The sequence below is a fragment of the Clostridium luticellarii genome, from assembly GCF_002995845.1.
GTDB classification, from domain to species: domain Bacteria; phylum Bacillota; class Clostridia; order Clostridiales; family Clostridiaceae; genus Clostridium_B; species Clostridium_B luticellarii.
Window position 1 is genome coordinate 115344 of the sequence record NZ_PVXP01000001.1, and the last position, 51866, is coordinate 167209.

Genomic DNA, 51866 nt, shown 5'->3' on the forward strand with positions numbered 1-51866 from the left:
TAGATTTGCATCCCACTATTACATCCGCATTTATTCCATGCTCATGCAGCCACTTTACCTGTGGATACACTGGTGCAGTTCCCACTCCACCTGCTACAAATATCATATTCTTCTTTTTAAGTTCTTCAATGTCTTTATTTACAAAATCAGAATGCTGACCTAGCGGCCCGACAAAATCCTCAAAATACTCGCCCACTTCATACCCGGCCATTCTTTTAGTTGAGCCTCCAATGGTCTGAAATACTATCGTAACTGTACCTTTTTCTGAATCATAATCACAAACAGTTAAAGGTATTCTCTCGCCTTTTTCATCTATTTTCACTATAACAAACTGTCCCGGTAAACAGGCTTTTGCAACTCTTGGTGCTTCTATATCCATTAAAAATATACTGGGTGCCAGCTCTTTTTTCTCTACTATTTTATACATATTTAACCCCTTTCCTGTTTATATCTTACCTATAATAATCCTTTATAATTATATCATATAACATGAAAAAAGACCATCAAATCATAGATTTGACAGCCTTTTCTAAAACTTTCAAAAGCAATCATCCTGCCTGCAGGTTATTTGCTGTAGTCATAAAATCCTTTTCCCGTCTTTCTTCCAAGCCATCCAGCTCTTACATATTTTCTAAGTAATGGATGAGCCCTATACTTGGAATCTCCTGTCTCTTTATAAAGTACTTCCATTACAGCAAGACATATATCCAACCCTATAAGATCCCCTAATTCCAGAGGTCCCATAGGATGATTTGCCCCTAGTTTCATAGCCTTGTCTATATCCTTTGCCGAAGCTATTCCTTCAGCTAATATACCCACACCCTCATTTATCATAGGTACCAGTATTCTATTTACAATAAAACCTGGAGCTTCAGATACTTCTACCGGATCCTTTCCTATGCTTATGGAAACTTCCTTGACTTTATCAAAAGTCTCCTGTGATGTAGCCATCCCCTTCGTTATTTCGATAAGTTTCATAACAGGTGCCGGATTAAAAAAATGCATGCCTATAACTTTATCAGGTCTATTTGTAGCAGATGCTATTTCAGTTATGGATAATGAAGAAGTATTGGAAGATAAAATAGTATCCGGTGTACATATTTTATCCAGTTCAGCAAAAATCTGTTTCTTTATTTCCATATTTTCAACTGCCGCTTCTACTACTAGATCGCAATCAGCTGCCAATTTAAGGTCAACTGTTCCTTTAATTCTAGCGAGTATACTATCAGCATCTGCTTCCGTAATTTTACCCCTTGCTATTCTCTTCTGGAATCCCTTTTTTATTCCTGAAATTCCCCTCTCTACAAACTCATCCTTTATATCTCTTATTATAACCTCCACGCCTTTTGACGCAAAAGCCTGAGCTATTCCTGAGCCCATTGTTCCCGCACCAAGAACACATACCTTTTTCACGTATAATCCCTCCCCTAAAATTAATATAATTTATACTATCTTTATAACAAAACTCCTATTTTATAGCTTTAATCTGGGCTACCATTTCAGGTACAATTTTCTTATAATCTCCAACCAAGCCAAGATCTGCTACATTCATTATTGGAGCACTGTCATCTTTATTTATGGCTACAATAAAATCACTGTCCTGCATTCCTGCCAGATGCTGTATAGCTCCAGATATACCACAAGCTATATACAATTTAGGTCTTACAGTTTTACCTGTCTGTCCTACTTGATATGCTTTGTCTATCCATCCACTGTCGACAGTGGCACGGGAGCCTGCTATAGTTCCACCTAAAAGATCCGCCAGTTCTTTTAGAACTTTAAATCCTTCTTCACTTCCCAGTCCTCTTCCTCCAGATACTATGACATCTGCTTCCCCTATATCCATTACATTTTTCGCAATCTTTATTACTTCATCTACTTTTAATCTGACATCAGAAGCTTTTAAATCTGCCTTAAATTTATCTATATTGACAGCTCTACTTTGGTCTTTTTCAAGCTTCTCAAAAACTCCTGGCCTTACAGTGGACATTTGGGGTCTGTTATTTGCACATTCTATAGTTGCCATGAGGTTACCGCCAAATGCAGGTCTTGTCATGAGCAAATTTTTCGACTCTGCATCAACATCAAGTCCTGTACAATCAGCTGTAAGCCCTGTTCTAAGCCTAGCTGCTACCCTTGGTCCTAAATCTCTTCCTATAAATGTTGCACCTATGAGAAATACTTCCGGTTTTTTCTCATTTATCAAATCATAAATAACTTTAGCATAGGCATCCGTAGTATAGTGTTTCAAAAGTGGACTGTCTGCATACAACACTTTATCAGCACCATAAGCAATTAATTCCTTAGCTGCATCATCTATTTCACTGCCAAGTAACACAGCTGTCAGTTCAACTCCTAGCTTACCTGCCAGCTCTCTGCCTTTCCCAAGTAATTCCAGGGCAACTTTTTGCAGTTTTCCGTCCCTTTGTTCTGCAAATACCCATATACCTTTATAATCTGCTATGTTCATCATAAATCCCCCCTAATTAAATTAAGTGTTTTTCCTTTAATTTTGAAAGTGCATACGTTACAGCTTCCTTATATGGCTTATTGATTATTTCCCCTTGTCCTTTTGCTTCCTTGGTAGCCGATCTTTTAACTCTTGTTGGAGATCCTGAAAGTCCAAGGAGGGATTTATCTACCTCTATATCATCTGCATGCCATACTTCCACATCTTCATTAAATATTTTAAATATGTTTCTCATATGCATATACCTAGGCTCGTTCAACTCTTTTATAGCTGTAAGAAGAACTGGAGTCTTAACTGTTACCGTCTCATAGCCATCTTCCCAAGCTTTTCTTATTTTTAGACTGTTACCTTCTACATCAACCTTTTCCACATAAGTTACTTGAGGTATTTGAAGAAATTCAGCTATTTCAGGTCCAACTTGAGCTGTATCTCCATCTATAGCCTGTCTTCCAGCAAAAATAATATCATAATCCAATTTCTTAAGTGCACCTGACAATGCATAAGCAGTAGCGCAAGTATCTGCACCTGCAAAAGCTCTATCAGATATGAGTATGGCTCTGTCGGCACCCATTGCCAATGCTTCTCTAAGTGCTTTTTCAGCCTGGGGAGGTCCCATACTTATCACCGTTACTTTTCCGCCTTCCTTTTCTTTTATAACCAATGCCTCTTCAAGAGCATTTTTATCATCTGGATTTATTATTGATGGAACACCTTCTCTTATCAGCGTTCCAGTTTTAGGATCTATTTTAACTTCATTGGTATCTGGTACCTGTTTTAAACAAACAACTATATTCATTATAAGTGTCCCTCCTATTTAAATAAGTTTCCTGAAATAACCATTTTCTGGACTTCTGAAGTTCCTTCATATATTTCAGTTATCTTGGCATCTCTCATCATTCTCTCTACAGGATAGTCTTTAGTGTAGCCATATCCGCCAAACAGCTGAACTACTTTAGTTGTAACTTCCATAGCCACATTGGCTGCCATAAGTTTAGCCCTTGCAGCATCTACTGTATAAGGAACTCCTTTATCCTTATTAACAGCTGCCTTATACACCAAATATCTTGCTGCTTCTATCTTGGTATTCAAATCAGCTACAACCCAGCCTAAACCTTGAAACTTAAAAATTGGTCTTCCAAACTGTTTTCTCTCTTTCATATATTCAATAGCCTCATCCAAAGCACCTTCTGCAATGCCAAGAGCCTGAGCAGCTATACCAATTCTTCCTCCATCAAGAGTTTTCATTGCTATAGGGAAACCTTTCCCCTCTTTTCCTACTAGATTCTCTTTTGGAATTATACAGTCTTCAAACACCAATTCAGTTGTAGAAGAAGCTCTTATTCCCATCTTGTTTTCAGTTTTTCCTATGGAGAAACCCGGTGTTCCCTTTTCCAGTATAAATGCAGATATTCCTCTGGTGCCCTTGCTTCTGTCTGTCATGGCAAATACTATGAAAACATCTGCAACTCCTCCATTTGTAATGAATATTTTCTGTCCATTTAAGACATAATGGTCTCCTTCAAGAATAGCCTGGCTTTGCTGGCCTGAGGCATCAGTACCTGCATTAGGTTCTGTCAGACCGAAAGCCCCAAGTTTTTCTCCTTTTGCCAATGGAACCAGGTACTTTTGTTTTTGTTCTTCCGTACCAAACTGCTGAATCAGTGAAGCGCAAAGTGAAGTATGTCCCGATAGTATAACACCAGTAGTGGCACAAGCTTTGGAAACCTCTTCAACAGCTATTATGTAGGAGAGTGTATCACCGCCTGCTCCGCCATACTCCACCGGGAAGGGAATCCCCAGCATGCCGTATTTAGCCATTTTATCCACTGTCTCTTGAGGAAATCTTTCGGTTTCGTCTATTTCAGCGGCTATTGGTTTAACTTCATTTTCGGTAAATTCATCTACCATCTGTTTTACAAATTCTTGTTCCCTTGTTAATGTAAAATCCATTTACTTTACCCCCTAATATAGTTTTCATACTATAAAATATAGCTTCTAGTAATTTATTTATTCTTGAAACACTTTTCTCTCTTTTCTACAAAAGCCGTCATTCCTTCTTTTTGATCTTCTGTAGAAAAGCATTCAGCAAAAGCCTCCCATTCATAAGCTATAGCCGTATCTATATCACATTGGATGCCCCTATTTATGGCAGCCTTACTCATTCTAACCGCTATAGGTGCGTTAGCAGCTATGGTATTTGCCAAATTTTCTGCCTCTTCCAATAACTTTTCAGGCTCAAATACACTATTTACCAAGCCTATTCTCAAAGCCTCATCAGCTTTTATTATCTTTGCAGTATATATAAGTTCTTTTGCCATACCTAGTCCGACTGTTCGTGCAAGTCTTTGAGTTCCTCCAAAACCCGGTGTGATTCCCAATCCTACTTCTGGTTGTCCAAACTTAGCTTTTGACGAAGCTATTCTTATATCACAAGCTAAGGACAATTCACAGCCTCCTCCTAATGCAAAACCGTTTACCGCTGCTATAACAGGTTTTTCCAAGTTTTCTAGTTTTCTAAAAACTCTATTACCAAGTCTACTAAATTTTCTTCCTTCTACAGAATTAAAATCCTTCATCTGAGTTATGTCAGCTCCAGCTACAAAAGATTTCCCTGCTCCTGTAATTATCACAGCCAGCACATTATCATCTGCAGCAATCTTATCTACAGCACTATCTATTTCCGCTACTGTTTCCGAATTCAATGCATTGAGTGCCTTAGGTCTGTTTATTGTAAGCAGTGCCAGTTTCCCCTTTTTTTCAAGAATAATGTTCTTATATTCCATATTAACCCTCCCCAAAGTTTTATGTTATCTTGAAATTGTAACAGCCTATTGTTAATAATATAACAAATATGCATAACAATAGCCTAAGTAAATTTATTACTTTAGTATTATTATATACTCCAAAATTTGATATTTCAATATAAAATATAAATTCAAACTATTTTATTTTAATTATCCATAATTTAAAATTCAGCTTTTATATTTTAAAATGATTTTTTATCTCATACCGCCACTTTATTATAAAGTTCAAAATATAAAAAACAAATATCAATCAATGATGATTTTCGGTAACAACCGAAAATCTACCAAAGTTGAACTCTGATATTTGAACTTTAACATTCAAATATACACCTATGCGCAAACTCCATCTGAGTTAAGAATCACTTGATTCTATATCATTCAAAAGACAGCTCAATGTGAGAAGGCTGTCACTCAAATGAACATCTTCCACTTTGACATCTTCAGGTACTATCAAATCTACAGGCGCAAAATTCCAGATACCTCTCACTCCATTTTCTACCAGAATATTGCAGACCTTTTGCGCATTGTTGCTGGGCACACATATTATCCCTATATCTACGGCATTTTCTTTTAAGTAATCCGCCAAGTAATCTATATCATTTATTTCAATATCCCTAATTCTAATGCCTATAAGCTTGGGATTTATATCAAATATAGCTTTCATCCCAAAACCCAATTTATCAAACCTAGTGTAATTAGCTATTGCCTGACCTATATTACCTGCTCCTATTAAAACTGTCCTGTATAATTTTGTAAGTCCGAGTATATTGCATATCTGGCTGTACAATTCACTCACATTATAACCATAACCCTGCTGCCCGAAATCTCCAAAACAATTTAAATCCTGTCTTATCTGTGAAGCTGTAAAACCTATTTTTTCACTTAATTCCTTCGAAGATATTCTGTCTACATCATTTTTCATTAAATCACTTAAATATCTATGATATTTTGGCAGTCTTTTTATAACAGCCATCGATATATTTTTTTTCTTATCCATAAAGCACCTCATATATATAAAATTTAATGTGTTAAATACTATTGTAATTATATTTAGATGTCTATAATAATTTATTGACTCTATCAATTATAGTATTATTTAATTATACCATAGTCAATAGTTTCTTTACCCATTATTTTTTTTAACTGTACCATTAAATTATTTTCACCTAAAAATATAATTTCAATCTTCACCTCAGTAAAATTAGGGGTACAAAAAAGTCACCATACATAGTAAAATGTTAATGACTAAGGAAGGTGTATTATACTTATGATAGTTTTAAGCTGCAAAAATATCCATAAAAGTTACGGAATAAAAGTTATACTTGAAAATATAACCTTTAACATAAATGAAGGAGACAAAGTAGGATTAATAGGCCCAAATGGAGCCGGGAAGTCTACACTGTTTAATATTCTGACAAATAAATTGAATTATGACAGCGGAGATTTATATATAAATAAGTCCAAAACCATGGGTTATTTAACCCAGCATCTGTCTCTTGATTCTTCAAACACAATATCTGATGAAATGTACACTGTATTTGGAGAACTTATGAATTTAGAAAAAAGATTGAATAAACTAGAGATCTTAATGAATGAGCCCTATGATTCTCATAATGAGGATTACCACAACAAATTAATAGATGATTACACAACTCTCTCGGAAATTTACTCGAATAAAGGCGGATACACTTACAAGGCAGAAATAAATAAGACTTTAAAAGGGCTGGGTTTCTCTGAAGATGAGTACGCTAAACCCATAAATGTATTAAGTGGAGGCAAAAAAACACGGGTGGCCCTCTGTAAATTGCTTTTGACAAATCCCGATATACTTCTATTAGATGAGCCCACTAACCATTTGGATTTAAATGCCATAGAATGGCTTGAAGATTATCTAAAAAGCTATAAGGGAACTGTTATACTGATATCCCATGACAGATATTTTCTGGATGCTGTAACCGCCTCGACTATCGAGCTCATAAACGGTCATATAAATTATTATAATGGCAATTATACCAAATATCTGGAACTCAAAAAAAAGAACTACGAAATTCAACTTAAGGCATATAATATACAACAGACAGAGATAAAAAGACAAGAACAAATCATTGAAAAATACAGATCCTTCAACAGGGAAAAAAGTATAAAAGCTGCTGAAAGCAGAGAAAAGAGATTAAACAAAATAGAAAGGATAGCTCCTCCTGACAAAAATAAAGAAATTAAAAATGTAATATTCAAATCTCAGATAAATAGTGGAAATGATGTACTTCAAGTTAAAAAACTGTGCAAAAGTTTCAACAATAATTTGTTATTTCAAAATTTGAGTTTCGAGATGAAAAGGGGAGAGAAAACAGCAATCATCGGTGAAAACGGCTGTGGTAAAACCACTCTTTTTAAAATAATCATGGGAAAATTAAAAGAAGATGACGGCATCTGTATATTAGGTAAAAATGTACAAATAGGCTATTATGATCAGGAACAATCTGACTTGAACTCTGAGAAAACAGTTCTAGATGAAGTATGGGACGATTTTCCCAGGCTAACAGCTACAGAGATAAGAAATGCCCTAGCCAGCTTTCTCTTTACAGGAGATGAAGTATTTAAAAAAATTGCATCTTTAAGCGGTGGTGAAAAATGCAGAATAAATTTACTAAAGCTTATATTGTCCAAATCCAATTTTTTGCTTTTAGATGAACCTACCAACCATTTGGATATAACTTCCCGAGAGGCGTTGGAGGAATCCCTGCTAAATTATGACGGTACTTTGCTCGTAATCTCCCATGACAGATATTTTTTAAACAAATCTATAAATAAAATATATGAACTAAATAGAACCGGAATGAAAGAATATCTCGGAAATTACTCCTATTATGTGGAAAAGAAGAACAATCCATTGAGATTTGAAACGCAAGAAAAAGATAAAGGAAAAACAAAAACTCAGATACAGCATGAAAAAAGGAAGAAAAAAAATATAAAAAAAGTGCAGCAGGAGAAAAAGGCAAGGATAGATCACATTGAAGAAGAAATATCAGATTTAGAGAATTCCTTATTAAAACTACAAAAAAAATTATGCTTGGAAGAAATCTATTCTGACCCTAAAAAAAGCAGTGAAATAAACAAAGAAGTCTTAGCTACACAAAATAAAATAGATGCCTTATATGATATGTGGGAAAAGATGATGTAAAAATGGCGTCTATAGATTTGCTCTATACAAGTCTATGGGCGCTTTTTTTACATTACATTTTGAGCAGTTCCTTCAGTTTTTTCACGTTATTTCGACTTATCGGTATTTCGGATTTTTCTTTGTCATCCATAACTAATTTATAAGTGCCATTAAACCAAGAATATAATTCCTTTATATTATCTATATTTACCAGAAAACTCCTGTGAGATCTGAAAAAATTCGTTCTTTTTTCTATCTGTCCCAAAGTATAGCCTACCAGATAACTGTCATCTTTAACCTTTACATACGTTTTCTCATCTTTTATGTAGCAGTAATAGATATCATCTACACTTACCAGTATTATTTTGCCCTGCCTTTCACAAGGTATCCTTTTAACCAGATTTTTTTCCTTATCCATTTTATCTATTAATTCATTTAAGATATCATTGGGTATTTTCTCATCTTCCGCATCTTTTATATGCTTTCTCTGTATAAGTCTGTCTATGGTAATGGCTATTCTATTTTCATCAAAAGGCTTGAGTACATAATCCAGCGCATTTAGTTCAAACGCTTTCACTGCATGCTCTTCATAAGCAGTTACAAATATTATATCAATGTCACCATAAAATTCTTTGATATTTTTAGCCACCTCTATACCATTTTCCACCGGCATATTTATATCTAAAAACACAGCATCAGGTTTTTTCGTCTTTATAATTTCCATACCACTTTTTCCGTCATATGCAATTCCCTCTACAGATATATCTTCATACTGCGATATTATATAACTCAACTCTTCTGCAGCAGGTATCTCATCTTCTACAATAACACATCTTAATTTATCCATTTATGGATGAAACCTCCCTCATTGATATGCGAAAACTGATTTTGGTGCCCTTATTCACAGATGTTTTTATATCCAATCCATAATCTTCTCCATATAGTAATTTCAATCTTTCATTTACATTCTTTAATCCTATACCCGGCCATTTGGTTAAAACTTCATTCAATCGCTTTTCATCCATGCCTACTCCTGTATCCGTCACCGAAAAATGCATTTCATCATCCTCAAAAAATGCCTTGAGATACACTTTTCCCCCCTCCGGTTTAGGCAATATACCATGCTTTATGGCATTTTCCACAATTGGCTGAAGCACAAATACAGGAACTTTTTTCTCCAGCATCTCATCAGGTATATCGATAATTAGATTCAGTCTGTCTCCAAATCTGGCTTTTTCAATAGAAAGATAAGATTGAACAAATTCTATCTCATCCTTTAAATAAACAAAATCTTCCTGCCTTTTTAAAGTCTGTCTAAAATAATTGGATAAATCCATAATAAGTTCTCTTGCCTTCAGTGGATTTGTTCTACAAAAAGAAGCTATGGTATTAAGTGCATTAAAGAAAAAATGAGGCTCTATCTGAGCCCTTAAAGCTCTAAATTCGGCTGTAGATGCCTCTTTGGCTAACTTATCCAATTTATACAGTTCTATCTGATTAGATAACAGATCACTTAAATCTTTTCCAAACTGTATAAAATAAAAATTGATATTTTTTTTCGATCTAACGCCTAATCCCAGCATTCCCTCAAAACCTGAATTGGGTATTCTAAAAGGAGCACATACAAAATACATTGGATTTATCCTATCTTTCAATTCAATAGTTCTATAATCAGCTGACTTATTATATACTATTATACTCTTTTTCAATTCATTTTCATCTATATCATCTCCAGAATAGGCCAAAAATCCATTCTTATCCCCTATAACTATACCATCTGCATTTGTCATCTCATATATTATTTCACAAACATTTTTAGCCGTATCCCCGTTAAATCCTTTTCTCATATAATTTGCAGTTTTTTTTGCAATATTAAGTGCCCTCTGGGCTTCAGTTGCTCCAATTCTATTGTATTCTTCTCTTGCACTTTTTATTATGTTTATAAAAATCACCGCTCCAAAAGAATTTATCAATATCATCGGTACCGATATAATTTGCACTAATTTAAGAGCCGAATTAAATGGTTTGGCAATTATCAAAATTATAATCATTTGACAGAATTCTGCAGCAACTGACCCAATAAATACCTTTTTTAGGTTAAAATTTTCATTTTTCGAGAATTTTTTTATAATTCCTCCAACCAATCCCTCGACTACAGTGGCAATTCCGCAGGAAAGTGCCGTAAATCCTCCGAGAAAATATCTGTGGGTGCCCGCTGCGGCTCCAACCAGAGCACCAAATACAGGTCCGCCTATATAGCCAGCCACTATAGCTGCTATAGGCCTCGTGTTGGCTATAGCATCATGTATACCGATATAACTGCTTCCCTGTTTGATACCACTTATAGTATAAGGTTCCACATTAACTCCGGTATAACTGCCTATAATACCCAAAACGCTAAAAAATACTATAAGTATGATTTTATCTACAAACCTCAGCTCATCCTTAATTAAATTTTTCAAAACATGGAGCTGATTGTATAAATATGCAGACAAGGCTATAAGGGCCATGCTTTCAACCAACTGTATGTATATCACAATAAACCACTTCCAAAAAATTATAATATTTAATTTTATTTTATCAAAAAACACATTCAATTACTACAAAATTTTAATTTCAAATAAATATTATTATAAAAAAATTATTTTTATATACTGTGTTATAAAAAAAACAATAAATTTCACAACTACTGTCACTTAGGACAATATTTTGACTTCTTATGGCATATTTATATCATTTCACAGCATTTAAATAGAAAATTTAATCGGTTCATATTATATTTATGTCTGTAAACATTTAATCATTAATTATTTTTTTGTCAAATTTTTAAAGGAGGTTTTTTTATGAATTCAATAGTACTTGTAATAATAGGTGCTCTTGTATTGGTTCTAGGTTACAGGTTCTACGGATCCTGGATTGCAGCAAAAGTTTTAGTATTAGATGAAACAAGAGAGGTCCCTGCCAAAAAATTTGAAGATGGACACGATTATCTCCCAACAAATAAATGGATTCTCCTAGGTCAGCATTTTGCAGCAATTGCAGGCGCAGGACCATTAATTGGTCCAGTTTTAGCTGCTCAATTCGGATATCTGCCAGGTACTCTCTGGATTTTAATAGGAGGCGTACTTGCCGGTGGAGTTCATGATATGGTAATTCTGTTTGCTTCAGTCAGACAAGATGGACAATCTATTGCCGAGATTGCCAGAGAAAATCTTGGTGAAAGAATGGGTTATATCACAGCAATTTCAGTAATATTCATACTGATAATAACTATGGCAGGCCTTGGTCTTCCAATAGTAAACTCCCTCACTAGCAGCCCTTGGGGAACCTTTACAGTAGGATTTACCATTCCGGTAGCAATTTTTGTAGGTATTTATCTTAAATTTATAAGACCCGGCAAAATAGGTGAAGGTACTGTAATCGGTATGCTGCTTATATTATTGGGAGTTATACTGGGTCCAACCATCCAGCACTCGTTTCTTGCCCCCTATTTAACTTTTAACGTAAAACAAATGTCACTGATACTCGCAATATATGGTTTTTGTGCAGCAGTTCTGCCTGTATGGCTTTTACTGCTTCCTAGAGGTTATCTAAGCACTTATATGAAAATTGGAGTTATCGCTGCACTTGTGGTTGGAATTGTATTGGTCAGACCAACACTGCAGATGCCAGCACTTACTCAATTTATTGGGGGCGGCGGACCTATTGTTCCAGGCAAGGTTTTCCCATTTGTATTCATAACCATAGCCTGTGGTGCACTTTCAGGTTTCCATTCGCTGATAAGTACAGGTACCACTCCTAAGCTTATTTCAAATGAAAAGGATATACTGCCTGTTGGGTACGGTTCCATGGTTATAGAATCATTTATAGCTTTAATCGCACTAATTGCAGCAACCTGTCTTCCAACTGCCGATTACTTTGCCATAAATTCGGCACCAGATGTATTTGCAAAACTGGGTATGATTCCAAAAGAACTGCCTATGCTCTCCAATCTGGTAGGTGAACAGCTGGCAGGGAGACCCGGCGGATCTGTGTCCCTGGCAGTGGGAATGTCCTATGTATTTTATAAAATACCTGGACTGAAAGGACTGATGTCCTACTGGTATCATTTCTGCATAATGTTTGAAGCGTTATTTATACTTACAACTATAGATTCAGGTACTAGAATAGGCCGATATCTGTTTCAAGATCTATTTGGAAAGTTCTATAAACCTTTTGCAAAACAAGATTCCTGGTTTAACATAATATTTTTCAGTTTCTTGATGTCATTTGCCTGGGGTTATCTGCTCTATACCGGAAGTATATCCACTATATGGCCTCTATTTGGTGTAGCAAACCAAAGTTTGTCAGCTATAGCCTTTGCCATAGGTACCTCAGTACTTATAAGAATGGGAAAAAAGAAATACATTCCTATAACGATAATACCTATGATATTTATAAGTATAGCCACTTTTACAGCATCAATTGAAAATATAACCGGAAATTATATTCCGAACCATAAAATTGCACTGACCGTATTGTCTTTAATTCTTATATTTATATTGGCTCTTATACTCTATGAAAGTGTTAAACACTGGATAGCAGATTTAAAATCCGGAAAATTTGATAAAACTGTTGAAGACAAGGCCGTTTAACTATAAATTATATAATTTCTTGAATTTTGACCTCATTATTACTATGGGGTCTTTTTTTATTTTCCATTTCACATATAATTTAATCCTCCCAATTCTTCATATGTCATTTACGGTAATATTAATGCCATTCACAGTCTATTTTCGTCGTTTCAAGTATAATTAGCCAAATTAAGTGAAAATTCATGATAGAATGATAATGTAAAATTATCAGGTATTAATTTTATATATTTTCAAATTTTAAAGGAGGTCTTTTTATGAATTCAATAGTGCTTGTAATCGTAGGTGCCCTTGTATTAGTTCTGGGTTACAGATTTTACGGTTCCTGGATTGCAGCTAAAGTATTGGTCCTAGATGAGAACAGAGAAGTTCCATCCAAAAAATTTGAGGATGGTCATGATTATGTCCCCACTAATAAATGGGTGCTTCTCGGCCATCATTTTGCAGCAATTGCAGGTGCAGGACCATTAATTGGGCCAGTCTTAGCTGCTCAATTTGGATATCTGCCAGGTACTCTCTGGATCTTAATAGGAGGTGTACTTGCCGGTGGAGTTCATGATATGATAATTCTATTCGCTTCAGTTAGACAAGATGGACAATCTATTGCCGAGATTGCCAGAAAAAATCTTGGTGAAAGAATGGGTTATATCACATCGATTTCAGTAATATTCATATTGATAATAACCATGGCAGGACTCGGCCTTCCAATTGTAAATTCACTTTACAACAGTCCTTGGGGAACGTTTACAGTTGGTTTTACTATTCCAGTAGCAATTTTTATAGGTATTTATCTTAAATTTATAAGACCTGGTAAAATAGCCGAGGCTACAATCATAGGTATGGCACTTATATTACTTGGTGTTATCCTGGGGCCTTACATTCAGCATACAGCTTTAGCTCCTTATCTCACTTTTAATGTAAAGCAAATGTCCCTTATACTGGCTGTATACGGTTTCTGTGCTGCCGTACTGCCTGTATGGCTTCTGCTTCTGCCAAGAGATTATCTAAGTACTTATATGAAGCTTGGTGTTATAGCTCTTTTAGTAATCGGTATTATACTTGTCAGACCAGAACTTCAAATGACTGCAGTTACTAAATTTATAGGGGGCGGTGGACCTATCGTTCCAGGTAAGGTCTTTCCATTTGTATTCATAACCATAGCCTGCGGTGCTCTGTCAGGTTTCCATTCACTCATTGGTACGGGTACAACACCTAAACTTATTTCAAATGAAAAGGATATACTGCCTATTGGATACGGTTCTATGGTTATAGAATCCTTCATAGCACTGATGGCATTAATAGCTGCAACCTGTCTTCCAACTGCCGATTATTTTGCCATCAACTCAGCTCCAGCGGTATTTGAAAAACTGGGTATGATACCAAAAGAACTGCCTATGCTGTCCCAAATGGTAGGAGAACAGCTGGCAGGAAGAACCGGAGGTTCTGTGTCCCTGGCAGTAGGAATGTCCTATGTGTTTTATAAAATACCCGGACTTGAAAGTCTAATGTCATATTGGTATCATTTCTGCATAATGTTTGAGGCACTGTTTATTTTAACAACTATAGATTCAGGTACCAGAATAGGAAGATACTTAATTCAGGATTTAGCTGGAAAACTCTATAAACCTTTTGCAAAAAAAGATTCCTGGTTCAATATAATATTATTCAGCTTTATAATGTCATTTGCCTGGGGATATCTGCTGTACACCGGTAATATATCCACCATTTGGCCGCTGTTTGGTGTGGCAAATCAAAGTTTGGCAGCTATAGCCTTTGCCATAGGTACCTCAGTACTCATAAGAATGGGAAAGAAAAAGTATATACCAATTACAATACTGCCAATGACTTTTATAAGTGTGGCCACATTGACTGCATCAATTGAAAATATAACAGGAAACTATATACCAAATAATAAAACTTTACTCACAGTGTTATCTTTTATACTTATAGCTATACTTGTGGTTATACTCTATGAAAGTATCAAACACTGGATTGCAGATTTAAAATCCGGAGATTTTGACAAAGTCAATGAAAATAATGCTATCTAAAATGATATGAACAATATGCAATCTTAGCAGGAAAGATTGTCTCAAAATAATTTTGGGACAATCTTTTTTTATACAAGTCATTTGAAGCTTCCAGCTTTAAATCTAACCGAAATTTAAAAGTTTTTTGTCAATTCGCCCTATATTGGCTGAATTAATTGAAAATTCATGCTATAATGATAATAGCATATTTATGCTAAATAAATTTATAAGGGGGAATTTACATGAACTCGATAGTACTGGTAATTATAGGAGCTCTTGTACTGATTTTAGGTTACAGATTTTATGGGTCATTTATAGCCGCAAAAGTACTGGTTCTCGATGAAACCAGAGAAGTTCCATCCAAAAAATTTGAAGATGGTCACGATTATGTTCCAACTAACAAGTGGATACTATTGGGACACCACTTTGCTGCAATAGCAGGTGCTGGACCGCTAATAGGGCCTGTACTGGCAGCTCAGTTCGGATATCTGCCCGGCACTCTCTGGATTTTAATCGGAGGTGTATTTGCAGGTGCTGTGCATGATATGGTGATCTTGTTTGCTTCAGTTAGACAAGACGGCGAATCAATTGCTGAAATTGCCAGAAAAAATCTCGGTAAAAGAATGGGATTTATAACCTCCATTGCAGTCATATTCATACTGATAATAAGCATGGCAGGACTTGGACTTCCTGTTGTCAATTCACTTTACAATAGCCCCTGGGGTACCTTTACAGTTGGCTTTACCATTCCAGTCGCAATTTTTATAGGTATTTATCTAAGGTTTATAAGACCTGGTAAAATAGCTGAAGGTACAATTATAGGTATGGCACTTATCCTGCTGGGAGTTATACTGGGGCCTTATATTCAGCATACGGCCTTAGCTCCTTATCTTACTTTTAATGTAAAACAGATGTCTATTATACTGGCTGTATACGGTTTCTGTGCTGCTGTCCTGCCCGTATGGCTGCTGTTACTTCCAAGAGATTATTTGAGCACTTATATGAAACTAGGTGTTATTGCACTATTGGTAATCGGCATAATACTTGTCAGACCAGAACTTCAAATGCCGGCACTTACTAAATTTATAGGGGGCGGCGGACCTATAGTGCCGGGAAAAGTATTCCCATTCCTATTTATAACCATAGCCTGCGGTGCTCTGTCAGGCTTCCATTCACTTATAGGTTCTGGTACTACACCTAAACTCATCTCAAATGAGAAGGATATACTTCCTATAGGTTTTGGATCAATGCTCATAGAATCCTTTATAGCATTAATGGCCCTGATAGCTGCAACCTGCCTTCCGACTGCCGATTATTTCGCAATAAATTCAGCACCAGCTGTATTTGAAAAACTGGGTATGCTTCCAAAAGAATTACCTATGCTGTCGCAGATGGTAGGAGAAAACCTGGCAGGCAGACCCGGCGGTGCCGTATCCCTGGCAGTAGGAATGTCCTATGTGTTTTATAAAATACCCGGACTGGAAGGATTAATGTCCTATTGGTATCATTTCTGTATAATGTTTGAAGCATTATTTATACTTACAACTATTGATGCCGGAACCAGGGTAGGCAGATACCTGCTTCAGGACTTATTCGGCAAGATATACAAGCCTTTTGCAAAGAAAAATTCCTGGCTAAATATAATATTTTTTAGTGTTCTGATGTCTTTTACCTGGGGATACCTGCTTTATACCGGTAATATCTCTACAATATGGCCGTTGTTCGGTACTGCAAATCAGATGCTGGCGGCTATAGCTTTTGCCATCGGTACCACCATAATCATAAAGATGGGCAAACAGAGATATGCAATGATAACTATAATTCCTATGATAGCTATATCCATAATAACTATTACAGCTTCCTTCTCAAATATATTCGGTAATTATATACCTAAAGGTGAAATGCTGCTGGTTATCCTTTCAATAATACTTCTAATACTGCTTGTAACCATAGTATACGAGAGTGTTAAGGTGTGGATAAAAGATTTAAAAAATATAAAAACTTCTGACAAGGATACCGTAGTATAAAAATCAATCCACAATGTGGATAAGTTCCCCTTCACATTGTGGATATCTATATCACTGGCTATTCAAATAAATTTACCAGGTTTTTGAATAGATCTTTGTTTTCCTTTATTTTCTGCTCACTGCCAAGAACGCATATATTATCTTTATTCATTGAGCTGGAAATAAGTTTTGAAAATCCTTTTATATCTTCTACCCCGGTATTTAATATTTCCTGCCTCTCTTTCTGCAGATCTTCATAACTCACATGTCTTATATAATTCTCCACTGCACGTTCTCCTTTCATGGAAGGGGAAAGCGGAAAATCCAAATCCGATATGGTCCCTATTATATATTTAACCATCTGTCTGTCATCTGCATTAAAATTATTAAAGAACTCTCCAGCTTTATCATATACCTCCAGGGTATGTTTTAAATTAGGATCTCTGTAAGAGGTAAAAAACATGTTCCCATTTCTCTGGAAAGAAGCAAAACTTCCATAGGCACCTCCCTGCACTCTCACCTGGTTCCACAGATATTCATAATTTGCTATGGATTTTAGGACCTGCAGGCTCCCACTATAGGAATATCCAAGGTCAATATAATTATACGCTTTGGCCACATACTGTATTTTTGAAGAAGTCATAAGCCCTTCATTTTTAGCTTTCAAATCAAACTTATAGGATATTTTTCCAACTTTATCATCTTTCAATCCAGAAATCAATTCTTTCACCCTGTCTTGAAGATTATCATAATCAGCTTCATCACATGTTATATTTAAAATCAGATTGTTTTTGTTGAATATCTCATTGGAGACTTCTTTCAGGCTTTCTCTTATTTCCTCCACTTTGCTGTCAAAATTATTCTCCAGATTGGATATGAATTTATAAAACTCCAGTCCGCCAATCATATCCTCATATTTACTTGCAGGAGAAAAATAGGAAGATACATGGTTGGCAACCACTACGTGGCCCCTCTCAAAAATAGTCATTTCAATTCTGGACTTAGTTTCCTGGATTATCTCCTTCAGCCTCTTCTTCTCATCAAATTTAGTATAATTTATTATCTCCTTCAATATGGAGATAAGTTTCTCCAAATTATTCACAAGCACCTTTGATTTTACTATGAATTTAGGATAAAACTCTCTGCTGTTCCCATTTTCTGAAAAGGCCTGAGAGGAATAATTTATTCCGCCTGTATATATATTTATTTCTTTTGCCAGGTCTTCATAGTAATAATTTTCAGTACTCACTTTTCCAAGCACAGCACTCAAAAGAGATACATATGGAATAAGTTCCTCTTTTACCCCTTCTGTATTGAAATATAGATTCACGTAGTATATTCCATTGGTGAATACAGGGTAAAATAATACTTCCACATCCTGGATTTTATTTTTTACAAGTTTTAAATCTTTGGGATTGGGATCTATATCTTCTATAGACAAAAGAGGTATTTTCATCAAATCCTCCTTGCTGTCCCGCGTCATCTGCCTTTTTTTCAATCTCAGCGTATCTTGAATTATCTTTTGGATTTCATCTTCTGAAAGGCTGTCCTTAAGAGTTTTTAATTTTTCTTTTAGAAGTGCATCCTTTTTTTCTTCAAGTCCTCTTTCAGGTCTAATTATCAACATAGAACTATGATTATTTTTTAGAATATATCTATTAATGAGATTTTCAAAATAATTATTATCCAGCTGGGATTTTATCTTGTTCAATACGGATTCATAGGTGAGATGGGTCCATGGGGCTTCATCATACAGCCAGCCGTCCATACATTTCATTCCATATATAAGTCCTTTGGGGTATCCCTTGTAATCTGCCTCCCTAAGCTGAAATTCCTTTATATTGACAGATGCTTCCACCAATTTTTTATCTATACCCTTATCTACAATATCATTTAGAGTCTTCTCCACTGTATCTTGAAATCTACGCTTTTCATTCTCATTGGAACCTTTAGCTACTATTCCAAACATGGGCTGAAGCATACCGGATTCAAATACTCCAAATACATCTTTACCTATACCTGCATCAATAAGTGCCTTTTTAAGTGGAGATGATGGAGTCTCCAAAAGCATGTGTTCAAGTATATCAAAAGCCAAATACAATTCATTGTCTACGGCTTTTCCTACGGAATAATTTATACTCAAAAAAGTTTTATCTTTCTCCTTTTCGGCACTGGAAATAGGATATTCTACAGTCATTTCCCTGCAGCTTTGAAAAGGTTTTTGAGTTATTAGGGCAGAATCTACTTTCTTTTTTTCAAAATGGCTCAAGTATTCCCTATCCAAAAATTCAAGTTTTTCAATTATATCCATGTTACCATATAGATATATATAGCTGTTGGAAGGATGGTAATATCTACTGTGAAAATCTAAAAACTGCTGTTGTGTAAGCTGTGGTATCACATCCGGATCCCCTCCGGATTCCACTCCATATTGAGTATCGGGATAAAGTGATTCCAGCATTTTTCTAAATAAAATTGACTCCGGTGACGAAAAAGCCCCCTTCATCTCATTGTAAACCACACCCTTATAGGTCATATCCTCTTCTCTGCTGTTGAGCTCATAATGCCACCCTTCCTGCATCATTATTTCAGGATATCTATATATATTGGGCTGAAAAACTGCATCAAGATAAACATCCATAAGATTTGCAAAATCCTTGTCATTTACACTTGCTACAGGATACATGGTTTTATCCGGGAAAGTCATTGCATTTAAAAAAGTATTGAGAGAACCTTTTACCAATTCTACAAAAGGCTCCTTTACAGGAAATTTTTTTGAACCACAGAGTACGGAATGTTCAAGTATATGAGGCACTCCTCTGCTGTCATCCGGTGGGGTTCTAAAGCTTATGGAAAATACCTTATTGTCATCTTCATTCTTTAAGAAAAATAATCTGGCACCACTTTTTTCATGGTAAAAAAGCATTCCCTCAGAATTTATCTCCTCTAATTTTTTTTGTTCCTGCAGTTTAAAACCGCTGTACGTTTCACCTATCTGCATATCATCAACTCTCCTCCTCTATCTATTTCATGCAGTCTTGCTGCACAGACACATTTTTCTGATTCTTGATCCATTCCTCCAGTTTGTCATAGCAGGCTGCTGCTTCTCTATATCCTTGATTATATAGTTCTGTAAGCTTATATTTATTCTTTTCTATTCTCTTTACCTTTAACGGCTGTTTAGGTCTAATTACAAAAGCTTTTCCCTCTCTTCTAAGTCTCTCTATATAACTCAAAGTACTGTTATATTTTCTGTGCCTGTTGATCATTGCCTCAACCAGTCCACTATAATTAGAATATACTTTTCTGGCTAAAAATTTCATTTTGAAAGGCTTTTTTGTGTAATTCTCATTTCGTGTCAGAACAATTATATTTCTCTTATTTCCATCCTCTATGGATTTTTTTATGGGTATTGGATCCGAAATTCCACCATCCAATAAATTCAATCCTTTGAATTTCACTATGGAGGCCATAAAAGGCAAACTGCTGGATGCTCTTATAGCATCAAATATTTCTTTTCCCTGGCATTTATCTTTTTCAAAATATACGGATTTTCCAGTATTACAGTCTGTAGTACCAACCATAAATTTTTCTTTCGCTCTATTAAAGGTATCTACATCGAATATTTCCAGTTTATTGGGTATCTCATTAAATATAAAATCCGCCCCAAATATCCCTTTTTTCAGTAACAGGTTTCTATAACTTAAATATCTGGGATCATCTACATAGTTTATATTTATTTTTTTATTTCTCCCCCTTTGCCTTGAAATATATGAGCATGCATTACAGGCTCCCATAGAAACACCTATAATATATGGCAGGTATAAATTCTTTTCCATAAATAAATCCAGTACTCCAGCAGTGTACAGTCCTCTCATTCCTCCGCCTTCCAAAACCAATCCTATGTTCTCCATATATTCTGCCTCACTTTCACTTATATTATATATTTCCCAGGTCAAAACTTTATTTAATATAATATTCTAACATATCTAGATAAGTTAGTGAAGTTATATGTTAAAACTTATCAGTATACAAAATCCTTCAGAATATAAAATCAAAACAAAATAGGCACTATTAAAATTCCATTTACTAAAGAATTTTAAATAGTGCCTATTCAAGATTATATTTTCAACTGCATTATTTCAACTTTACCAAAAGTTCACCGGTTTTAACCCTTTGTCCCTCTTTTACAAACACTCCTTCAACCACTCCTGAAGCAGATGCAGTAACATTTGTCTCCATTTTCATAGCTTCTATTACAATCAAACTCTGTCCTTCCTTGATTTCACTGCCGGTCTTTACAAGTATCTTCACAATATTTCCCGGGATGCTTGCACCTATTTCCTTATTATTATCTGGATCTGCCATGACCACGGAAGCTTCCTTTATTCCAGATTTTTCAAAGAGTGATTTATCTTTTATTCTTATATCTCTTTTATTTCCATTTATTTCAAACACTAAAAATCTATATCCCTCAGAATCAGCTTTTGTAATATCAAGCAATTGTACATATAAACTACGTCCCTCTCCTACTTCTACTTCGCAAAATTCACCTTCGGAAAGTCCGTAGAAAAATATACTGCTGTCCATATGACTTAGATCTCCAAAATTGTCCACATATTTCAAGTAGTCCTCAAATACATCAGGATAAAGAGCATAGCTGATAATTTCTTTTCCGTCAAATTCTCTCCTGTATTTTTTGCTCAGATATTCTTTTATCTTTGCAAAATCTTCAGGTGGAAGAAATTGTCCAGGTCTTCCTGTCAAAGGTTTCTCTCCCTTTAGCACCAATTCCTGAAGTTTCTTGGGAAAACCACCCATAGGCTGCCCCATCATACCTTTAAAATAGGAAACTGTGGAATCAGGGAAATTAAGATTTTTTCCCTTTTCATATATATTATCCTCGTTTAGGTTATTCTGTACCATAAATATAGCCAGGTCACCCACCATTTTGGAAGACGGAGTCACTTTAACTATATTCCCCAGCATTTTATTTACTCTTTTGTACATATCTTTTACGTCTTCAAAACGATCTCCCAGGCCAAAGCTCTCCACCTGTGGCTTCAAATTGGAATACTGCCCTCCTGGTATTTCATATTTATATATTTCTGCAGTACTGGATTTGAGTCCGGATTCAAACTGGCTGTATATTGGTCTTACATCTTCCCAATAATTTGATACTTTCTGAAGATCATCAATATTGAGTTCTGTATCCCTTTCAGTATTCTGCAGTGCTGCCACTACGGAATTAAGTGATGGCTGGCTTGTAAGCCCGGACATACTGCTGAAGGCAGCATCTACGATATCCACCCCGGCCTGGGCCGCCATGATAAGTGTGGCAACTCCATTTCCTGTAGTGTCATGAGTGTGAAGATGTATTGGTATGGATATCTCATTTTTAAGTGCCTTTATAAGCTTATAAGCTGCATAAGGCTTCAAAAGTGATGACATATCCTTTATCCCCAGAATATGAGCTCCGGCTTTTTCTATATCTTTAGCAAGATCAACATAATATTTCAATGTATATTTGTCTTTACTGTCATCAAGAACATCCCCTGTATAACACATGCAGGCTTCAGCTATCTTTCCCTGATTTGCCACTTCATCTATGGCAACTTCCATTCCTTTCAGCCAGTTTAAAGAGTCAAATATTCTAAATACATCAATACCCGAATCAGAGGACTGCCTTATAAATTCCCTTATAACATTGTCAGGATAATTTTTATATCCAACAGCATTGGCTCCTCTCAAAAGCATTTGAAATAATATATTAGGTATTTTTTCCCTCAATTTTTCAAGTCTCTCCCAAGGTGATTCCTTTAAAAATCTATATGCCACGTCAAAAGTAGCACCCCCCCACATTTCCATGGAGAATAGATCCTTTCCCAATACAGACTGGACATCTGCTATCTTTAACATATCCCTGGTCCTCATTCTGGTGGCCATAAGGGATTGATGTGCATCTCTCATGGTGGTGTCTGTAATAAGAAGTTTCTTTTGGGATTTTATCCAATCCACAAGACCCTCTTGTCCTTTTTGATCCAGTATCTGCTTGCTTCCTGATAAATTTGATTCTTTTTTCACTGCTGGTACAACTGGAACATTAAAGCTCGGTTTTTTGCCATGAGTTTCATTTATTACCTTTTCTCCTATAAATTTCATTATTCTCAGTTCTTCATCCGGCTTAGGATTCATATTGAAAAGCTCGGGAGTATTTTCGATAAAGTTAGTATCACATTCCCCTTTTTGAAATTTTTCATTGCTCAGTACGTTTATCAAAAAATCTGCATTTGTCTTGACTCCGGATATTACCGTCTCTTTTATAGATCGTATTGATTTTCTGATTGCATCTTCAAAAGTTCTTGACCAGGATATATCTTTCACAAGCAAGCTGTCATAATAAGGACTTATAACCGCTCCCGTAAATCCATTTCCACCATCCAGCCTTATTCCAAAACCGGATCCTGTTCTGTACATATCTATCCTTCCGGTATCCGGTGCAAAATTGTTGAGTGGATCCTCTGTAGTAACTCTGCACTGTATTGCGTAGCCGTTTAATTTAATATCATCCTGAGAGTTTATGCCTATTTCTTTTGAATTAAGTGCATATCCTTCGGCTACGAGTATCTGGCTTTGAACAATGTCTATTCCCGTAACCATTTCACTTACTGTATGTTCCACCTGAATTCTGGTATTCATTTCTATAAAATAATGATTCCCGTTTTTGTCCAATAAAAATTCTAATGTTCCTGCACTTCTATATCCTACACTTTTTGCTATCTTAAGTGCATCTTCACATATCTGAGCCCTTTTTTCATCAGACAGAGCTACGGATGGAGTAAATTCTATCACTTTTTGATGTCTTCTCTGTATGGAGCAATCCCTTTCATACAAATGCACTATATTTCCATATTTATCTCCAAGCACCTGAACCTCGATGTGTTTAGGTCCTTCAATATACTTTTCAATAAATATATTCTCAGAGCCAAAAGCTTTTTGAGACTCATTTCTTGCACTATTGTATGCTTCTAAAAGCTCTTCCTTTTTTCTTACAATTCTCATACCTCTTCCGCCGCCGCCTGCTGCCGCCTTAATCATAACCGGATATCCACAGAATTCTGCAAACTCCAAAGCCTGCTGTTCTGTTTTTATAGGTTCCTGAACTCCCGGTATTGTCGGCACTCCAGCTTTCTTTGCTGCAACCTTGGATTTTATCTTGTCACCAAGCATTTCCATCATGTTCGAAGTAGGTCCAATAAACTCAATACCTGCTTCTTCACATTTTCTTGCAAATTCAGAATTTTCTGCCAGAAAACCATATCCAGGATGTATTGCATCAGCCTTTTTGTCCAAAGCCACTTTTATTATTTCATCAATATCCAGATATGCTTCCACTGGATTTTTATCCTTGCCTATTAAATAAGATTCATCGGCTTTGGTTCTAAAAAGAGATCTTTTATCCTCATTAGAATATATAGCTATAGTAGTTATACCCAATTCCTGACAAGCTCTGAATATTCTTATGGCGATTTCTCCTCTGTTTGCTACGAGTACCCTTTTAAATTTTCTCATAAATCACTCATCCCCTTTATAAAAATTATATATTCTGCATATTTATTAAAGTATATTATTAAATTTAAACAAGACAATATCATTATATATAAGTAATAAAATTATTTCAATTGAATTATCATTTTTTTATACCTGCAAATATTAATTTTAATTGAACATTAAACAATGACTATTTTCTTTCGCAGCTACCTTTGATTTCAGCAAATCTTTGGGGCAGAGTTAAATGTGTCTTTGCAATTTTTCTCAATTTTCAAAATCAATATTGCTACAAATTATTATATATCTTACTACTGATTTTGTAAATAGTATATTATATATATTATTTATGTTACTTTATACTATGATAAAATATCCAATAGTATCACACATAGGTTTTTATGATGATACAGATTCGCACCAAATCAAAGATTTGGGCTCTCCTTTAAGAAACTCCTTCTCCCTATGGTCGAATGAGTAAGCGATTCGCACCAAATCAAAGATTTGGGCTCTCCTTTAAGAAACTCCTTCTCCCTATGGTCGAATGAGTAAGCGATTCGCACCAAATCAAAGATTTGGGCTCTCTGCTTATCTTTCTCCTAATTTTAAATTTGGGACTGCATTTAGGCTCAATGAACTGGTATTTCCCCGGACATACTCAAAATAAGCAGCACTTCCTATCATGGCTGCATTGTCGGTACATAGCACAAAATCCGGAAACAAAACTTCTATATTATTTTCATGTCCCATTCTAATAAGAGTCTCCCTAAGACAGGTATTGGCTGCTACTCCCCCTGCTACGGCAATTTTATCTACATGTTTCAAATTGCATGCTTTCAATGAATTATCCGCTAAAAAGCTGACTACCGCCTTCTGGAAGGAGGCTGCCACATCAGCTCTATTTATGAGCTCCTTCTTCATTTCTTTCTGATTTAGATAATTTAATACAGCCGATTTCAGTCCGCTGAAAGAAAAGTCAAGAGAAGTATCATCATGAAAATTGGCCCTTGGGAATTTAATGGTTTCCGAATTCCCCTCTCTTGCCAATTTATCAATTTTAGGTCCTCCCGGATACCCCAGTCCAATAGCTCTGGCCACCTTGTCATAAGCTTCTCCTGCGGCATCATCCCTGGTTTGACCCATGACCTCAAATTTACCATGATCCTTCATATAAACCAGATAAGTATGACCACCGGACACCACAAGACACACAAAAGGAGGCTTTAAATCTTTGTACTGTATAAAATTAGCACTTATATGCCCCTCTATATGATTTACCCCGATTAAAGGCTTATGCAGGGCATAAGCCAGACCTTTTGCATACTGCAGTCCCACAAGAAGTGCACCTACGAGTCCCGGTCCATAAGTAACTCCCACCCCATCTATATCTTCAAATGTAATTTGCGCTTCTTCCATTGCCTGCTTTACTACTATACTTATAACTTCTATGTGCTTTCTAGATGCAACTTCCGGCACCACGCCTCCAAATTTTTTATGAATATCTATTTGTGAAGATATTATATTGGAAAGCACTTGCCTTCCATTAACAACTACAGCTGCAGAAGTTTCGTCACAGCTGCTCTCGATAGCCAATATTTTTATATCTTTATCCATAAATATCTTTACCTTTCCATTCAACTTATTTCAAACATTCATACAATATTATACCTATATCATTGAATTATACTACTTATTTTTTTTACAGTATAGTATGGTTTTTAAGTTTAATCCTTATATTTTACTTCACAGCTTCCGCAAGAATATGTATGGTATAATAATAGTAAAGATTTGTACAATCTTTAAATTCAATAACATACAGGGAGTAAAACATGAATAAACCCTATGCAAAAATCATAGTTAAAGGTTCTCCTATAACCAAGTCAAACTTCAAACTATTCAATATAAGTGGAAGAGCTATTTTACCCTACAATTCAGGTAAATATCATGACAGATACGCACTGTATGAGGAGCAGATAGCTTATGAATGCAGAAGTCAAAATCCTGGAACAGTTATATCGGAATCTTTAATAGCAGTGTTGAAAGTATACTATAAAAGTAAAAAAAGGCATCCTGATACCAGCAATATAACTAAAAGTATATTCGATGGAATTGAAAAGAGCGGTCTGATAATAAATGATGCCCAGATTCGTAAAATAATCACAGAAGAATTTTATGATAAAAATAACCCCAGATTTGAGCTGGAATTATTTGGCGAAAGCCATTACAACTTAAAATATGTCATTTCAGAAAATGAGTCCATAGAGGAGGAGATAAATTACTCCCCTCCTCCCAATAAAAAAAAATTTTATAATAGCAGCAAAAAAATACAAAATTCCAGTGAAAAATCTTCGATACCCAGATGTCAGATCTGCGGTAAACCACTTAAGAAAAATGAGATAATATCCGCAAACAAGGGTAATACCCTCATATGTAAAGATTGTTTTAACAAACTATTCAGATAGCTATTTATAGCTAAAAATTACGTATGAATGAAGATTTTCGATTAACACCGAAAATCTTTATCCTACTTCTTAAAAAAATTATCAATTATCTTTTCTGCCATTCTCTTTTCTATATTGGCCTTTACCACCAGCATAATCACCATTACCAGAAGTTCATCTAAATTTTCTTCTAAATTCTCCGAGCCATTCTCTAAATTCAGATTTGAGATATTTTGCTCTTTGAGCTTATTTTGAAAATCCTCTACAAAAGCCTTTACTTCATTATCCTCTATTTTTAGAAATTTTTTGTATACATTACTGAGACTTTCTTCCCTGCTCTCTCCGGACATTATGGAATTCACCATAGGTGAAAACAAGCTCTGGATATCACTTATAGACAGTATTTGTTTCAAATAATAGGTCAGTATGATCAAAACCATATGCTGCCTGGAATATTTCTTTTTCTTGGGAGGCATGAGTATACCTGCCTTGGTATAGTTATTTATCATGGTTTTAGTAATAGTACTGTCCTCTTTGTTTCTTTTTAAATATCCCAATTTATCTTCTATAAATGTAGTTACCTGATCCATATACAGATCTATATCCGGTATGCTTTCAAATTTTAATTGTTCAAAATTCTGAAGTTCTTCTATTAATTTTTCCAATTTATCTTTGCCCACATTAAATCCTCCCGCTTCACAAGTAATAAATTATGCAGCTACATTAAATTGTTTTATTGAACAATACTATTATATCATAGAAGAACTACCTTCTTAATTCAAAGAAATACATTCTAGTTTTATCTATAAAAAAGCGTGGAAAATTTCCACGCCTTTCAATTTATGCAGTCTTGCCATCTGCACTGTCAACCTTCTTAGTAGCTATAATATTTATCCCAGAATCCGCTACATTTTCAAGTATAACATCTCCTATATTTACAGGAGCTTTCACCACTACTCCCTTAAGAGCTTTTATGCAGTCGAATATTTTTCCTTTAGGTATATCTTTCTCGGTTTTTACAGGAACTACATCTATTTCTCCATCTTCTACATATACAGAAGAAGTAACTATTCTTGTGGGATTAGTACACTCTTTTCTGCCATACTCCGCGCCTCTTTTACAGGTATTTCCTGTTACTTCCACTACTTTATCCCCGTCTAGTTTGACTAAAAGCTGGCATCCCATAGGGCATCCTATGCAGGTTAATTCTCTTTTACTCATACTATTACTTCCCTTCTACCTTTATGGTTATTTTCTTACAATCAGGATATTTATCCAGAAGAGCTCTGGTAATTTTAACTTTCTCCATTTCTCCAGGAGTGAGTATTCTCTTTTTTATATGCATTTCTCTAACATCATCAAAATACACGGATATAAAGCTGTCCTTGAATACATCTCCAACTCTAAATCTGACATCTATGGATTCATTCACATTTTGAGGGTTTATATATTGTGGTACCGTATATCTCACTCCATCCACAGCCAGCACCTCTATTTTGCCTCCATCAAACCTCTTTCCGTTTACATATTTAGCAGCGCTCTTACCTGCATTTACACTTTCTATGGTAACATTGTCTACTAAATCATGGACATGAAGTACATTTCCACAGGCAAATATCCCATCCACATTGGTTTCCAGACTTTCATCCACTATAGGGCCCCCGGTTATATTGGATAATTTAACTTCGGCCTTTCTGGAAAGTTCATTCTCCGGCAGCAGTCCTACAGACAAAAGCAGGGTATCACAGGGTATATATTCTTCCGTGCCCTTTATGACCTTTCTGTCTTTTCCCACCTTTGCAATAGTCACACCTTCAACTCTTTCTTTTCCCTTTATATCTGTAACCGTATGACTCAATTTGAGTGGTATTCCAAAATCGTCCAAACACTGCACTATATTTCGTTTAAGACCGCTGGAATAAGGCAAAAGTTCTATAACAGCTTTAACTTTTGCACCCTCCAGTGTCATTCTTCTGGCCATTATGAGTCCTATATCGCCGGAACCCAGTATCACTACTTCTTTTCCAGGCATATAACCTTCCACATTCACAAATTTCTGGGCGGAACCAGCCGTATATATACCTGCGCACCTGCTTCCAGGTATATTTATTGCTCCCCTTGGCCTTTCCCTGCATCCCATGGAAAGTATTACGGATTTAGCTTTTATTTCAATTATGCCATCTTCCTCATTCACTGCCGTTATGACCTTATCCTTATTGAGATCAAGCACCATAGTATTCAATTTATATGGAATATTCATATCTTTCACTTTGTCTATAAATCTCTGGGCATATTCTGGACCTGTAAGCTCCTCTTTAAAAGTATGAAGTCCAAACCCATTATGAATACATTGGTTCAATATCCCTCCCAGCTGGGTATCTCTTTCCAGTATCAATATACTATCCACGCCTTCTTCTTTCACTGATATGGCTGCTGCAAGTCCTGCAGGACCCCCGCCAATTACTACTACATCATATTCTTGCATATTTAAAACCTCCAAATTATTCTAATTCATGCAATTCACAATTTACAATGCACAATTGATGAAGATTTTCGACTGCACCGAAAATCCACCAGATTTGATACTTACACTGGAACATCTTCTTTATCTCTTCCAACCAGCAAGTTTGAATGATGTCCAGATTTAGTTACCTCCTGAGGTGAAATCTTAAGCTCTCTTGCCAGAATTTCCACTACCCTGGGCGCACAAAAACCTCCCTGACATCTTCCCATGCCTGCTCTGGTCCTCTTTTTTACACCATCTACACTTCTTGCTCCCAGTGGTCTTCTTATGGCATCCACTATTTCACCTTCTGTAACAGTTTCACATCTGCATATTATTTTGCCATACCTGGGGTTTTCAGCAATAATATTTTTCCTTTCTTCATTGGTCATTTCCCTAAATTTAGGTATTCCCTTTCTTATAGGATTGAATCCATCGTTCTTTTCCGGTTTTAATTTGTCAACTATAATATCTGCAATCATATTTGCTATGGCAGGTGAACTGGACAATCCTGGAGATTCAATACCTGCTGCATTTATAAAATTCTCAGCATCTTCTGCTTCTCCAATTACAAAATCTCCTGTACCATGGGCTCTCAACCCTGAAAACGATGTTATTACCTGCCTCATCGGCAACTTATTGACACTGAGGGCTGCTTTGGAAATTATAAAATCTAAACCTTCACCGGTAGTATTTAAATCCTGCTTATCTTCTATATCCTCAGCATCAGGACCTATTAAGAGATTTCCATCTACTGTAGGAGTAACAAGAACTCCCTTTCCCATTTTTGTAGGCAGCTGAAATATAGTCCTTGAAACTGTATTTCCCACTGCTTTATCAAATAGACAATACTGACCTTTTCTTGGAACTATGTGTAGTTTTTTGTCACTTACCATATTATTTATCTCGTCTGAAAATACTCCTGCTGCATTGACTACAATCTTACTCTCCACATCACCTTTGTCGGTTTTTATCAAATAGTGTCCAGAATTTTTAACTATGGACATCACTTCGGTATTTAATTTAAACTCCACTCCATTTACAGCTGCATTTTCAGCCATAGCTATGGTCATTTCATAAGGGCATACTATTGCTCCTGTTGGAGCATAGAGTGCAGCAGCTACATTTTTAGATAAATTTGGTTCTATTTTCCTTACTTCGTCACCATTCAATATCTTCAGGTTTGGGACTCCATTTTCCACACCCTGCTGCTTTAACTTTTCAAGGTTGACAATGTCGTTTTCATCAAAACAAACTACCAGTGATCCTATTCTCTTAAAAGGGAAATCCAATTCTTCAGAAAGTTTGTCAAATAACTTGTTTCCCCTGGCATTTAAATTTCCTTTTAAAGTATGAGGTTTAGCATCAAATCCGGCATGAACTATGGCACTGTTGGCCTTACTGGTTCCATTCCCTACATCAGAATCCTTCTCTATAACACATACACTAAGCTTATATCTACATAACTCTCTTGCTATGGAGCTTCCGATAACTCCGGCTCCCACAATGGTCACATCAAACATAAAAACAATACCTCCTCAATAAACGGTAAAAAAATAAAGAGAACTAATCTTAAGGCACATATGTCTTAAAATTTGGCTCTCTTTTTACTCCGCCATTATATTTCTTATTGTAGTTTAAGTGTATCATATAAATATACACTATTCAATAGTAGAAAATAACAATTAATCATATTGAATTTTTATTTATACACAATGTTTTTTTCACTGACAGGTTTGTGCTTATACACCATAAAATAAGCCGCACCTACCAGTACAGCTCCTCCTACTATATTCCCCAGAGTTACAGGTATCAGATTGTGCACGATTCCCAATCCATTTATTATTTTATCCTGGGACAATCCTGAAGCTGCAACAAAAGAAGGATTGGATTTTGCAAAAATTCCTGCGGTTAAAAAGTACATATTAGCAACACAGTGTTCAAATCCACAGGTTACGAATGTCATTATAGGAAACCATATTATTACTACCTTGCTCACTATATCCCTGGCAGCAAAAGCTCCCCATACTGCAAGACATACTAAAAAATTACACATTATCCCACTGCAAAATGCAGTCCAGAAAGGCAGCGCTGCCTTTGCTGAAGCCACTTTGATCACCGTACCTCCCAATTTCCCGCTGTTCATTTCAAAAACTCCTGCTTTAAATACCAAAAAAGCTATGAGAATGGAGCCTACGAAATTAAATATATACACTATCACCCAGTTTTTGAGCATGGGTTTTAAAGTTATTTCTTTTCCTGCAAGAGGTACTACCATGAGACAATTCCCCGTAAAAAGTTCAGCTCCACATATAACCACTAACATAAGCCCTACGGGGAAAAGCGCACCTCCTGCAAATTTTGCAACTCCAACATTGGTTATGCTGTGAGATACCACTGCGGAAATCACTCCACCCACTGCAATAAATGCTCCTGCCAGCATTCCAAGTATGACCTGCTGGGAAACTCTGAGTTTTGCCTTGGTACAGCCGGCTTCTACTGCAGCATCACATATTTCATTGGGTTTCAGCATACCTTCCATATAAATTCCCCCCTCTTTACAAACCATTTATTCAAGCTAAAAAGCCAGCTTTGTTATGGCTCCTATAGCTACATCTCCCACTACTGCCAAATCTTCTGCCGTAAAATAAAAAGATACATTGCTGTTGAACAGTATCTGGGATGAAGGTGGAAATTCTTCATCCCCTTCCCAAATTGCAAAAATCACATATATATTATTTAAAAATTGAAATTTATAAGCGGCATCACCCATGTCTACCTTCTCTGCTCCCAATTTTTCAAATATTTTTTTGAACTTATCCACATTCTTTCCAAAGGTCTTGGACAATCTTAAAATACATCTACCGTAGAAATTATTATAATATACATTCCCTCCGTCTACTTCTCTGTAGGTTATGTATTTACTTGAAGGACTCACCCCTTTACCATGCATCAAATACCTTAGGATCAGGGCCTTAGGAGGATACGCTTCAATTTTAGAACCTTCTGCACTGTACATATCTCCAGAAGGATATTTTACCACTATATCTTGTCCCATTAATTTTACAATTATCTCTTCCCTATCCTTATTGAAAATGCATCCTGTATTTTCAGCCATCACCCCAGGATCAAAATCCTTAAACAGCATCTTATAATAATCGTAGGGTATTTTATCCTTCCTGTTTTTTTCCACATTAATTCTGTTATCCATAGTCTACACCCCTAAATTAAATCCCGCTTAATTTCAACAACATATCACTGTTGTCCAATTTATATCAAGTAATTGTTAGATTCAGACAGAGCCCTGCACATAAGAAATACTTTGCTCCATCTGAACCCTATACAACATTATTACATGTGTTCTTCTGCTTTTTTAAGCATATCATCCGCTTGTTTCATAAATTCCACTGCTTTTTCAATAAATTGTGAAGTTTCCACTTTCCCCATATTTTTGGCCTTACTTACCCATTCCAAAAATCCTTCTTCATGGGATTTATTATGCTCTATCCAGTGCCCCAACAATATTTTTAATGTTCTTTCCTCTTTGTCTTCCGCACCATTCAACGTATCATGAATATGAGCGTGATGTTCCCCGCCGTGACAATGTCCGTGGCCATAAGTGACATCATCACCATGACAGTCATGATCATGAGTATGGTGTTCATGTTCATTATCCATAGTAAATTCCCCCTATACTGAATTTACAGCAATTATACAGCTTTTTCTATAACTATCTTGTGCTCCAAAAGCCTCACTTCTTTTAACATTCCCTCTATTATTTCCTCTTCACCTAAAATATCTGTCAAAGACAGTCTTCCGTTTTCCTTTGGAACTATATCCACTACATAATCCATAATTTTACGTTCACCTTCAGGTGTTACTAAATATGCTGTTGATTCACACATTTTATTACCTCCTCTTTAACTCACACAAAAACTTCATTGTCAATCTACAGATTATAAAACACTTTCTTAAGTTAAGTATACTCTTTTTAATATATTATTAAAACAAACAATCCAAAAGTTTTTAAACAGAGCTATCAAGGCATTTTTTAACGGTAGGAAATTTATCTATATCCGTATGTGGTAAAAAGCAGGCAGATACAAATTCATTCATATATTCCGATTCAACGCTGAGTTCTACATAGGTTATACTATTGGCTATTTCTTCCAGCTTGTGCTTTGCATCTTCACTCATAAGTGTCAAATAGCATCCCATAAGAGAGCTATTGCCTATATACTGAATTTTGTTTTGATCTATGTCGGGCAGCATTCCTATCTTCACTGAATTAGCTATATCCAGGCTGTTACCTATGCCGCCTGCTATATATATTTTATCTATGGCAGTGAAATCCATGGATAAATTATTTAAAAGTGTGGTAATTCCAGAATATATGGCTGCTTTCGCTCTTATAAAGTTATCTACATCCACTTCTGTTATGACAACATCTCTGTCCAGATCATACTGTTCCTTGAATGCCAGAACATACTGGCCAATTCCATGTTCATCAAACCTGACTCTGTCGGTATTAAGATCCTTTATGATTTTTCCCTTTCTATCTATAATACCCGCAAACATCATTTCACATATAAGATCTATAATACCAGAGCCACATATACCCAAAGGCTTTTCCTGTCCAATAACACTGAAGGTAGGATTATAACTGCTGTCAATTTTCACTTTTTCTACAGCACCACTGGAGGCTCTCATACCACAGCTTATTTCACCGCCCTCAAAAGCTGGACCTGCGGAACAGGCACAGGCCATCAAATATTCACTATTTCCAAATACTATTTCACCATTTGTCCCCAAATCTATAAAAAGTATATTTTTATCGCTATGCCACATTCCCGAAGATAATACCCCGGCAGATATGTCACCGCCTACATAGCTTGCTACAGAAGGTACCAGGTATACAGGAGTCTCGGGGTTAACCTTTATATCAAGTTCTGAAGCCTTTATGAGCGGTATCTTTACAAAAGCCGGTATATAAGGTTCCTGCCTGATAAAATTTGCATATACCCCCAAAAAAAGATGAGACATAGTAGTGTTTCCCGCAGCTACAAAGGATACCACCTCATCGCTTTCTATTTTAGAATCCGCATATATTCTATTTAACAGAGGATTTATGGTTTCCTGTATTATTGCATGATTTAATTTTTCGAGTCCATTTCCCCTGGTAGAATACATTATCCTGTTTATCACATCAGCTCCATATTTCATCTGTGCATTTCCCGAAGAAGCCTTTGCAATCAGTTCTCCATTATGCAGATCTACCAAACAAGCTGCCACAGAAGTAGTTCCTATATCTACTGCCACCCCATACAGCTGATCTGTCCTATCACCTTTTTCCATGTTGATAATAACCGTCTTTCCTTTTTCATCAGGTATGTGAGTTATGGTAATTTTAAAATCTGCTTCTCTTAAAAGTTGAGGCATTTTTTTCAATATGGTCAGTCCACAAAAAACATCATCATAATTCAGCTGCTTTTTTATGTGCCTCCTCAATCTTTCAAAATCGGATATATTGTCATTTAAAGTTGGAGGATCTAGTTCCAGGTACTCCTTTTTTATGTTGTTATTAAATTTCATACCACTTTTCAATATCTGATCTCTGGATCTTTGAAATATATTCTTTTCCCTACTGCCTGAAAAATCCTCTATTTTCATTCCATGCATTGAAGAAGAGTCGGTTTCAGGTATTTCTACAACTGCATCACTATTAACAGTACTCTGGCAGGCAAGTATATACCCATTTTTCTTTTCTTCCTCAGTTATATTCTTACTGCCTGTGGAAATAATGTCCCCATTTATTACCTTGACCTTACATTTTCCACAAGTTCCACTTCCATTACATGGAGTATCCATGAATATGCCGGCTTTTCTCACGGCCTCTAAAAGATTTTCCCCCTGCAGCACTTCTATTTCCCTATTGTATGGATTAAACTTTATCTTTACCATATTGCACAAATACCTCCCTTTCAAAAAGCAGCTCCATTCTATGCCAATTCTGCCTCGTATTCAGAAGAACTCAACAAACTTTTGACTTCATCTGCGTCCTTTATTTTTATCTTTATTATCCATGCATCATAAGGAGCCTCATTTACATATTCAGGCTCATCATCCAGCTTCTCGTTGATTTCAATCACTTCACCGGACAATGGAGATATTGTATCCGATGCTTTTTTAGAGGACTCAACCACTCCAAAAGAAGCATCCTTTGAAACCTCATCTCCCACTTCAGGCATTTCCACAAATAATATTTCACCCAGCTGCTCCTGCGCAAAATCGCTTACGCCTATAAGTGCCGTATCCCCCTCTACTTTTGCCCACGTATGTTCTTTACTATAATATAATTCCTTGGGGAAGTTCATAAATACCACCTCTTTTATAATTTTAGATTATAAGGATAATAAAAACAAAATACAATTGTTTCTATTATCCTCATTTAAATTTACTACATCAAAGGATCCATTGTAAGTGCAGGGTGTCCTTTCTCTTCCAGAAATTTCAATACATCCTCAGATTCTACAGCTATAGTTTCATCACATACCATGTCTGCAAAATTGTCTATATCATATAGCTCTTTAGCCGTCTTGTTTAGTTTTTCTGCCACAAAATCCTTTAATTCTTTAGGCATCCAAACTATTCTAGAAATTCCACCTTCAGCTTTCATAAATTTCTTCGAGGATATAAAAGGTCTTCCATGTCCCATAAATCCAGGGGTTTGAACTCCACCGCCTGTCATGGATGCAAGTTCACCAAAGGTCATTCCAAGAGGAGTCTGAGCTGCATATTCTCTGTTGACTATTACTACACCGTTGGCTTCAGGCATTATACCTGTAATACATTCAAAACATCCGCAGGAAGTCATTGGATCTTGTAAAATACTATATAGTGTAACACTGTTTACAGCACCCTGGGATATTTTAGAAACAGTATCATTTACCTTCTCCCAGATACCTGCATTTTCATCAATTACACCTTCTTTTGGTACAGCCTGACATGGTCCTGTTGGGTTTAATTCAAGTGTAGCTTTGGCATCCAGCCAGGAAACTGCACCGCAGAGTCCAAGTCTTTCAGGTGTTACTATACATACATGTGCAGGTGCAAAGGACTGACAGAGATTACAAGAATAAAAAGTATCAACCTTTTCATCTACCAATGATTCAAGTCTGGCATCTCTTTCTGCATATCTCGGTATAGCATATTTTTCTTTCAATTCTGAAGTTTTAGCAGGATCCGTAGTTATAATAACCTCACATTTATCTACAACCGAACCAAACTCATCCAGCATTTTAGCATATATTACTTCTCCAAAATGCTTCAGCCTGAATCCCTTATCATAAGCTTCCTTCCCTATTCTAACCCAGGTAAGATTTCTCTGCCCTACATGCATTACTCCTTCTATATAATTGAGGAAGTAATGAAGTCTTCTTTCAAGCACAGGTTCAAAGTCCTTCTGCATGTTGGCGCCTGAAACCCTTATAAGCATTCCAAGAGGCAATCTTCCAGGTGCCTTGTCTATAGTGTCTATATCCGGTCCTATAAGTTCTATTTTATGATCTTCAATATCTCCTGAATCAGCAGTCATAACCAATTCCCAGCCGTCAGTTTTTCCTCCTCCAAATTCTGCAAGCATATCGTTCTTTCTTATTCTTTCACCTTCAAAAGCTGCAGCAAAAGCAACCGGAATTGGAATTTCAGTTATCTTTATTTTTATCTTTCTAGCTTCCAATGAAGTCTTTACAAATTTGTCATAATCTTTCTGAGTTAAAAGAAGTGTAGGAACCTCTGTTACATCCTGATCCGTTATTACAGGGAATCCAAGTGCTATAGCTCCTGCTCCTGCCGAAACCACAAGTTCACTCAACGGGCCGAAGGCATTTACAAAAGCAGGCACCCTTTCTGCAGTATACTGCAGCATTTCCTGTAATGCACCGCCTTTAATTCCTCCAAATATAAGTCCTGCTCTTATGGCCACTGTTACAACATGTATTACGGAAGTAACATCATAGCCGAGAGGAATAACTCTAAGATCAAGTCCCATCTTTACTTTTCCTTCTACAGCCTGATCTATTACCTTTCCAACTAAAAATGTAAGTAATCCTTTCGATTGATAATCCTTTATTACCTTAACTGCAGTGTCAACATCAGGGCATTCTCCAAGTACAACTGCTACACCTGGTATATCCCCTGTAACAAGCGGTACTCCAAGGGATCTTATTATAGGATCCGATACAAATCCTACGCAGGGTTCTTCATATGGATTCTCGGAAAGCACATATTTAGCAGCCTCTATTATTTCTGCTGCAACAGCTGTTGCAAGACCTGCATTCAAGGCCTTGTCAAGAACCTCCTCTTCTACTATAAGACTCCTGACTATATCCAGAGCCCCTTCCAATTCACCCAAATTGGTTATTTTTTTCCCTGTAGCCGCAAAAATTACTGGAAGCGAGTATGCAGTATCTGGAAAGGCCACTTTATAATCTTTACCCTTTTCATCTATAGCCTGCTTAACTATGCCTTCAGCTGCCGCTAAAGCCTGTTTCGAACCAGTGAATATAGTTTGAAATAAATTCATTTTTAGTTCCTCCCATTTTTATTAAATATTATAAAGATTATAATTCTAAGTAAGAATCTGCATATAAAACAGCTCCATTTACAACATCACAGGTTTTTATTGTTTCTTTTAATCTTTGATCACAAGGATTTACTATTGCAGAAGTAAGTCCGCTTTGTATTGCCATAGCTGCAAAAGTGGCATCAATTATAGGTCTTATCTCCTTAGGTGCTCCATTTGATACATTGCTTAGTCCACAGCAGGTTTTAAGCTCCATTTCACTTATTTGTCTAATAGCTTCCAATACCTCTTTCTGTTTATCCTGCATTCCTTTTACTACTACAATGAGTGGATCAAACAACAAATCAGTAGGCTCCATTCCAAGTCCCATAGCTTTTTCAAGCATTTCTGTACAGTATGCTATTCTCTCGTCATTATCTTTTGGAATTCCCTCTTTTGCACACAGTGCTATACACATAGCATCATATTCTGCAGCCAAATCTATGTTTACAATTCTCTCTCCTGCATCTGCAGAATTTATTATAGGCTTGCCTTTTTCTCTGTTATATACCTTAAGTCCTGCTTCAATTGCCTTTTTATTAGTAGTGTCAAGTGCCAGTGGAACATTGTCAAATTCACTTTGAAGTGCCTGAACACCCCACTGCATTATTTCTTCTCCATTTTTAGTTGCAGGTCCTATATTTAAATCCAGATAATCAGCCCCTGCCTCCAGCTGCTCTTTAGCTCTTTTAAATATAGGTGCAGTATTTCTTTCCTCAATGGCCTTTCTTATTGTTGGAGATATGCAGTGGATCCTCTCACCTATGATCATAAACTTTTCCATGATTAAAACGACCTCCTATTTTAATATTTTATATTCGTTTTGATTTTATATTTTCAGTTGCCAGCCAAAAGCCAGCAACTGTTTGATTGAAGATTTATTATTTTGCAGCCAATTCTTTCAGGAATTTAGGAATATACATGGCTTCTGTAGTTCCAACTGTTATGTTCCAATCTGGAAGACTGTCTTCCAATTCTCCTTTTAATACCGCTACCTTTCCAGGTATTATAAGGGTCCTGCTCTTTGTCTTTTCTTCTACTCCACTCTTCTTTATTGCACCAGCTATTACATCGGCAGTAAATTTACCTGCTGCCCAGGAAGTCAGCACTGAATATCCGCCTGCATCAGGTATAACCATCCACACAGGCATCTTAGATCTCTCTATTTCTCCTGAAACTATAAAGTAAGTCAGTGCAAAATCCACAGTACACATCACAGGTGAATTATCATCCGGATTATTGATTCCATATACTCCAACTTCCACTCTCATAGGCTTCTGAGGATCTGTAAATATGTTCTGTCTAATTCCATATAACGGCAGTGCTCTAACATAATCCATATCACTCAAAACAAGTATTGAACCATACTTCATAGTAAATAGTGTGGATAATGTAACCTCTTGAAATTTATCTCCATTAGCCAGTTCGTTTAAAAACAATATGGAAGGATATCCAAAAACTCTATCTTGCCCCTGAAGATTTATTCTCCTTATCTGAACTGCATTTTCAAAAGTCTGTTTAACAGATTTGGAGCCTGGATCCAAAACAAGATTTTTATATCCCAATTTCTGAATTTCTTCCACTAAATTATAAAGTTCTTCCAGATTCTCTGCTTTTACTCCCAAAGCTATGTTGTCTTGTTTAACCAAATCCACCATTTCTTTGAAATTATCTTTGTTGGCACCATAGGCCAGTGGATTCTCATCTTTCACCAGTTGAAGTGCTTCCTTCATAACTGCTGCATCTTCACAAACCAAGATATAACCCACTTTCAATCCGCTGGATTTTACCTTCTTTATAAGTTCAAGATATTTATCCTTATTTGAAACGTATTTTAGAGCCACAAATTCGGTCTTCATATCTTCGCCAATTCTGACATACTGTACATCTTTAATATGCTGAATCTTGGCATCTATCTGGGAACCTTCTATATCATCAGATAAAAGCACTGCAAATCTGTTTCTGTTTACAAGTGTTTTTTCATGTCTAAAAAGTACGGTTTCTCCTCCTAATTTGTATTCGGTATCCCCCTTCCCCAGTGTTATTGTTTTCATGAGCGGCGCTGTTGCTTCTGCCAATTTTTCTACTGACTCTTTACTCATATGAGGACATTTGCTTATTTCCACTGCTCCGGATGCAACTTTCATTGAGAAAGCCAAGCAAGTCGGAAATCCGCAATCCTTACAATTTTTTTTCGGTGTTAACTTAAATATACCTAATCCTGTTAAAGCCATTTTGAATCCTCCTTATTTAAATACAAGTATAATTTTTTATTATCCCAATAATTCTTTAACAAAAGTTCTAACTGTTTCTACCGACTTAGGGTGGCGAAGTATTACTGCATCGCTTCCAGAAGTCAATACTCCTGCAGCTGCTGCAACTTCCATAGAAATTCCTCTTTCTTCCTGATTTCCCCATTCTGGAGTACTTGATTCAGGCTCTACTGATTCCTTTACCTTCCATGTTTCAAAAGAAATTGGAGTTATAATTGGCACTTGAAGAGTCTTGTCGTTCTGGGTCAATGCTGCAAGCTTTACCCTGTCCAAAGTGGATATAACATATTCGTATCCATATCCACCAGCCGAACAACCTATATTTGCCACAATTTTTTCATTGTCAATTCCAAGTTGATTTATTAAAATATTCACCTGTTTTGCCAGGTTTATGTCAACTGCAGATTCTGCTACAACTTTGTTGTTATAAGCCAATACACCGGCAGCTGCCACAGTTTTATAATTATCTTCCACAGCAGACATCAAAAGTACATTGTGTCCTTCTGCTGCCTGGGCAACTTTTTCAAATAACTTTGCATCCTTTTCATGATTTCCTGTACCTGCAACCACAAGAGGAGTTTTTATAGCTTCAACCACTTCTTTAACTTTTTTAGCACAATCTTCAGGTGATGTATCATCTCCATTTGGATCTGCACTTACAAGTCTTAGGCATATAAAATCAGGATTATATTTTTCTTCCACAAATTTTGCCCATTTTACCGTGTCATTTGAAACATCCTTGTATAACTCCTTCAATGGTTCTATCCAATCTTCTGGATAAACATCTGAAATTTCCATACCCACTTTAGGTGGATTCCCTGTGTTTCCATCGAAACCGTAAAATGGCAGTACTGCCTCTCCGCCTAATTTTATGGCTTTTTCTCCAGTTCCAATTTCAACTTCACAAATTTTACCTGAGTATTTCTGTGCTGGTTTTTTAAACATAATGTTGCCTCCTTATTTACTTTTAAATTGAATTTTTGATAATATTTTATTTAATGCACTTCTACATACGGAATTATCAGGTAGATTCACCAGTGCTTTACCATCTGAATCATAATCATATACCATCTGATCCATAGGTACAACTCCTATTAAATTCAAGCCCTGTTTTTCTATTTCCTCATTTATCCCAGCATTCAATTTACCTTCTGGAGCTCTGTTGACTATGAGAAAGATCTGTCCAACTTTTAAATTCAATTCTGAAACCAGCTGCTTTATTCTTCCCACCGCCTGAACTCCTCTTCTGGAACAATCACTTATAAGAAATAAAGTATCAATAGGTTCTATGAGCTTTCTGCTTAGATGTTCCATACCAGCCTCATTGTCAACTACTATGTAATCATAATTGCTGGATAAAGAGTCCACCTGTGCTTTAAGTATCCCATTTACATAGCAATAACATCCCGGCCCCTGGGATCTTCCCATAACAATAAGATCATATCCATCTCCTTCTGTTACTGAAGCATTTAATTTGTATTTTAAATACTCCGCCTTTCTCATGCCTCCAGGAAAATTATCTCCTGAAAGTGATCTCTGGCTTACATCTTCTCTTATTTCTCCTATAGTTTCTTCAATTTCTGTTCCAAGTACTTCATTCAAATTAGAGTTGGCATCGGCATCGACTGCCAAAATAGGTCCAGCACCTTTTTTTATCAGATAATCGATTAAAAGACCTGTTAAGGTAGTTTTACCTGTACCTCCCTTGCCTGCTACAGCTATTTTATATCCCATATCTAAGCCTCCTTATATATTGCTACGTTTAAAAATACTATCTGAGCATTTCATTATAAAAAGCTTATCATAAAAATTTTACACCTTTTATGTAGAAAATATATATTCACATGCATAGGGTAAAAAACCCTATGCACATTAAATAACCAAATAATGACTCCATTTAATGCCACGTAATTTAACTAATAGAGTGAACACACTGATTATGAACATCATGAAGTGCTTCCATTATCCCCTCACCTAAAGTTGGATGAGGATGAATAACCTCTCCCAACTGCTGTGCAGTTAAACCAAGTTCACAGGCAACAGTAAGTTCACCAATCATATCTGTAGCACGTTCACCTACTATTGCAGCTCCAATAATGACATCTTTTTCGTCAGTTATTACTTTTACAAATCCCTGAAATTTTCCCATAGCCTGAGCTTTCCCAAGGCCTCTAAAATCAAACTTTCCAATCTTATAATCTATTCCCTTAGCTTTTGCTTCACTTTCTCTTATTCCCACAGATACAACTTCAGGTTCTACAAATATACAACCTGGAACAGCCTTGTAACTCATTTTTTTCTTTTTATCCAATACTGCATTTTCTACAGCTACAACACCTTCTCTGGAAGCCACATGTGCAAGAGCAGCACTAGGTACCAAATCACCTATGGCATAAACACCTTCTACACTGGTTTCCAGATACTCATTTACTATTATCCTGCCTTTTTCATCAGTTTTGATTCCTGGGTTTTCCAAGCCCAATCCATCAGTATAGGCTCTTCTTCCTACAGCTACAAGCATGGTTTCCGCTTCTAGAATTTTTCCACTTTTCAACGTAGCAGCTACACCATCTTCTTTAACCTCCACATTGGATATTCCATCTCCCACAAAGTACTTTATCTTCTTCCTTTTAAAAACTCTCTGAAGCTGTTTTGCTACATCTTCATCTTCAAGCGGTGCAAGATGTGGAAGCATTTCAACCACCTTTACTTCAGTTCCCATGCTGTTTAAAAAATACCCTATTTCACACCCTATGGGTCCTCCTCCAACTATAATCATTGACTTGGGCAGTTTACTCAAATTCAAAACTTCATCGGAAGTTATTACTTTCTTACCATCATATTTAAAAAATTTAGGTGCAACAGGCACAGAACCGGTAGCAAGTATAATTTTATCCGCTTTGACAACTTCCTTTGATCCATCTTCTTTAGTAACTTCCACTTCCCTGCTGTTTAAAAGTTTTCCACTGCCTTTTATAGATTTTACTCCCCTGTATTTGAATATTGCCTCTATTCCCTTTACCAGCTGATCCACAACTTTGTTTTTTCGCTTCATGATAAAATCAAAATCAGCTTTCGGTTCTCCTTCAATTTCAACTCCAAATTTAGATGCATCCTTCACTACCTCCAGCACATCTGAGCAAGCCAGTAATGCCTTAGTAGGTATACATCCCACATTTAAACAAGTACCACCTACATATTTTTTCTCGATTACAGTTACATCTGCTCCCAAAATAGCAGCCTGAACAGCAGCCACATATCCGCCGGGTCCTCCCCCAATTACAACTAATTTCATTGTACACGCTCCCCTTATTTTATAATCCTGCTTCATCCAATATCAAAGGGATATTCTTTTCTGCTCCTATGGCCATTATATGAACTCCTTCACCCAATCCTTCTTCTTTTATGCGTCTTATAAATTCTGCTGATATCTTTATACCCTCTTTAACCTTGTCCTCAGCATTTTTCATTCTGTCAATGAGTTCATCTGGTACATATATACCCGGTACATTTTTATTCATATATTTAGCCATGCCGGCTGATTTCAAAGGTATTATACCCACCATAATCTTTGCATCCAGATCTTTTGTCTTTTCTCTGAACTCCTTCAAAGTATCTATGTCGTAAACTCCCTGAGTTTGAAAAAATTTAGCTCCAGCTTTTATCTTCTTTTTCATCTTCATAATCTGAAGATCCAATGGATCATATCGAGGCGTAACACAGGCCCCTAAGTAAAATTCAGGAACACCATTTAAATCATTTCCGGCCATATCTTTCCCCGAAGCCAAAGTACTAGCTACCTGCAATATACCCACGCTGTCAAGATCATAAACGGGTTTTGCCCCCGGATGATCTCCTATGCCAGTGTAATCTCCTGTAAGTGCCAGAACGTTTTCTATACCAAAAACTCCTGCTGACAAAAGTTCTCCCTGAATTGCTATTCTGTTTCTATCTCTTCCAGTTATCTGAAGTACAGGTTCCAATCCAACATCTTTAAGCACCTTACAGGTAGCTAGAGATGTAGCTTTTAACATAGCCGATTGAAAGTCAGTAACATTTACCCCCTGGACTCTTCCTTTTACACCCTTGGCACACTCAATCAAATGAGAAAGATCCGTTCCTTTTGGAGGTGCCATTTCAGCAGTAATCGCAAAATCACCTTTTTTAAAAGCTTCTTCTAATAAGCTCATTTCTAAATCCCCCTTTGATCATTACTTAGCCCTCAAATTTATTTTCTTAGGATGAGAATTGATTTGATAATTTCTTGGATCTCTTATTTTATCCAGATTATCAAGTTGTCCCAATTCCTTCAGCTTATTATATATTAGTATCCAAGCACAATCATTGTCAGGATTTACTTCACATTTGCCATCCCTTGCTCCGCCACAAGGGCCATTTAAAAGTCCCTTTGCACACATGGTGACAGGACATATTCCTCCGGTCCATCCAAGCTGACAGTCTCCACAGGCCTTACAAGCTTCTGAATACTGACCTACCCTTTCCACTTCACCTATGAACAGGGTATTATTGCCCGGATAAACAGGAATATCAACCAACTTGGCTACAGTCTGTGTCCCATCTCCACAGGCCAACGATACAATTGCATCCGCATCTTTCAGTTCATCTTTCAATGATTTCAAATCTTTTCTTGTTTTCAAAAGATTACATGATGGATCAAGTACTTTGTACCCCAGAACTTTTTTGCCGTTTTTCTCCAGAGTATCTTTCATCTCCGCTACTTCATCTTCTCCTCCTACTTTACAAGTAGAAGCACAAAGTGAGCACCCTGTAATTATTACTTTTTGACTGTCTTTAAGATATTCTAGTATGTCTTCTATTGGTTTCTTTTCTGAAATAATCATATTTACTCCTCCATTTATCTCAAAGGTCTACAAGTTGTTTTGCAATTTGCAGGCTTTAACAACATGGCTTGCCAATATGCTTGTGGTTATAGAGCCTACTCCACCTGGCACAGGTGTAATGGCTTTAACTTTATCAAAAACTCCATCATAATCAACGTCCCCACATATTTTTCCATCAGGCAGTGCATTTATTCCAACATCTACTACAATTGCGCCTTCTTTCAGGTGCTGAGTTTGTATGAGTTTTGCCTTACCTGCTGCACTGATAACTACATCTGACTTACATGAAATAGCTGCTGTATCCTTAGTGAATATATGACAAATTGACACTGTAGCAAATTCATTTAACAGCATCATTGATAGTGGTTTACCAACAACTAAACTGGCTCCTACCACTGTTATATCTGTACTTTTTATAGGTACTTTATTATATTTTAACAATTGCACCACTGCTTCAGCAGTACATGGACCAAATCCTGAATTATCACCTTCAAAAACTTTTTCAAAGTTTACTGGACTCATGCAGTCCACATCTTTTGCAGGATCTATAGCATTTTTTACTGCATTCTCATCAATATGAGCTGGAAACGGCCTGAAAACTAAAATTCCATTAGTTGACTTATCCTCATTTGCCTTTTTAATTTCCTTTAAAAAATTTTCCTGTGTTACATCTTCCGGCAATTCTACAACTTGAGTTGAAATTCCAATTGTCTTACTTCTCTTTAAGGCTCCTCTTTCATACGCAAGATCGCTTCCTTTTGCACCAATTCTTATTATTGTAAGTTTTGGCTCAATTGATTTGGATTTCAACTGTTCTACCTCTTTAATCAATTTCTCACTTATAGCATCTGCAACAGGTTTACCCTTCATCACTACTGTCATTTTCCTTAACTCCCTTCATGGACTATATAATTAAATTTTAAAATTATCTACATTATTATTTAGAGAGAATATTGATAACTTTCTCATATACCTCATCAGCTATTTTAATTCCATTTTTAATTAAAGGTTCAATCTCTCCTTTAACTCTATCCACATATTCATTGTCTTTTATTGAATTTAAATTAATTATTACATTCAGCTGGGCTCCGATAATAGCAGCTTTAAGACACTGGACTCCCACTCCCACATCGCTTATGGCAAGTTTTGAACAATTATCTACAAGTGCCTCATGAAGTTCAACAGCCTCATAGGCTTTTTTAACAATATTTACTGGAACACTGCAGGCTTCCTTCAAACATTTTTCTAAAGTCTCCGATTTCAATTTCTTTTCCTGCTCAGTTTCTTTAGGCATCCCATAAGCCTTGGAAAGCGGCAGAAAACACTCTGCATCCTCATCCATCAATTTCAAAAGTTCATCTTGTAAATCAGTGGCCTTTTTCAATATCCCTTTTACCTTTTCATCATACTGGGCATATTTTTTCTTGCCTATGGTAAGATTACACACCATACTCCCAAGTGCCATGCCTATGGCTCCTACAATTGCTGAAGCTCCGCCTCCACCAGGTGCTGCTGCTTTAGAAGCTAGAACTTCTACAAAATCTGCACAGGTTTTATCCGCCAATTTCATATTGCTACCCCCTAAAATGCTTTAAAACAATCCGCTTATTACTCCATTTTCATCTACATCTATCTTTTCAGCTGCTGGAACTTTAGGAAGTCCTGGCATTTTCATTATTGAACCAGTTACTGCAACTACAAAACCTGCTCCTGCCGATATTGTGACCTGTCTTACTGTGATCTTGAATCCTGTTGGTCTTCCAAGCTTGGTTTGATCATCTGTAAGAGAGTATTGAGTCTTGGCTATGCAAACTGGAGTCTTATCAAAACCCAGTCTTTCCAGTTCATCAATTTCTTTTTCTGCCTGAGCTGTAAAGTTGACATCATCAGCACCATATATTTTCTGGGCTACTGCTCTTATCTTCTCTCTAATTGGAAGTTTTTCATCATACGAAAATTGAAAATCATTTTTACCATTTTCTATAAGCCTCAGTGCCTCTTTTGCAACTTCTATTCCGCCTTCTCCGCCTTTTGCCCATACTTCCGACAATCTTACATTTACGCCCAACTCCCTGCATTTATCTTCTACCAGTTTGAGCTCGGCCTTGGTATCTGTAGGAAATGCATTTAATGCCACCACTGCAGGTAACTTAAATACTTTAGTTATATTCTCCACATGTTTCAGCAAATTAGGCAGTCCCTTTTCAAGAGCTTTCAGATTTTCATTGTTCAATTCTTCTTTTGGAACTCCACCATTATATTTCAAGGCCCTTACAGTAGCCACTATTATCACTGCATCCGGCTTCAAACCTGACATTCTGCATTTTATATCCAGGAATTTTTCAGCACCCAGGTCTGCACCGAAACCTGCCTCTGTAACTACATAATCACCGAAATGCAGTGCCATCCTAGTAGCCATTATTGAATTGCATCCATGAGCTATATTGGCAAAAGGTCCACCATGTACAAAAGCAGGTGTTCCCTCAAGAGTTTGTACCAAATTTGGCTTTAATGCATCTTTAAGAAGTGCTGTCATAGCTCCTTCAGCCTTTAAGTCATGAGCTGTTACAGGTTTGCCGTCCCTAGTGTATCCTACAACTATTCTGGCAATTCTGTTTTTTAGATCAGTTAAATTACTTGATAAACAGAATATGGCCATTATCTCGGAAGCAACCGTTATATCAAATCCATCTTCTCTAGGTGTACCATTGGCTTTACCACCCAATCCATCTACCGTAAACCTAAGCTGCCTGTCATTCATGTCAACACATCTTCTCCATGTAACTCTCCTTGGGTCTATGTTGAGTGAATTTCCCTGATATATGTGATTATCTATCATTGCCGCCAGTAAATTGTTGGCAGCAGTCAGTGCATGCAGATCCCCTGTAAAATGCAGATTTATATCCTCCATAGGTACCACCTGGGCATATCCGCCACCGGCAGCTCCGCCTTTTATTCCAAATACAGGCCCCATAGATGGTTCTCTAAGTGCAACAACTACTGATTTATTAAGCTTTGCCAGTGCATCTGCCACACCTATTGCTGTAGTAGTTTTTCCTTCTCCTGCTGGAGTCGGGTTTATAGCTGTACAGAGTATAAGTTTACCATTTTTACCCGGAGTACTCTTTAACAGGTTATAATTCACTTTTGCCTTATACTTACCGTATAATTCAATGTCATCTTCGGAAATATCAAGCTTTTTAGCAATGTCCCTTATGTCCTTCAGTTTACATTCCTGAGCTATTTCTATGTCTGATTTATAAGTCATTTAAAATACCCCCAATTCTAATCTTTCTTTTATTTTTTTTACCTCCTCTACGGCTTCATTATCAGAATCGTAGGGAGATCTATTAACTCTGTCAGAACTTCCCACTGCCCTACTATAGTGTATAAAACCAAGGCACTCTTTTTCATCTATATTTTGAAGTACGAACTGCTTATCTTCTTCATTTTTAATCTTGTTCGCCACTGCAAAAATCTTTTTAATGCCTATATCTTTAGCCAATTTTCTTACATGCTTGAAAGTCTGTATGCTCCTTATTCCAGGTTCTATAACAACAATGAATACATCCACTCCCTGAGCTGTACCTCGCCCTAAATGCTCAATACCAGCTTCCATATCCATTATTACAATATCTTTATTTTGAAGGAGTAAATGAGAAGTAAGTTTTTTCAGTAAAACATTTTCCGGGCAAAAACATCCTGTTCCACCGGTATCAACTGTTCCCATGGTTAGAAGTCTTACCCCATTGTATTCTTTGCAATACCTCTCAGGTATATCATCCACCTTGGGATTTATTTTGAACATTTTGCCAAAAGCTCCCGGAGTAGAATTAGTTCTCTCAGCTACTAACTTTTTCATTTCTGAAATTGGAACGATTTCTTCCGTTATTTTTTGGGGAAATCCTAAGGCCAACGCTAAATTGGGATCAGGATCTGCATCTACAGCTAAAACTTTATATCCTTCTTCCGCATATATTCTGCTTATCATTGCCGCAAATGTAGTCTTTCCCACACCACCTTTACCTGTTATGGCCATTTTCATCTTCATCTGTAGTCCCCCTTTTGACTAATTGCTTTATATAGATCATATCGGCTGCCGAAAAAATTTTTTCAAAGTGATACACAAACTACTCATGTATCACTTTGATAGCATATTTCACATCACTTTAAGCCACTATAAAATTAAAACCTGTTATTAACTCGCTTTCATATATGCACATTAATTGCCTAATCCTAGTATAATATATATAGTGTATCATGTATATTTATATACCTATTTTTTTACGTTTTTCATTCATTCTATTCACTATCTGTTCAACTGCTTTTTTAGGATCAGTTTCTATAAAGAACTTAGCTCCTACCCAGTCATCCATTTTATTTGTAAGTATGTCTACAACTTCTGGTCCACCCGTTACTGGAGGTACTATTCCCAACCAGACATCAATACCTGAAGTCACTACGTAAGTTCCTATTGCTACAGCTTTTTCCGACATCCATTCCGGTGCTATACCTGCAACTGGAAGATCACTCATATCAACTCCCAGATGATTTGCTACTCTTCCAACTAAATCCAATATACGACTTATGTCCACACAAGAACCCATGTGAAGAACAGGAGGTATGTCCACAAGTTTGCATACAGTAGCTAATCCCGGTCCTGCATATTTTACTGCTTCTTTTTGTAATAATCCGTGTTTTGCTGCTGCCTGAGCCGCACATCCTGTAACCACCACGATAACATCATTTGCTATCAATCCTTTTATGGTCTCAACATGACTATAGTCCTGAGTGGTTTTAGGATTATTACATCCAACTACAGCTGCTGCTCCTCTCAATACTCCAGATACTATAACATCTGCCAGAGGCTTAACAGTCTGCATTGGACCTATCTCGGAATTTACAACCTTATCTAATTTATTCAAAATTTCCTCTACACTATATCCTACAATTGCCTTTGATTTCAACTCAGGAATCATCACTTTACTTTGATCCCTATTTTTAAAATTCAATATGGCTTCTTTCAATATACTTTTAGCTGAATTCAGCAGATTTTCCTCATCTAATTCAATATAAGTCGAACCTTTAATATGAGCCTTTGGCGATGTGGTTATAAATTTAGTATGATATGATTCTGATAATTTTGCCAGTGCTGGCATTATACACTGTACATCTACTATCAAAGCATCTACGGCTCCTGTAACAACCGCCAATTCCTGCTGCATAAAGTTTCCTGCCAGCTTTATTCCATGTCTCATGGAAACTTCATTTCCAGTACAGCACATTCCACATAAATTTATTCCATCAGCACCTACGGATTTAGCCAATTCTATTAATTCCGGATCAGAAGCTGCTTGTACTATCATTTCCGAAAGAATTGGTTCATGTCCATGTAAAACTACATTTACTGAATTTTTTTCAAGCACTCCAAGATTTGCTTCAGTATCTGCAGAATGAGGTGTTCCATACATTATATCACTGAATTCCGTGCCCATATAAGAACCAAGCCATCCATCAGTCAATGAACATCTCATGGACATTTTGATCATGCTCTCTGCATCTGCATTACATCCCATATGAGTTGAATGCATGACTGCTGCTATTTCTCTATCTACTGCCCTTGGAAATATGCCTAATTTTTTCCAAAGTTCTTTTCTCTTCTCCGGCACTGAAGGAGGCAAATTCACTTCATCCAATTGTCTGCCATAATCATTCAATCCTTCCTTTGCCACATCATGTGCTATATCATATTTATCTCTTCCTTCGGTTTCAACATTAAACCTCTCTGCAACTCTTTTTAACTTCTCTTCATCTTTGACTTTTATATCCCCATCTTCACGGGTATGATACAAGCTAAGAGCTATACTTCTACCATGATCTGAATGTGCTGCCGTACCTGCTGCAACCATTCTTGCAAAATTTCTGGATACTATAACATCTGCCGTAGCACCACATATGCCCCTTGATACTCCTTTTCCTGGTACAGGGCTTACTCTACAGGGGCCCATGGCACAATTTCTACAGCAAACTCCTGCTGCGCCAAATCCACAGGGTACCTTTAATGCTGCTTTCCTATCCCATGCTGTTTCAACCCCATCATTTTTTGCTTTTTCCAATAATTCTAATGTAGCCTTGTCAATTGAAATTACTTTTTCTTCCATTTTTAATAATTCCCTCCTTATCGAAATAATTACTTTACAGGAGCAATTACTTCTCAAATTAACTTAATTACCTAAAACCCTAATATCTCTATTTAAAAATAATTGTATATATACAATTATAGGTATAACTCATTATTTCTATTAAAATATTCATCTGTCACTATGCTTAGTATTCAGAAAAAATGTTAAAAAATAAACATATAATTTTTTATTGCAGCGAAATTTTACTGTGAAATTTAGTATGAAGATAAGAATATTTGAAAACCTTAACATTTTAGCATTAAAAACAAATGATTATTTAATTACAAAAATAGAACAATTTTTAACTACTATTTTACTTATATATTATCACAATAG

General features: G+C 36.3%; 41 protein-coding genes (1 of these 41 only partly in view). 5 read left to right on the plus strand and 36 right to left on the minus strand.

What is annotated here, in order from left to right; translation table 11 throughout:
- The 7 genes from CLLU_RS00585 to CLLU_RS00615 form a co-directional block, all read right to left on the minus strand.
- On the minus strand, nt 1–427 hold the start of the coding sequence (locus CLLU_RS00585) for a bifunctional dihydroorotate dehydrogenase B NAD binding subunit/NADPH-dependent glutamate synthase (RefSeq protein WP_106007629.1). Its footprint begins 1844 nt before the window's first position; the window shows 427 of its 2271 coding nt (coding positions 1–427); the start codon lies at nt 425–427; its stop codon lies off the left edge, out of view.
- A gap of 137 nt (nt 428–564) precedes the next feature.
- Nucleotides 565–1413 carry a 3-hydroxybutyryl-CoA dehydrogenase gene (locus CLLU_RS00590; protein ID WP_106007630.1) on the minus strand — a complete coding sequence of 283 codons (849 nt, stop codon included), beginning with the start codon at nt 1411–1413 and terminating at the stop codon, nt 565–567.
- 55 nt (nt 1414–1468) lie between these two features.
- Nucleotides 1469–2470 carry an electron transfer flavoprotein subunit alpha/FixB family protein gene (locus tag CLLU_RS00595; protein ID WP_106007631.1) on the minus strand — a complete coding sequence of 334 codons (1002 nt, stop codon included), beginning with the start codon at nt 2468–2470 and terminating at the stop codon, nt 1469–1471.
- 16 nt (nt 2471–2486) lie between these two features.
- Nucleotides 2487–3266 carry an electron transfer flavoprotein subunit beta/FixA family protein gene (locus tag CLLU_RS00600; protein ID WP_106007632.1) on the minus strand — a complete coding sequence of 260 codons (780 nt, stop codon included), beginning with the start codon at nt 3264–3266 and terminating at the stop codon, nt 2487–2489.
- A 14-nt stretch (nt 3267–3280) separates the two neighbouring features.
- The gene (locus CLLU_RS00605; protein ID WP_106007633.1) at nt 3281–4420 is read right to left on the minus strand and encodes an acyl-CoA dehydrogenase; all 1140 of its coding nucleotides are present in this window, start codon (nt 4418–4420) and stop codon (nt 3281–3283) included.
- Between the two features lie 53 nt (nt 4421–4473).
- On the minus strand, nt 4474–5253 hold the full coding sequence (locus CLLU_RS00610) for a short-chain-enoyl-CoA hydratase (RefSeq protein WP_106007634.1): 780 nt from the start codon (nt 5251–5253) through the stop codon (nt 4474–4476).
- Between the two features lie 373 nt (nt 5254–5626).
- Nucleotides 5627–6271 carry a redox-sensing transcriptional repressor Rex gene (locus CLLU_RS00615; RefSeq protein WP_106007635.1) on the minus strand — a complete coding sequence of 215 codons (645 nt, stop codon included), beginning with the start codon at nt 6269–6271 and terminating at the stop codon, nt 5627–5629.
- A gap of 270 nt (nt 6272–6541) precedes the next feature.
- Between CLLU_RS00615 and abc-f the strand changes: the two genes are divergently transcribed.
- Nucleotides 6542–8455 (plus strand): ribosomal protection-like ABC-F family protein, encoded by a 1914-nt coding sequence (gene abc-f / locus CLLU_RS00620; protein WP_106007636.1) that lies wholly within the window; start codon nt 6542–6544, stop codon nt 8453–8455.
- A 52-nt stretch (nt 8456–8507) separates the two neighbouring features.
- Here abc-f and CLLU_RS00625 read toward each other — a convergent pair whose 3' ends face one another.
- Both CLLU_RS00625 and CLLU_RS00630 read right to left on the minus strand, forming a co-directional pair.
- Nucleotides 8508–9281: a LytR/AlgR family response regulator transcription factor gene (locus tag CLLU_RS00625; RefSeq protein ID WP_106007637.1), complete on the minus strand. Its 774-nt coding sequence runs from the start codon at nt 9279–9281 to the stop codon at nt 8508–8510.
- A complete protein-coding gene (locus tag CLLU_RS00630; protein ID WP_106007638.1) occupies nt 9274–10971 on the minus strand; it encodes a LytS/YhcK type 5TM receptor domain-containing protein in 1698 nt (565 codons plus the stop codon). Before CLLU_RS00630 ends, CLLU_RS00625 begins: the two co-directional genes overlap by 8 nt.
- Before the next feature lie 306 nt (nt 10972–11277).
- Here CLLU_RS00630 and CLLU_RS00635 point away from each other — a divergent pair, with 306 nt between their 5' ends.
- The 3 genes from CLLU_RS00635 (at nt 11278) to CLLU_RS00645 (ending at nt 17119) form a co-directional block, all read left to right on the plus strand.
- On the plus strand, nt 11278–13068 hold the full coding sequence (locus CLLU_RS00635) for a carbon starvation CstA family protein (RefSeq protein ID WP_106007639.1): 1791 nt from the start codon (nt 11278–11280) through the stop codon (nt 13066–13068).
- Nucleotides 13069–13322: 254 nt separating this feature from the next.
- Nucleotides 13323–15113: a carbon starvation CstA family protein gene (locus CLLU_RS00640; RefSeq protein ID WP_106007640.1), complete on the plus strand. Its 1791-nt coding sequence runs from the start codon at nt 13323–13325 to the stop codon at nt 15111–15113.
- Nucleotides 15114–15334: 221 nt separating this feature from the next.
- Nucleotides 15335–17119 carry a carbon starvation CstA family protein gene (locus tag CLLU_RS00645; RefSeq protein WP_106007641.1) on the plus strand — a complete coding sequence of 595 codons (1785 nt, stop codon included), beginning with the start codon at nt 15335–15337 and terminating at the stop codon, nt 17117–17119.
- Nucleotides 17120–17177: 58 nt separating this feature from the next.
- Here the strand turns inward: CLLU_RS00645 and CLLU_RS00650 are convergent, their stop codons facing one another.
- The 4 genes from CLLU_RS00650 to tsaD form a co-directional block, all read right to left on the minus strand.
- Entirely contained in the window at nt 17178–20099 is a 2922-nt protein-coding gene (locus CLLU_RS00650; protein WP_106007642.1) for an insulinase family protein, read from the minus strand.
- A 22-nt stretch (nt 20100–20121) separates the two neighbouring features.
- Entirely contained in the window at nt 20122–21012 is an 891-nt protein-coding gene (locus CLLU_RS00655) for a patatin-like phospholipase family protein (protein WP_106007643.1), read from the minus strand.
- A 223-nt stretch (nt 21013–21235) separates the two neighbouring features.
- Nucleotides 21236–24670, minus strand: coding sequence for a pyruvate carboxylase (locus CLLU_RS00660; protein ID WP_106007644.1), 3435 nt, complete (start codon nt 24668–24670; stop codon nt 21236–21238).
- A 564-nt stretch (nt 24671–25234) separates the two neighbouring features.
- Nucleotides 25235–26260, minus strand: a complete 1026-nt coding sequence (tsaD, locus tag CLLU_RS00665) for a tRNA (adenosine(37)-N6)-threonylcarbamoyltransferase complex transferase subunit TsaD (RefSeq protein WP_106007645.1) — start codon at nt 26258–26260, stop codon at nt 25235–25237.
- A 215-nt stretch (nt 26261–26475) separates the two neighbouring features.
- On the opposite strand from tsaD, the gene CLLU_RS00670 reads away from it, so the two are divergent.
- Nucleotides 26476–27108 (plus strand): RusA family crossover junction endodeoxyribonuclease, encoded by a 633-nt coding sequence (locus CLLU_RS00670; protein ID WP_106007646.1) that lies wholly within the window; start codon nt 26476–26478, stop codon nt 27106–27108.
- Between the two features lie 62 nt (nt 27109–27170).
- Here CLLU_RS00670 and CLLU_RS00675 read toward each other — a convergent pair whose 3' ends face one another.
- From CLLU_RS00675 to cooS, 23 genes are all read right to left on the minus strand, one after another.
- Entirely contained in the window at nt 27171–27767 is a 597-nt protein-coding gene (locus tag CLLU_RS00675) for a DUF1836 domain-containing protein (RefSeq protein WP_106007647.1), read from the minus strand.
- 160 nt (nt 27768–27927) lie between these two features.
- Nucleotides 27928–28308: a DUF1667 domain-containing protein gene (locus CLLU_RS00680; protein WP_106007648.1), complete on the minus strand. Its 381-nt coding sequence runs from the start codon at nt 28306–28308 to the stop codon at nt 27928–27930.
- 4 nt (nt 28309–28312) lie between these two features.
- Nucleotides 28313–29572: an NAD(P)/FAD-dependent oxidoreductase gene (locus tag CLLU_RS00685; RefSeq protein ID WP_106007649.1), complete on the minus strand. Its 1260-nt coding sequence runs from the start codon at nt 29570–29572 to the stop codon at nt 28313–28315.
- A 101-nt stretch (nt 29573–29673) separates the two neighbouring features.
- Nucleotides 29674–31113 (minus strand): NAD(P)/FAD-dependent oxidoreductase, encoded by a 1440-nt coding sequence (locus CLLU_RS00690; protein WP_106007650.1) that lies wholly within the window; start codon nt 31111–31113, stop codon nt 29674–29676.
- A 179-nt stretch (nt 31114–31292) separates the two neighbouring features.
- Nucleotides 31293–32132 carry a formate/nitrite transporter family protein gene (locus tag CLLU_RS00695; RefSeq protein ID WP_106007651.1) on the minus strand — a complete coding sequence of 280 codons (840 nt, stop codon included), beginning with the start codon at nt 32130–32132 and terminating at the stop codon, nt 31293–31295.
- Nucleotides 32133–32168: 36 nt separating this feature from the next.
- Complete coding sequence (locus CLLU_RS00700; RefSeq protein ID WP_106007652.1) at nt 32169–32801, minus strand: DUF3786 domain-containing protein; 633 nt, start codon at nt 32799–32801, stop codon at nt 32169–32171.
- A 140-nt stretch (nt 32802–32941) separates the two neighbouring features.
- On the minus strand, nt 32942–33268 hold the full coding sequence (locus CLLU_RS00705) for a DUF8180 domain-containing protein (protein ID WP_106007653.1): 327 nt from the start codon (nt 33266–33268) through the stop codon (nt 32942–32944).
- Nucleotides 33269–33300: 32 nt separating this feature from the next.
- Nucleotides 33301–33495, minus strand: coding sequence for a CooT family nickel-binding protein (locus CLLU_RS00710; RefSeq protein WP_106007654.1), 195 nt, complete (start codon nt 33493–33495; stop codon nt 33301–33303).
- Between the two features lie 121 nt (nt 33496–33616).
- On the minus strand, nt 33617–35551 hold the full coding sequence (gene acsV / locus CLLU_RS00715; RefSeq protein ID WP_106007655.1) for a corrinoid activation/regeneration protein AcsV: 1935 nt from the start codon (nt 35549–35551) through the stop codon (nt 33617–33619).
- A gap of 38 nt (nt 35552–35589) precedes the next feature.
- The gene (gene gcvH / locus CLLU_RS00720) at nt 35590–35964 is read right to left on the minus strand and encodes a glycine cleavage system protein GcvH (protein WP_106007656.1); all 375 of its coding nucleotides are present in this window, start codon (nt 35962–35964) and stop codon (nt 35590–35592) included.
- A gap of 83 nt (nt 35965–36047) precedes the next feature.
- Nucleotides 36048–38174 carry an acetyl-CoA decarbonylase/synthase complex subunit alpha/beta gene (gene acsB, locus CLLU_RS00725; RefSeq protein WP_106007657.1) on the minus strand — a complete coding sequence of 709 codons (2127 nt, stop codon included), beginning with the start codon at nt 38172–38174 and terminating at the stop codon, nt 36048–36050.
- A 37-nt stretch (nt 38175–38211) separates the two neighbouring features.
- Entirely contained in the window at nt 38212–38997 is a 786-nt protein-coding gene (acsE, locus tag CLLU_RS00730) for a carbon monoxide dehydrogenase/acetyl-CoA synthase methytransferase subunit (RefSeq protein ID WP_106007658.1), read from the minus strand.
- A gap of 97 nt (nt 38998–39094) precedes the next feature.
- Entirely contained in the window at nt 39095–40447 is a 1353-nt protein-coding gene (acsC, locus tag CLLU_RS00735) for an acetyl-CoA decarbonylase/synthase complex subunit gamma (protein WP_106007659.1), read from the minus strand.
- Nucleotides 40448–40486: 39 nt separating this feature from the next.
- On the minus strand, nt 40487–41431 hold the full coding sequence (acsD, locus tag CLLU_RS00740) for an acetyl-CoA decarbonylase/synthase complex subunit delta (RefSeq protein WP_106007660.1): 945 nt from the start codon (nt 41429–41431) through the stop codon (nt 40487–40489).
- Between the two features lie 12 nt (nt 41432–41443).
- Nucleotides 41444–42220 (minus strand): ATP-binding protein, encoded by a 777-nt coding sequence (locus CLLU_RS00745; RefSeq protein ID WP_106007661.1) that lies wholly within the window; start codon nt 42218–42220, stop codon nt 41444–41446.
- Nucleotides 42221–42398: 178 nt separating this feature from the next.
- Nucleotides 42399–43781 carry a dihydrolipoyl dehydrogenase gene (gene lpdA, locus CLLU_RS00750; RefSeq protein WP_106007662.1) on the minus strand — a complete coding sequence of 461 codons (1383 nt, stop codon included), beginning with the start codon at nt 43779–43781 and terminating at the stop codon, nt 42399–42401.
- 19 nt (nt 43782–43800) lie between these two features.
- Entirely contained in the window at nt 43801–44676 is an 876-nt protein-coding gene (locus CLLU_RS00755; protein ID WP_106007663.1) for a methylenetetrahydrofolate reductase, read from the minus strand.
- A 21-nt stretch (nt 44677–44697) separates the two neighbouring features.
- Nucleotides 44698–45348, minus strand: a complete 651-nt coding sequence (locus CLLU_RS00760) for a methylenetetrahydrofolate reductase C-terminal domain-containing protein (RefSeq protein WP_106007664.1) — start codon at nt 45346–45348, stop codon at nt 44698–44700.
- A 27-nt stretch (nt 45349–45375) separates the two neighbouring features.
- A complete protein-coding gene (locus tag CLLU_RS00765) occupies nt 45376–46230 on the minus strand; it encodes a bifunctional 5,10-methylenetetrahydrofolate dehydrogenase/5,10-methenyltetrahydrofolate cyclohydrolase (RefSeq protein WP_106007665.1) in 855 nt (284 codons plus the stop codon).
- Nucleotides 46231–46285: 55 nt separating this feature from the next.
- The gene (locus tag CLLU_RS00770; RefSeq protein ID WP_106007666.1) at nt 46286–46918 is read right to left on the minus strand and encodes a cyclodeaminase/cyclohydrolase family protein; all 633 of its coding nucleotides are present in this window, start codon (nt 46916–46918) and stop codon (nt 46286–46288) included.
- A gap of 21 nt (nt 46919–46939) precedes the next feature.
- Nucleotides 46940–48616 (minus strand): formate--tetrahydrofolate ligase, encoded by a 1677-nt coding sequence (locus tag CLLU_RS00775; RefSeq protein WP_106007667.1) that lies wholly within the window; start codon nt 48614–48616, stop codon nt 46940–46942.
- The gene (locus tag CLLU_RS00780) at nt 48617–49393 is read right to left on the minus strand and encodes an ATP-binding protein (protein ID WP_207655924.1); all 777 of its coding nucleotides are present in this window, start codon (nt 49391–49393) and stop codon (nt 48617–48619) included.
- Nucleotides 49394–49616: 223 nt separating this feature from the next.
- Nucleotides 49617–51509, minus strand: coding sequence for an anaerobic carbon-monoxide dehydrogenase catalytic subunit (gene cooS / locus CLLU_RS00785; RefSeq protein WP_106007669.1), 1893 nt, complete (start codon nt 51507–51509; stop codon nt 49617–49619).
- Between the last annotated feature and the right edge of the window lie 357 nt (nt 51510–51866).

Excerpts from the sequence above, each read along its gene's own strand:
- CLLU_RS00690 (WP_106007650.1), bottom strand. The coding sequence starts at position 31,113 with ATGTTTGATGTGACCATTGTGGGAGCCGGAGTTATCGGAAGCTCCATA.
- CLLU_RS00780 (WP_207655924.1), bottom strand. The coding sequence starts at position 49,393 with ATGAAAATGGCCATAACAGGTAAAGGTGGTGTGGGAAAGACTACATTT.
- CLLU_RS00660 (WP_106007644.1), bottom strand. The coding sequence starts at position 24,670 with ATGAGAAAATTTAAAAGGGTACTCGTAGCAAACAGAGGAGAAATCGCC.
- CLLU_RS00705 (WP_106007653.1), bottom strand. The coding sequence starts at position 33,268 with ATGGATAATGAACATGAACACCATACTCATGATCATGACTGTCATGGT.
- gcvH (WP_106007656.1), bottom strand. The coding sequence starts at position 35,964 with ATGAACTTCCCCAAGGAATTATATTATAGTAAAGAACATACGTGGGCA.
- lpdA (WP_106007662.1), bottom strand. The coding sequence starts at position 43,781 with ATGAAATTAGTTGTAATTGGGGGAGGACCCGGCGGATATGTGGCTGCT.
- CLLU_RS00775 (WP_106007667.1), bottom strand. The coding sequence starts at position 48,616 with ATGACTTATAAATCAGACATAGAAATAGCTCAGGAATGTAAACTGAAG.
- CLLU_RS00595 (WP_106007631.1), bottom strand. The coding sequence starts at position 2,470 with ATGAACATAGCAGATTATAAAGGTATATGGGTATTTGCAGAACAAAGG.
- CLLU_RS00680 (WP_106007648.1), bottom strand. The coding sequence starts at position 28,308 with ATGAGTAAAAGAGAATTAACCTGCATAGGATGCCCTATGGGATGCCAG.
- acsE (WP_106007658.1), bottom strand. The coding sequence starts at position 38,997 with ATGGAAAAGTTTATGATCATAGGTGAGAGGATCCACTGCATATCTCCA.
- CLLU_RS00650 (WP_106007642.1), bottom strand. The coding sequence starts at position 20,099 with ATGCAGATAGGTGAAACGTACAGCGGTTTTAAACTGCAGGAACAAAAA.
- CLLU_RS00685 (WP_106007649.1), bottom strand. The coding sequence starts at position 29,572 with ATGCAAGAATATGATGTAGTAGTAATTGGCGGGGGTCCTGCAGGACTT.
- CLLU_RS00600 (WP_106007632.1), bottom strand. The coding sequence starts at position 3,266 with ATGAATATAGTTGTTTGTTTAAAACAGGTACCAGATACCAATGAAGTT.
- CLLU_RS00760 (WP_106007664.1), bottom strand. The coding sequence starts at position 45,348 with ATGATTATTTCAGAAAAGAAACCAATAGAAGACATACTAGAATATCTT.
- cooS (WP_106007669.1), bottom strand. The coding sequence starts at position 51,509 with ATGGAAGAAAAAGTAATTTCAATTGACAAGGCTACATTAGAATTATTG.
- acsV (WP_106007655.1), bottom strand. The coding sequence starts at position 35,551 with ATGGTAAAGATAAAGTTTAATCCATACAATAGGGAAATAGAAGTGCTG.
- CLLU_RS00670 (WP_106007646.1), top strand. The coding sequence starts at position 26,476 with ATGAATAAACCCTATGCAAAAATCATAGTTAAAGGTTCTCCTATAACC.
- CLLU_RS00745 (WP_106007661.1), bottom strand. The coding sequence starts at position 42,220 with ATGGGATATAAAATAGCTGTAGCAGGCAAGGGAGGTACAGGTAAAACT.
- CLLU_RS00700 (WP_106007652.1), bottom strand. The coding sequence starts at position 32,801 with ATGGATAACAGAATTAATGTGGAAAAAAACAGGAAGGATAAAATACCC.
- CLLU_RS00765 (WP_106007665.1), bottom strand. The coding sequence starts at position 46,230 with ATGACAGTAGTGATGAAGGGTAAACCTGTTGCAGATGCTATAAGTGAG.
- abc-f (WP_106007636.1), top strand. The coding sequence starts at position 6,542 with ATGATAGTTTTAAGCTGCAAAAATATCCATAAAAGTTACGGAATAAAA.
- acsB (WP_106007657.1), bottom strand. The coding sequence starts at position 38,174 with ATGAATTTATTTCAAACTATATTCACTGGTTCGAAACAGGCTTTAGCG.
- CLLU_RS00615 (WP_106007635.1), bottom strand. The coding sequence starts at position 6,271 with ATGGATAAGAAAAAAAATATATCGATGGCTGTTATAAAAAGACTGCCA.
- CLLU_RS00635 (WP_106007639.1), top strand. The coding sequence starts at position 11,278 with ATGAATTCAATAGTACTTGTAATAATAGGTGCTCTTGTATTGGTTCTA.
- CLLU_RS00605 (WP_106007633.1), bottom strand. The coding sequence starts at position 4,420 with ATGGATTTTACATTAACAAGGGAACAAGAATTTGTAAAACAGATGGTA.
- CLLU_RS00625 (WP_106007637.1), bottom strand. The coding sequence starts at position 9,281 with ATGGATAAATTAAGATGTGTTATTGTAGAAGATGAGATACCTGCTGCA.
- CLLU_RS00655 (WP_106007643.1), bottom strand. The coding sequence starts at position 21,012 with ATGGAGAACATAGGATTGGTTTTGGAAGGCGGAGGAATGAGAGGACTG.
- acsC (WP_106007659.1), bottom strand. The coding sequence starts at position 40,447 with ATGGCTTTAACAGGATTAGGTATATTTAAGTTAACACCGAAAAAAAAT.
- CLLU_RS00695 (WP_106007651.1), bottom strand. The coding sequence starts at position 32,132 with ATGGAAGGTATGCTGAAACCCAATGAAATATGTGATGCTGCAGTAGAA.
- tsaD (WP_106007645.1), bottom strand. The coding sequence starts at position 26,260 with ATGGATAAAGATATAAAAATATTGGCTATCGAGAGCAGCTGTGACGAA.
- CLLU_RS00755 (WP_106007663.1), bottom strand. The coding sequence starts at position 44,676 with ATGAGCTTATTAGAAGAAGCTTTTAAAAAAGGTGATTTTGCGATTACT.
- CLLU_RS00710 (WP_106007654.1), bottom strand. The coding sequence starts at position 33,495 with ATGTGTGAATCAACAGCATATTTAGTAACACCTGAAGGTGAACGTAAA.
- CLLU_RS00645 (WP_106007641.1), top strand. The coding sequence starts at position 15,335 with ATGAACTCGATAGTACTGGTAATTATAGGAGCTCTTGTACTGATTTTA.
- CLLU_RS00770 (WP_106007666.1), bottom strand. The coding sequence starts at position 46,918 with ATGAAATTGGCGGATAAAACCTGTGCAGATTTTGTAGAAGTTCTAGCT.
- CLLU_RS00640 (WP_106007640.1), top strand. The coding sequence starts at position 13,323 with ATGAATTCAATAGTGCTTGTAATCGTAGGTGCCCTTGTATTAGTTCTG.
- acsD (WP_106007660.1), bottom strand. The coding sequence starts at position 41,431 with ATGTTTAAAAAACCAGCACAGAAATACTCAGGTAAAATTTGTGAAGTT.
- CLLU_RS00610 (WP_106007634.1), bottom strand. The coding sequence starts at position 5,253 with ATGGAATATAAGAACATTATTCTTGAAAAAAAGGGGAAACTGGCACTG.